This is a genomic window from Pseudomonas sp. YQ_6 (assembly GCF_043103245.1).
Classification (GTDB): Bacteria; Pseudomonadota; Gammaproteobacteria; order Pseudomonadales; family Pseudomonadaceae; genus Aquipseudomonas; species Aquipseudomonas alloputida.
In genome coordinates, this window is sequence record NZ_JBICJR010000042.1 from 1 (window position 1) to 56,837 (window position 56,837).

At 64.3% G+C, this 56,837-nt stretch carries 47 protein-coding genes (1 of these 47 running past the window's edge); 28 read left to right on the plus strand and 19 right to left on the minus strand.

Annotated elements, in window-relative coordinates; all coding sequences use genetic code 11:
• Positions 1-35: 35 nt before the first annotated feature.
• A complete protein-coding gene (locus ACF8FG_RS13755) occupies positions 36-1,058 on the minus strand; it encodes a DUF1853 family protein (RefSeq protein ID WP_041167046.1) in 1,023 nt (340 codons plus the stop codon).
• Between ACF8FG_RS13755 and ACF8FG_RS13760 the strand changes: the two genes are divergently transcribed.
• From ACF8FG_RS13760 to ACF8FG_RS13810, 11 genes are all read left to right on the plus strand, one after another.
• Positions 1,057-1,947 (plus strand): NAD(+) kinase, encoded by an 891-nt coding sequence (locus ACF8FG_RS13760; RefSeq protein ID WP_003247220.1) that lies wholly within the window; start codon positions 1,057-1,059, stop codon positions 1,945-1,947. The genes ACF8FG_RS13755 and ACF8FG_RS13760 overlap by 2 nt on opposite strands.
• Positions 1,947-2,918 carry a metallophosphoesterase gene (locus tag ACF8FG_RS13765; RefSeq protein ID WP_014591876.1) on the plus strand — a complete coding sequence of 324 codons (972 nt, stop codon included), beginning with the start codon at positions 1,947-1,949 and terminating at the stop codon, positions 2,916-2,918. The genes ACF8FG_RS13760 and ACF8FG_RS13765 overlap by 1 nt, the downstream gene beginning before the upstream one ends.
• Positions 2,915-3,802 carry a rhomboid family intramembrane serine protease gene (locus ACF8FG_RS13770; protein WP_014591875.1) on the plus strand — a complete coding sequence of 296 codons (888 nt, stop codon included), beginning with the start codon at positions 2,915-2,917 and terminating at the stop codon, positions 3,800-3,802. The genes ACF8FG_RS13765 and ACF8FG_RS13770 overlap by 4 nt, the downstream gene beginning before the upstream one ends.
• A 13-nt stretch (positions 3,803-3,815) precedes the next feature.
• Positions 3,816-4,076 carry a YeaC family protein gene (locus tag ACF8FG_RS13775; protein WP_003247224.1) on the plus strand — a complete coding sequence of 87 codons (261 nt, stop codon included), beginning with the start codon at positions 3,816-3,818 and terminating at the stop codon, positions 4,074-4,076.
• Positions 4,073-4,903, plus strand: coding sequence for a DUF2797 domain-containing protein (locus ACF8FG_RS13780; protein WP_003247225.1), 831 nt, complete (start codon positions 4,073-4,075; stop codon positions 4,901-4,903). The genes ACF8FG_RS13775 and ACF8FG_RS13780 overlap by 4 nt, the downstream gene beginning before the upstream one ends.
• A gap of 13 nt (positions 4,904-4,916) precedes the next feature.
• Positions 4,917-7,574, plus strand: a complete 2,658-nt coding sequence (gene pepN, locus ACF8FG_RS13785; RefSeq protein ID WP_019437975.1) for an aminopeptidase N — start codon at positions 4,917-4,919, stop codon at positions 7,572-7,574.
• Positions 7,575-7,845: 271 nt separating this feature from the next.
• Positions 7,846-8,886, plus strand: coding sequence for a YCF48-related protein (locus ACF8FG_RS13790; protein WP_019437976.1), 1,041 nt, complete (start codon positions 7,846-7,848; stop codon positions 8,884-8,886).
• 20 nt (positions 8,887-8,906) lie between these two features.
• The gene (locus tag ACF8FG_RS13795; protein ID WP_033724861.1) at positions 8,907-11,282 is read left to right on the plus strand and encodes an RND family transporter; all 2,376 of its coding nucleotides are present in this window, start codon (positions 8,907-8,909) and stop codon (positions 11,280-11,282) included.
• A gap of 65 nt (positions 11,283-11,347) precedes the next feature.
• Positions 11,348-11,638: a DUF5629 family protein gene (locus tag ACF8FG_RS13800; protein WP_014591870.1), complete on the plus strand. Its 291-nt coding sequence runs from the start codon at positions 11,348-11,350 to the stop codon at positions 11,636-11,638.
• Entirely contained in the window at positions 11,604-12,734 is a 1,131-nt protein-coding gene (locus ACF8FG_RS13805) for a lactonase family protein (protein WP_237141830.1), read from the plus strand. Before ACF8FG_RS13800 ends, ACF8FG_RS13805 begins: the two co-directional genes overlap by 35 nt.
• 122 nt (positions 12,735-12,856) lie before the next feature.
• A complete protein-coding gene (locus tag ACF8FG_RS13810) occupies positions 12,857-13,033 on the plus strand; it encodes a hypothetical protein (RefSeq protein WP_003247232.1) in 177 nt (58 codons plus the stop codon).
• Positions 13,034-13,181: 148 nt separating this feature from the next.
• Here the strand turns inward: ACF8FG_RS13810 and ACF8FG_RS13815 are convergent, their stop codons facing one another.
• Genes ACF8FG_RS13815 through ACF8FG_RS13825 form a run of 3 tightly spaced genes read right to left on the minus strand, consistent with a single transcriptional unit; the run spans position 13,182 to position 18,651 of the window.
• Positions 13,182-13,775, minus strand: coding sequence for a glutathione S-transferase (locus tag ACF8FG_RS13815; RefSeq protein ID WP_014591868.1), 594 nt, complete (start codon positions 13,773-13,775; stop codon positions 13,182-13,184).
• Positions 13,772-17,416: an AAA family ATPase gene (locus tag ACF8FG_RS13820; RefSeq protein ID WP_392518882.1), complete on the minus strand. Its 3,645-nt coding sequence runs from the start codon at positions 17,414-17,416 to the stop codon at positions 13,772-13,774. Before ACF8FG_RS13820 ends, ACF8FG_RS13815 begins: the two co-directional genes overlap by 4 nt.
• On the minus strand, positions 17,413-18,651 hold the full coding sequence (locus ACF8FG_RS13825; protein WP_318078490.1) for an exonuclease SbcCD subunit D C-terminal domain-containing protein: 1,239 nt from the start codon (positions 18,649-18,651) through the stop codon (positions 17,413-17,415). Before ACF8FG_RS13825 ends, ACF8FG_RS13820 begins: the two co-directional genes overlap by 4 nt.
• 462 nt (positions 18,652-19,113) lie before the next feature.
• Between ACF8FG_RS13825 and ACF8FG_RS13830 the strand changes: the two genes are divergently transcribed.
• Positions 19,114-19,545 carry a DUF2628 domain-containing protein gene (locus ACF8FG_RS13830; protein WP_019437981.1) on the plus strand — a complete coding sequence of 144 codons (432 nt, stop codon included), beginning with the start codon at positions 19,114-19,116 and terminating at the stop codon, positions 19,543-19,545.
• A 72-nt stretch (positions 19,546-19,617) separates the two neighbouring features.
• Here ACF8FG_RS13830 and ACF8FG_RS13835 read toward each other — a convergent pair whose 3' ends face one another.
• From ACF8FG_RS13835 to ACF8FG_RS13860, 6 genes are read right to left on the minus strand one after another with little or no spacing between them, the layout of a single operon-like run.
• Positions 19,618-21,249 carry a BatD family protein gene (locus tag ACF8FG_RS13835; protein WP_019437982.1) on the minus strand — a complete coding sequence of 544 codons (1,632 nt, stop codon included), beginning with the start codon at positions 21,247-21,249 and terminating at the stop codon, positions 19,618-19,620.
• Entirely contained in the window at positions 21,246-22,964 is a 1,719-nt protein-coding gene (locus ACF8FG_RS13840) for a tetratricopeptide repeat protein (RefSeq protein ID WP_318078487.1), read from the minus strand. Before ACF8FG_RS13840 ends, ACF8FG_RS13835 begins: the two co-directional genes overlap by 4 nt.
• A complete protein-coding gene (locus tag ACF8FG_RS13845; RefSeq protein WP_010953038.1) occupies positions 22,961-24,037 on the minus strand; it encodes a VWA domain-containing protein in 1,077 nt (358 codons plus the stop codon). The genes ACF8FG_RS13840 and ACF8FG_RS13845 overlap by 4 nt, the downstream gene beginning before the upstream one ends.
• Positions 24,030-24,524 (minus strand): DUF4381 domain-containing protein, encoded by a 495-nt coding sequence (locus ACF8FG_RS13850; RefSeq protein WP_019437983.1) that lies wholly within the window; start codon positions 24,522-24,524, stop codon positions 24,030-24,032. The genes ACF8FG_RS13845 and ACF8FG_RS13850 overlap by 8 nt, the downstream gene beginning before the upstream one ends.
• A complete protein-coding gene (locus tag ACF8FG_RS13855; RefSeq protein WP_014591862.1) occupies positions 24,521-25,465 on the minus strand; it encodes a DUF58 domain-containing protein in 945 nt (314 codons plus the stop codon). The genes ACF8FG_RS13850 and ACF8FG_RS13855 overlap by 4 nt, the downstream gene beginning before the upstream one ends.
• Positions 25,466-25,469: 4 nt before the next feature.
• Positions 25,470-26,429 carry a MoxR family ATPase gene (locus ACF8FG_RS13860; RefSeq protein WP_003247242.1) on the minus strand — a complete coding sequence of 320 codons (960 nt, stop codon included), beginning with the start codon at positions 26,427-26,429 and terminating at the stop codon, positions 25,470-25,472.
• A gap of 228 nt (positions 26,430-26,657) precedes the next feature.
• Between ACF8FG_RS13860 and ACF8FG_RS13865 the strand changes: the two genes are divergently transcribed.
• Positions 26,658-27,968, plus strand: a complete 1,311-nt coding sequence (locus tag ACF8FG_RS13865; protein ID WP_014591861.1) for a DUF2235 domain-containing protein — start codon at positions 26,658-26,660, stop codon at positions 27,966-27,968.
• Positions 27,969-28,003: 35 nt separating this feature from the next.
• Here ACF8FG_RS13865 and ACF8FG_RS13870 read toward each other — a convergent pair whose 3' ends face one another.
• The 4 genes from ACF8FG_RS13870 to ACF8FG_RS13885 all read right to left on the minus strand — a co-directional run bounded on the left by ACF8FG_RS13870 (position 28,004) and on the right by ACF8FG_RS13885 (position 32,357).
• Complete coding sequence (locus tag ACF8FG_RS13870; RefSeq protein WP_392518886.1) at positions 28,004-29,221, minus strand: MFS transporter; 1,218 nt, start codon at positions 29,219-29,221, stop codon at positions 28,004-28,006.
• Positions 29,222-29,280: 59 nt separating this feature from the next.
• A complete protein-coding gene (locus ACF8FG_RS13875) occupies positions 29,281-30,495 on the minus strand; it encodes a benzoate/H(+) symporter BenE family transporter (protein WP_014591859.1) in 1,215 nt (404 codons plus the stop codon).
• 147 nt (positions 30,496-30,642) lie between these two features.
• Positions 30,643-31,530, minus strand: coding sequence for a dihydrodipicolinate synthase family protein (locus tag ACF8FG_RS13880; protein WP_019437987.1), 888 nt, complete (start codon positions 31,528-31,530; stop codon positions 30,643-30,645).
• A 44-nt stretch (positions 31,531-31,574) separates the two neighbouring features.
• Entirely contained in the window at positions 31,575-32,357 is a 783-nt protein-coding gene (locus ACF8FG_RS13885; protein ID WP_014591857.1) for an aldolase, read from the minus strand.
• Positions 32,358-32,602: 245 nt separating this feature from the next.
• Here ACF8FG_RS13885 and ACF8FG_RS13890 point away from each other — a divergent pair, with 245 nt between their 5' ends.
• From ACF8FG_RS13890 to ACF8FG_RS13900, 3 genes are all read left to right on the plus strand, one after another.
• Entirely contained in the window at positions 32,603-34,150 is a 1,548-nt protein-coding gene (locus tag ACF8FG_RS13890) for an AMP-binding protein (protein ID WP_014591856.1), read from the plus strand.
• Between the two features lie 14 nt (positions 34,151-34,164).
• Positions 34,165-35,331, plus strand: coding sequence for an acyl-CoA dehydrogenase family protein (locus ACF8FG_RS13895; protein ID WP_019437988.1), 1,167 nt, complete (start codon positions 34,165-34,167; stop codon positions 35,329-35,331).
• A gap of 104 nt (positions 35,332-35,435) precedes the next feature.
• Positions 35,436-36,689 (plus strand): MFS transporter, encoded by a 1,254-nt coding sequence (locus ACF8FG_RS13900; protein ID WP_014591854.1) that lies wholly within the window; start codon positions 35,436-35,438, stop codon positions 36,687-36,689.
• Between the two features lie 12 nt (positions 36,690-36,701).
• Here the strand turns inward: ACF8FG_RS13900 and ACF8FG_RS13905 are convergent, their stop codons facing one another.
• The gene (locus tag ACF8FG_RS13905) at positions 36,702-37,646 is read right to left on the minus strand and encodes a LysR family transcriptional regulator (RefSeq protein WP_014591853.1); all 945 of its coding nucleotides are present in this window, start codon (positions 37,644-37,646) and stop codon (positions 36,702-36,704) included.
• 214 nt (positions 37,647-37,860) lie between these two features.
• Here ACF8FG_RS13905 and ACF8FG_RS13910 point away from each other — a divergent pair, with 214 nt between their 5' ends.
• Genes ACF8FG_RS13910 through ACF8FG_RS13925 form a run of 4 tightly spaced genes read left to right on the plus strand, consistent with a single transcriptional unit; the run spans position 37,861 to position 41,719 of the window.
• Positions 37,861-39,714 carry a DUF1302 domain-containing protein gene (locus ACF8FG_RS13910; protein WP_267273752.1) on the plus strand — a complete coding sequence of 618 codons (1,854 nt, stop codon included), beginning with the start codon at positions 37,861-37,863 and terminating at the stop codon, positions 39,712-39,714.
• 22 nt (positions 39,715-39,736) lie between these two features.
• Positions 39,737-41,047, plus strand: coding sequence for a DUF1329 domain-containing protein (locus tag ACF8FG_RS13915; RefSeq protein WP_014591851.1), 1,311 nt, complete (start codon positions 39,737-39,739; stop codon positions 41,045-41,047).
• Positions 41,047-41,433 carry a YidH family protein gene (locus ACF8FG_RS13920; RefSeq protein ID WP_014591850.1) on the plus strand — a complete coding sequence of 129 codons (387 nt, stop codon included), beginning with the start codon at positions 41,047-41,049 and terminating at the stop codon, positions 41,431-41,433. The genes ACF8FG_RS13915 and ACF8FG_RS13920 overlap by 1 nt, the downstream gene beginning before the upstream one ends.
• A complete protein-coding gene (locus ACF8FG_RS13925) occupies positions 41,426-41,719 on the plus strand; it encodes a DUF202 domain-containing protein (protein WP_014591849.1) in 294 nt (97 codons plus the stop codon). Before ACF8FG_RS13920 ends, ACF8FG_RS13925 begins: the two co-directional genes overlap by 8 nt.
• A 28-nt stretch (positions 41,720-41,747) precedes the next feature.
• Here ACF8FG_RS13925 and ACF8FG_RS13930 read toward each other — a convergent pair whose 3' ends face one another.
• Positions 41,748-43,709, minus strand: coding sequence for an alkyl/aryl-sulfatase (locus tag ACF8FG_RS13930; RefSeq protein ID WP_014591848.1), 1,962 nt, complete (start codon positions 43,707-43,709; stop codon positions 41,748-41,750).
• Positions 43,710-43,810: 101 nt separating this feature from the next.
• On the minus strand, positions 43,811-44,734 hold the full coding sequence (locus tag ACF8FG_RS13935; protein ID WP_392518891.1) for a LysR family transcriptional regulator: 924 nt from the start codon (positions 44,732-44,734) through the stop codon (positions 43,811-43,813).
• Positions 44,735-44,818: 84 nt separating this feature from the next.
• On the opposite strand from ACF8FG_RS13935, the gene ACF8FG_RS13940 reads away from it, so the two are divergent.
• From ACF8FG_RS13940 to ACF8FG_RS13960, 5 genes are read left to right on the plus strand one after another with little or no spacing between them, the layout of a single operon-like run.
• Positions 44,819-46,057 (plus strand): 3-hydroxyacyl-CoA dehydrogenase, encoded by a 1,239-nt coding sequence (locus tag ACF8FG_RS13940; RefSeq protein WP_014591846.1) that lies wholly within the window; start codon positions 44,819-44,821, stop codon positions 46,055-46,057.
• The gene (locus ACF8FG_RS13945) at positions 46,054-47,829 is read left to right on the plus strand and encodes an acyl-CoA dehydrogenase C-terminal domain-containing protein (protein WP_318082220.1); all 1,776 of its coding nucleotides are present in this window, start codon (positions 46,054-46,056) and stop codon (positions 47,827-47,829) included. The genes ACF8FG_RS13940 and ACF8FG_RS13945 overlap by 4 nt, the downstream gene beginning before the upstream one ends.
• A 33-nt stretch (positions 47,830-47,862) precedes the next feature.
• Positions 47,863-49,026, plus strand: a complete 1,164-nt coding sequence (locus tag ACF8FG_RS13950; RefSeq protein WP_392518894.1) for an iron-containing alcohol dehydrogenase — start codon at positions 47,863-47,865, stop codon at positions 49,024-49,026.
• The gene (locus ACF8FG_RS13955; RefSeq protein ID WP_014591843.1) at positions 49,026-49,478 is read left to right on the plus strand and encodes a thioesterase family protein; all 453 of its coding nucleotides are present in this window, start codon (positions 49,026-49,028) and stop codon (positions 49,476-49,478) included. The genes ACF8FG_RS13950 and ACF8FG_RS13955 overlap by 1 nt, the downstream gene beginning before the upstream one ends.
• Positions 49,475-50,659: an acetyl-CoA C-acyltransferase gene (locus ACF8FG_RS13960; RefSeq protein WP_070384167.1), complete on the plus strand. Its 1,185-nt coding sequence runs from the start codon at positions 49,475-49,477 to the stop codon at positions 50,657-50,659. Before ACF8FG_RS13955 ends, ACF8FG_RS13960 begins: the two co-directional genes overlap by 4 nt.
• A 79-nt stretch (positions 50,660-50,738) precedes the next feature.
• On the opposite strand, the gene mtlD is transcribed toward ACF8FG_RS13960, so the two are convergent.
• Positions 50,739-52,862, minus strand: a complete 2,124-nt coding sequence (mtlD, locus tag ACF8FG_RS13965) for a bifunctional mannitol-1-phosphate dehydrogenase/phosphatase (protein WP_392518897.1) — start codon at positions 52,860-52,862, stop codon at positions 50,739-50,741.
• A gap of 396 nt (positions 52,863-53,258) precedes the next feature.
• Here mtlD and ACF8FG_RS13970 point away from each other — a divergent pair, with 396 nt between their 5' ends.
• Positions 53,259-53,555, plus strand: a complete 297-nt coding sequence (locus ACF8FG_RS13970; RefSeq protein ID WP_003247266.1) for a DUF3144 domain-containing protein — start codon at positions 53,259-53,261, stop codon at positions 53,553-53,555.
• A gap of 19 nt (positions 53,556-53,574) precedes the next feature.
• Here ACF8FG_RS13970 and ACF8FG_RS13975 read toward each other — a convergent pair whose 3' ends face one another.
• Entirely contained in the window at positions 53,575-54,468 is an 894-nt protein-coding gene (locus ACF8FG_RS13975) for a LysR family transcriptional regulator (RefSeq protein WP_003247268.1), read from the minus strand.
• A gap of 146 nt (positions 54,469-54,614) precedes the next feature.
• On the opposite strand from ACF8FG_RS13975, the gene ACF8FG_RS13980 reads away from it, so the two are divergent.
• Both ACF8FG_RS13980 and ACF8FG_RS13985 read left to right on the plus strand, forming a co-directional pair.
• Complete coding sequence (locus ACF8FG_RS13980; RefSeq protein ID WP_019437995.1) at positions 54,615-55,694, plus strand: 4-oxalomesaconate tautomerase; 1,080 nt, start codon at positions 54,615-54,617, stop codon at positions 55,692-55,694.
• A 71-nt stretch (positions 55,695-55,765) separates the two neighbouring features.
• Positions 55,766-56,837: the 5' portion of a dicarboxylate/amino acid:cation symporter gene (locus ACF8FG_RS13985; protein WP_026031899.1), read on the plus strand. 236 nt of this gene lie beyond the right edge of the window; 1,072 of the gene's 1,308 nt are visible here — the first part of the coding sequence; the start codon lies at positions 55,766-55,768; the stop codon falls past the right edge of the window.

Genomic DNA, 56,837 nt, shown 5'->3' on the forward strand with positions numbered 1-56,837 from the left:
CGGGCGTGCCCGCGAAGGGGCCGGAACAGGCGACATCAGTTACCGGGCAGATACGGCCAGTCATCAGCCACCAGAAACACCCGCTCTGCCTCCTGCCAGGCACCCTCGGCATCAGGCTCCAGTCGTACCAGCAACTGCGCCGGTGCCTGCTGCTCCAGTACATGCAGCCACGCCGCAAACTGCTCCGCCTGCCAGCACTCACCTGACTCCACCCTAGCCGGCGCCAGCCAGGCATGCCGCTGCAGCGGCTGCCAACGCTCGCCCTCGGCCATCACCCAGTCCCGCCGACGAAGCCAGCGCCCGCGCAAATGTTGCGGGTTGGCGCCCTCCGGCGCCTCGGCATGCCCAGGCCATGGATAGAACAGGTACCCACCCAGCCACATTTGCGCCTGCACCTGCTCCACCCCTAGCGGCGCCAGCGCCTGACGGCTGTGCGCCCCCTTGGACATGGGCAACTGGTGCCCCGCCAGGTGCGCAAGCTTGGTCCCCAGCCGGTCATGACAACCTGGCCCCAGCCAGGCATGGGGATCGTGCCCGGCGCCTTCCGGGCCCAGGTACAGCTTGATCGCCAGTTCCAGGTGGTGCACGCCGTCGCAGTCGCGCAACACCACGTCGAGCTCGCCCAAGGTGCGCCCACCGTCGCGAATCGCCAGGTTGGCGGCCAGCAGCTCGATGCCTGGCGCCTGGCCCAGGGCAAATTGCCACAGGCGTTCGTAGTAATGCCCCAGGCGCCGGCTGCCCAATTGCGCCAGCCACTCGCGCAACGGTCGGTCATCGGCATCCAGGGTCCGCAACCATTGTTCAAGGCGTTGCGGCTGCTGCGCCCACAAGCTGCCCGCCAGCGGGTGTCGCTGGGGGCAGGGCGGGGCGCTGAGCAGGGGCGGCGACAACAGGGCCCATGCCAGGTCACGCACGGTGGGGTGCTGCAGTTTGCGGGGCAGGTCGTGAAGCTGGGCGAATGGCGTCATCCTGCGAGCATAGCCGGTTTGCCGCTGCCCGGTGGTTTCGCCCATAATCGGCGCATCGTCACCCGCCGCAGAGCCTCGCAGGAGCCCCATGGAGCAATTTCGCAATATCGGTATCATCGGTCGCCTTGGCAGCTCGCAGGTGCTCGACACCATTCGCCGACTGAAAAAATTCCTCCTCGATCGCCACCTGCACGTGATCCTTGAGGACACCATTGCCGAAGTGCTGCCCGGCCATGGCTTGCAGACGTCCACCCGCAAGCTGCTGGGCGAGGTCTGCGACCTGGTCATCGTGGTCGGCGGCGACGGCAGCCTGCTGGGCGCTGCCCGTGCGCTGGCCCGGCACAACATTCCGGTGCTGGGTATCAACCGTGGCAACCTGGGTTTTCTCACCGACATCCGTCCCGACGAGCTGGAGCAGAAGGTCGCCGAAGTGCTCGACGGCCACTACCTGGTGGAAAACCGTTTCCTGCTGCAGGCCGAGGTGCGTCGCCACCACGAGGCCATCGGCCAGGGCGATGCGCTGAACGACGTGGTGCTGCACCCGGGCAAGTCCACGCGCATGATCGAGTTCGAGATCTACATCGACGGCCAGTTCGTCTGCAGCCAGAAGGCCGACGGCCTGATCGTCGCCACCCCCACCGGCTCCACCGCCTATGCGCTGTCGGCCGGTGGCCCGATCATGCACCCCAAGCTCGATGCCATCGTCATCGTGCCGATGTACCCGCACACCTTGTCGGGCCGGCCGATCGTGGTGGACGGCAATAGCGAGCTGAAGATCGTGGTGTCCAAGGACCTGCAGATCTACCCGCAGGTGTCCTGTGACGGCCAGAACCACTTCACCTGTGCCCCCGGCGACACCATCACGGTCAGCAAGAAGCCGCAAAAGCTGCGCCTGATCCACCCGCTGGACCACAATTACTACGAGGTCTGCCGCACCAAACTGGGTTGGGGCAGCCGCCTGGGGAGCAGTGACGACTGATGCTCGATCCGGCGCGAAGTTTTGACATCATCGGCGACGTGCACGGCTGTGCGCTGACCCTTGAACGCCTGCTCGACGCCCTCGGATACAAGCGCGTGGCTGGCGTGTGGCGCCACCCGCGACGTCAGGCGCTGTTCCTTGGCGATATCGTCGACCGCGGGCCACGCATTCGCGAGGCGCTGCACATCGTCCACGACATGGTCGAAGCCGGCCAGGCGTACTGCATCATGGGCAACCACGAATACAATGCCCTGGGCTGGGTCACCCCGGCGCTGCCTGGCAGCGGCAAGGCCTATGTCCGCGAACACACACCGCGGCATGCCCGGCTGATCGACGAAACCCTCACCCAGTTTGCCCAGCACCCCGGCGATTGGCACGATTTCGTCAACTGGTTCTACCAGCTGCCGCTGTTCATCGACGCAGGGCGCTTCCGTCTGGTGCACGCCTGCTGGGACCCGCGGCTGATCGAGCCGCTGCGCCAGCAATACCCCGACGGACGCATCGATGAACACTTCATCCAGGCCTCGGCGGTCAGTGGCAGTTTTGCCGACACAGTGTGCAACCGCCTGTTGCGCGGTACCGACATGCGCCTGCCGGACGGGCTGACGCTGACCGGCGGCGACGGCCTGACCCGCGCGTTCTTCCGCACCAAGTTCTGGGAAGAAGACCCGAAAACCTACGGTGACATTGTGTTCCAGCCCGATGCCCTGCCCGAGGAAGTGGCCAGCACTCCGCTCAGCCACAGCCAGAAGAACGCCTTGCTGCGTTATGACGAAGACCAGCCGATGCTGTTCGTCGGGCATTACTGGCGCAGCGGCCGCCCGGCACCGATCCGCGCCAACCTGGCCTGCCTGGACTACAGCGCCGTGCTCTACGGCAAGCTGGTCGCCTACCGGCTGGATGATGAAACCCGTATCGACCCCCACAAGTTCGTTTGGGTCGACGTCGACCGCCCACAGGCCAACCAATGAACATTATCGAAGTGATGCGCCTGCCGCTGTCGGTCGACCTCAGCGGCTTCGTCCACCTGTTGCAACGCCTGCAGGTGCCGCACCGGGTCAGCGAGGAGGGTGATGCCCAGGTCCTCTGGGCCCCCGACACCCTGGCCGAAGATGTGCTGCAGCTCTACCAGCGCTACCCCGACGGCAACGCCGACCTGCCGGCCACCGCCGACCCTGTAGGGGCGGGGTCACCCGCGAATGCCCCCACACAACCTTCCCTGGTAGCCCAGGCCAAGGCCTGCAAGATCACCACCCTGACCCTGCTACTGTGCTTCATCGTCGCCGGCCTCACGGGCCTTGGCGACAACTTCACCACCATCAGCTGGTTCACCTTCCTCGACTTCCGTGTCCAGGGCGACTACCTGTACTTCAGCCCGTTGGCGCAAAGCCTGGATGAAGGCCAGTGGTGGCGCCTGGTATCGCCCATGCTGCTGCATTTCGGCGTGCTGCACCTGGCCATGAACAGCCTGTGGTACTGGGAGCTGGGCAAACGCATCGAACTGCGCCAGGGCCCGTGGGCGTTGCTGGGCCTGACCCTGCTGTTCAGCCTGGTGTCCAACCTGGCCCAGCACTACACCAGCGGGCCGAGCCTGTTTGGCGGTCTGTCCGGCGTGCTGTACGGCCTGCTCGGGCATATCTGGCTGTACCAGTGGCTGGCGCCTGACCGTTACTTCAACCTGCCCAAGGGCGTGCTGGTGATGATGCTGATCTGGCTGGTGGTATGCCTGACCGGCGTGGTCGGCACGCTCGGCCTTGGCCAGATCGCCAATGCCGCCCACGTCGGCGGGCTGCTCATCGGATGCCTGACCGGGCTCTTGGGTGGGGCGCTGGCCCGGCGTAAACTGTCGGCTTGAATCAGGAGACACTATGTCCACTTTCGCGCAAATGATTGAAAACATCACCCCGGAAATCTACCAGAGCCTGAAACTGGCCGTGGAAATCGGCAAATGGTCCGACGGCCGCAAGCTCACCGCCGAGCAGAAAGAGCTGTCGCTGCAGGCGGTCATCGCCTGGGAGATGAAGAACCTGCCCGAAGACCAGCGCACCGGCTACATGGGCCCACAGGAATGTGCGTCGAAGTCCGCGCCCATCGCCAACATTCTGTTCAAGTCGGACTCGGTACATTGATCGAACTCGCACGTGGCTCGTTGAGCAAGATGGCCGTAAGCCTGCAGGCACCGGTGGTGCAGTACAGCTTCCGCCTGGATGACACCCAGGTGCCGGTCAACCCCATGATCGGCCAGCGCCTGCGCCTGGAATACCTCGGCGCCATTCATTGCAGCCATTGCGGCAAGCGCACCAAGACCAGCTTCAGCCAGGGGTACTGCTACCCGTGCATGACCAAGCTGGCCCAGTGCGACGTGTGCATCATGGCCCCGGAAAAATGCCACTACGACGCCGGCACCTGCCGCGAACCGTCGTGGGGCGAACAGTTCTGCATGACCGACCACGTCGTCTACCTGGCCAATTCGTCGGGGATCAAGGTCGGCATCACCCGTGCCACCCAGCTGCCTACCCGCTGGCTCGACCAGGGCGCCAGCCAGGCGTTGCCGATTATGCGCGTGGCCACCCGGCAGCAATCGGGCCTGGTCGAAGACGTGTTGCGCAGCCAGGTGCCAGACCGGACCAACTGGCGCGCGCTGCTCAAGGGCGATGCCGAGGTGCTCGACCTGCCGGCCATCCGGGAGCAGGTCTTCGAAGCCTGCGCCGACGGCCTGCGCGAGCTGCAGGGGCGCTTTGGCCTGCAGGCGATCCAGCCGCTGCCGGACGCCGAAGTGGTGCAGATGAACTACCCGGTCGAGGCGTACCCGAAGAAGATTGTCAGCTTCAACCTCGACAAGGACCCGGTGGCCGAGGGCACGCTGCTGGGCATCAAGGGCCAGTACCTGATCTTCGACACCGGTGTGATCAATATTCGCAAGTACACGGCCTACCAGTTGGCCGTGCTCCAGTAAAAAGGACCTGCACATGCGTACCGAACAACCGCAAGTGATCTACCTCAAGGATTACCAGGCGCCGGAGTACCTGATCGACGAGACGCACCTGACCTTCGAGCTGTTCGAGGACCACACGCTGGTTCACGCGCAACTGGTCATGCGTCGCAACCCGGCACGCGGTGCCGGCCTGCCGCCACTGGAGCTCGATGGCCAGCAGCTGGAACTGCTGCGCGCCTCGCTGGATGACCAGGAACTGCAGCCAGGCGAGTACCAGCTCGACGCCGACAGCCTGACCGTGCAGCCCAAGGCCGAGCGCTTCACCCTCGACACCAGCGTGAAGATCCACCCGGAAAGCAACACCGCCCTGGAAGGCCTGTACAAGTCGGGCAAGATGTTCTGCACCCAGTGCGAGGCGGAGGGCTTCCGCAAGATCACCTACTACCTCGACCGCCCGGACGTGATGAGCACCTTCACCACCACGGTCATCGCCGAGCAGCATCGCTACCCGGTCTTGCTGTCGAACGGCAACCCGATCGGCAGCGGGCCGGCCGAAGATGGCCGCCACTGGGCGACCTGGGAAGACCCGTTCATGAAGCCGGCCTACCTGTTTGCCCTGGTGGCAGGTGACCTGTGGTGCGTTGAAGACAGCTTCACCCGCCAGTCCGGCCGTGAGGTGACCCTGCGTATCTACGTCGAACCCGAGAACATCGACAAGTGCGACCACGCCATGGTCAGCCTGAAAAAGTCCATGCGCTGGGACGAAGAAGTCTATGGCCGCGAGTACGACCTGGACATCTTCATGATTGTTGCGGTCAATGACTTCAACATGGGCGCCATGGAAAACAAGGGCCTGAACATCTTCAACTCCAGCTGCGTGCTGGCCCGCGCCGAAACCGCCACCGATGCTGCGCACCAGCGCGTCGAAGGGGTGGTCGCCCACGAGTACTTCCACAACTGGTCGGGCAACCGTGTCACCTGCCGTGACTGGTTCCAGCTGTCGCTGAAGGAAGGCTTCACGGTGTTCCGCGATGCCGAGTTCAGTGCCGACATGAACTCGCGCACGGTCAAGCGCATCGAAGACGTCGCCTACCTGCGCACCCACCAGTTCGCCGAAGACGCCGGCCCCATGGCCCACCCGGTGCGCCCGGACAGCTTCATCGAAATCTCCAACTTCTACACCCTGACCGTCTACGAGAAGGGCGCCGAAGTGGTGCGCATGGTCCGTACCCTGTTGGGGACCGAAGGCTTCCGTAAAGGCAGCGACCTGTACTTTGAACGTCACGATGGCCAGGCGGTAACCACCGACGACTTCATCAAGGCCATGGAAGACGCCAACGGCGTCGACTTCACCCAGTTCAAGCGCTGGTACAGCCAGGCTGGCACCCCACGTCTGGAGGTCAGCGAGGCGTATGACGCCGCCGCGCAGACCTACAGCCTGACGTTCCGCCAGAGCTGCCCGCAGACCCCGGACAAGGCCGAGAAACTGCCGTTCGTGATCCCGGTTGAGCTGGGCCTGCTGGATGCCGCTGGCAACGATCTGCCGCTGCAGTTGGCTGGCGAAGACGCTGCTCAAGGGAGCAGCCGCGTGCTGTCGGTGACCGAGGCCGAGCAAACCTTCACCTTCCAGGGCATCCAGTCCAAGCCGCTGCCATCGCTGCTGCGTGGCTTCAGCGCCCCGGTGAAGCTGAGCTTCCCGTATGACCGCGACCAGCTGATGTTCCTGATGCAGCACGACAGCGACGGCTTCAACCGCTGGGAAGCGGGCCAGCAGCTGTCGGTGCAGGTACTGCAGGAACTGATCGGCCAGCATCAACGCGGCGAAGCCCTGAAGCTCGACCAGCGCCTGATCACCGCCCTGGGCACTGTGCTGGGCAATGTATCGCTGGACCCGGCCATGGTGGCCGAAATGCTCTCGCTGCCAGGCGAGGCGTATCTTACCGAGATCAGCCAGGTGGCCGACGTCGACGCCATCCACGCCGCCCGCGAGTTCGCACGCCAGCAGATCGCCGAACACCTGTTCGACGCCCTGTGGGCGCGTTACCAGGCCAACCGTGAAGTGTCGCGCAGTACTGCCTATGTGGCCTCGGCCGAGCACTTTGCCCGCCGCAGCCTGCAGAACATCGCCCTGTCGTACCTGATGCAGAGTGGCAAGCAACAGGTGCTGGACGCGACCCTGGAGCAGTTCGAGCACTGCGACAACATGACCGAGCGCCTTACCGCGCTGGCGGTACTGGTCAACTCGCCGTTCGAGGCTGAGCGCGCCAAAGCGCTGGAGGCCTTTGCCGAGCACTTCAAGGACAACCCGCTGGTCATGGACCAATGGTTCAGCGTGCAGGCGGCCAGCACGCTGCCGGGCGGGCTGGCGCGGGTCAAGGCGTTGATGCAGCACCCGGCCTTCACCCTGAAGAACCCGAACAAGGTGCGTGCGCTTATCGGTGCTTTTGCCGGGCAGAATCTGGTCAACTTCCATGCTGCCGATGGCTCCGGGTATCGCTTCCTGGCGGACCTGGTGATCGAGCTGAATGCGCTGAATCCGCAGATTGCCTCGCGGCAACTGGCGCCGCTGACCCGCTGGCGCAAGTATGACGATGCGCGTCAGGCGCTGATGAAGGGTGAGCTGGAGCGCATTCTGGCTTCGGGTGAGTTGTCCAGTGATGTGTATGAGGTTGTGAGCAAGAGTCTGGCGTAATTCTTGTGAATTGGGGCTGCTTTGCAGCCCTTCGCGGGTGAACCCGCTCCTACAGGGGGGCGTAACCTTGTAGGAGCGGGTTTACCCGCGAAGGGCCGCCCAGCGACCCCGGCTTTCCTCAGCCGACAACAAAACATAACACCCCGCCCGTTGTATTCCCGCAAACATCCCCGCTACGATCTCCTCAAGCTATTGCAGGCCTCTAGATCAGGCTTTTGGCAAAGCCTGCAATGCATTGACCCACCAACAAGAACACAACAAGGGGGCAGTCATGAGGGAACAGTTACGTACGCCAGCCAGGCGTGGTGCCTGGCCATGGGCAGCCAGCGCGATGCTGGCACTGGCATTGGGGGTGTGGGCCGACAGCGTCCAGGCCGCAGCAGCCGACCAGTACTCCACCGAATCGGCCAAGGCCAGCCAAAGCCTGTTGATCGACGCCACCCATGCCGGCAAGCGCCTGGTGGTGGTGGGTGATCGCGGCCACATTCTGTTCTCCGACGACCAAGGCAGTACCTGGACCCAGGCCCGGGTACCCACCCGGCAATTGCTCACTGCCGTGTTCTTCCTCGACGACAAGCGTGGCTGGGCCGTCGGCCATGACGCGCAGATCCTCGCCAGTAGCGACGGCGGCGCCACCTGGAGCAAGCAGTTCGAAGACCTCGCCCGTGAAGCGCCCTTGCTCGATGTCACTTTCCTCGACGCCCAGCACGGCTTTGCCGTAGGGGCCTATGGTGCCTTGCTGGAAACCACCGATGGTGGGCAGCACTGGCAGGATGTGGCTGAACGGCTGGACAACCCGGACCAACTGCACCTGAACGGTATCGCCCAAGTGCGCGATGCCGGCCTGTTTATCGTGGGTGAGCAGGGCGGCATGTTCCGCTCCACCGACAACGGCCAGACCTGGACCAAGGTCCAAGGCCCGTACGAGGGCTCGCTGTTCGGCGTGATCGGCACCGCCAGGCCGCAGACCCTGCTGGCCTACGGCCTTCGCGGCAACCTGTTCCGCTCCAGCGACTTCGGTGACAGCTGGCAGCCGATCGAACTCAAGGCCGCGCGCGGTACCCTGGAGTTCGGCCTGGCAGGCGCTACGCTTGTCGATGATGGCAGCCTGGTGCTGGTCGGCAATGGTGGCAGCGTACTGCGCAGCACGGACGACGGCCAGACCTTCAGCGTGTACAACCGCGCCGACCGCCTGGCCCTGGCCGGCGTCAGTGGCCTGGCCAACGGCGGCCTGCTGCTGGTGGGGCAGGGTGGTGTGCACCTGGCCAGCGCCGACGGGGCTGATCAGCCTGCCCCGGAGGTGCGTCCATGACCAGCAGGGAGAGCATTACCATGCACCCGCATCACCAGGATAAAGCCACGCTGCTCGAACGCCTGATCTTCAACAACCGCCCAGTGGTCATCGCCCTGTGCGTGCTGGTCAGCATTTTCCTGTTCTGGCAGGCCACGCAGATTCGCCCGTCCACCAGCTTCGAGAAGATGATCCCGCTGCAGCACCCATTCATCGAGCAGATGATGGAGCACCGCAACGACCTGGCCAACCTCGGCAATACCGTGCGCATCTCGGTGGAGGCGGTGAACGGTGACATCTTCGACAAGGACTACATGGAGACCCTGCGTCAGATCCATGACGAGGTGTTCTACATCCCCGGTGTCGACCGGGCCGGACTGAAGTCACTGTGGAGCCCCAGCGTGCGCTGGAGCGAGGTCACCGAAGAGGGTTTTTCCGGTGGCGAGGTCATCCCTAACACCTACAACGGGTCGCAGGACAGCCTCGATACCCTGCGCGACAACGTGCTCAAGTCAGGCCAGGTGGGGCGCCTGGTAGGCAACAACTTCAAGTCCAGCATCGTCGACGTGCCGCTGCTGGAGAGCTACCCCGACCCGCAGGACCCGGGTAAACAGGTGAAGCTGGACTATCAGCAGTTCTCTCACTTGCTGGAGGAGAAGATCCGCGACAAGTTCCAGGCGCAGAACCCCAATGTAAAAATCCACATCGTCGGCTTTGCCAAGAAGGTTGGTGACCTGATCGATGGGCTGGTGATGGTGGCGATGTTCTTCGGCGTGGCCCTGGTGATCACCTGGGTGTTGTTGTACTGGTTCACCTGGTGCATCCGCAGCACTGTCGCCGTGCTCATTACCACGCTGGTGGCGGTGATCTGGCAACTGGGGTTGATGCATGCGGTAGGCTTTGGCCTGGACCCGTACTCGATGCTGGTGCCGTTTCTGATCTTCGCCATCGGCATTTCCCACGGGGTGCAGAAGATCAACGGCATCGCCCTGCAGTCGAGTGATGCCGACAATGCCCTTACCGCCGCCCGGCGCACATTCCGTCAGTTGTTCCTGCCGGGAATGATTGCCATCCTTGCTGACGCAGTGGGCTTCATTACCCTGCTGATCATCGACATCGGGGTGATCCGCGAATTGGCCATCGGCGCCTCCATCGGCGTGGCGGTGATCGTGTTCACCAACCTGATCCTGTTGCCGGTGGCCATCTCCTACGTGGGCATCAGCAAGAAGGCCATCGAGCGCAGCAAGAAAGACGCGACCCGCGAGCACCCGTTCTGGCGCCTGTTGTCGAACTTCGCCAGTGCCAAGGTGGCGCCGGTGTCGGTGGTGCTGGCGCTGCTCGCCTTCGCCGGTGGCCTGTGGTACAGCCAGAACCTGAAGATCGGCGACCTCGATCAGGGCGCGCCGGAACTGCGCCCCGACTCGCGCTACAACCAGGACAACAACTTCATCATCAGCAACTACTCGACCAGTTCCGATGTGCTGGTGATCATGGTCAAGACGCCGTCGGAGAAGTGCTCGGTCCACTCGACCATGGCGCCGATCGACGAGCTGATGTGGACCATGGAAAACACCCCTGGCGTGCAGTCGGCGATTTCCCTGGTCACCGTTTCCAAACAGGTGATCAAGGGCATGAACGAGGGCAGCCTGAAATGGGAAACCCTGTCGCGTAACCCGGACATCCTCAACAACTCCATCGCCCGGGCTGACGGCCTTTACAACGGCGACTGCTCATTGGCACCCGTGCTGGTGTTCCTCAATGACCACAAGGCTGAAACGCTGGAGCGCGTCACCGCCGTGGCCAAGGCGTTTGCCGACAGCCATAACAAGGAAGGCCTGCAGTTCCTGCTGGCGGCGGGCAACGCCGGTATCGAGGCAGCGACCAACGAAGTGATCAAGTCGGCCGAGCTGACCATCCTGATCCTGGTGTACATCTGCGTGGCAGTGATGTGCCTGATCACCTTCCGCTCGTTCGCCGCCACGCTGTGCATCGTGCTGCCCCTGGTGCTGACCTCGGTGCTGGGCAACGCGCTGATGGCCTACATGGGCATCGGGGTGAAGGTGGCGACCTTGCCGGTGGTGGCGCTGGGGGTGGGGATTGGCGTGGATTACGGCATCTACATCTACAGCCGGCTGGAAAGCTTCCTGCGTGCGGGGCTGCCGTTGCAGGAGGCCTATTACCAGACCCTGCGCTCGACGGGTAAAGCCGTGTTGTTCACTGGCTTGTGCCTGGCCATCGGCGTATGCACCTGGATCTTCTCGGCAATCAAGTTCCAGGCTGATATGGGGCTGATGCTGACCTTCATGCTGCTGTGGAACATGTTTGGCGCGCTGTGGCTGCTGCCGGCGCTGGCACGGTTCCTGATCAAGCCGGAGAAGATGGTGGGCAAGGAGGGGGGCTCGATTTTCGCCCATTGAATCGCAAGGGGGCTGCAAAGCAGCCCCCGGGTTATAATGCCGCCACATCTCCCACAGGTACCCCCATGTCACCCCTCGCCACCGCCCTGCAGTCCTGCGACATGCTCCTGATTGACGGCCTGCACGCCTTCGATTTCACCGCCGACGCATCCGGTCTCACCGTCGAATGCATGGACGGTCGCCAGCTTCGCCGCTGGTCCTTCACCCCCGAACAAGTCGCTGCCGCTATCGCCACCGGCGATGAATGGCAACTCAACGATGCCAACGGCGAGCATCGGCTAGTCTGTATGAGTGCCTTTCGTGCCCCGGATGATGACCAAGATGAACCGGACCTGGACAAGCCTGCTGACCGCTAGCCTGATGAGCCTGACAATCTCCGCCCACGCTGCCACCTTGCTGGTGGGCAGCTACACCGATGGCGCCAGCCAGGGTATCTACCGCTATCAGTTCGACGACAAGGCCGGCCAAATCGGCCCCACACCCCTGCAGGTGGTGAAAAGCGTCAGCCCTTCGTGGCTGGTGCTGTCGGCCGACCAGCGTCAGCTGTTCGCGGTGAATGAGACCCCGCAGGGCCATGCCAGCAGTTTCAGCATCAGCAGCAAAGGCGAAATCAAGCCGCTCAACCAAGTCGTCACCCAGGGCGACGAGCCCACCCACGCCAGCCTCAGCCGTGACCAGCGCTACCTGTTCGTGGCCAACTACGCGGTCAACCCCGACCCCGGTGGCAGCCTGGTGGTGATCCCGGTGGCCAAGGACGGCAAGCTCAAGCCCGTGGTGCAACAGGCCCGGCATAAGGCGAGCGGGGTCAACCCTGAGCGCCAGGCCGGTGCCCACGTGCATTCGCTCGTGCTGTCGCCGGATGGCCAGCACCTGTATGCCAGCGACCTGGGTGCCGACAAGGTGTTCATCTACCGCTACGACGGTGCCAGTGTGGACCACCCGCTGACAGCGGCGATACCTGCGTCCGTGGCCTTGCCGCCGGGCAGCGGTCCGCGTCACTTGCTGTTCGACGCCAAGGGCCAGCACGCTTACCTCACCCTGGAAATGAACGCCGAGGTGGTGATGTTCGATGTGCAGGACGGCAACCTGGTTGAACGCCAGCGCTTACCCCTGACCGAGCGCCAGGAGGCCGCAGCGAAGGCTGCTGGTGGCTTGCACCTGTCGGCGGACGGGCGCTTCCTGTACGTGAGCAACCGTGGCACGGCCAATGAAATTGTGGCGTTCAGCGTGGGCAAGCAGGACGGCCAGTTGACGTTCCTGCAGCGTCGCCCGGCAGAAGGTGATCACCCTCGGGAGTTTGCCCTGGACCCGAGTGACAACTTCCTGCTGGTGGCCAACCAGAAGAGCAACCAGATCGTGGTGATACGTCGCGATCCGCGCAGTGGCAAGCTGTTGGAGACGGTGCAGACGCTGAAGCAGGATGCACCCTCGGACCTCAAGTTCATCGAGTGATATCGATCAGCGTGATAATCGGTACTGCCGCAATGAATTTTTGCGTGCGGCCTCGGCGGCGTAAGTTTGACCCAAGGCCCAGAAGGGCCACCGTCAAACCACCGCCGTCGAGGTCAACCCAGATGAACTTCAATCTCTTCCCGGTTATTGCCGCATCCGCCATTTCCGCATCGGTCGTCCTGCCAGCGCATGCCCATGCCGACAGCAGCAAGGCTTCTGCCACCCACAGCTACACCGAGCAGTACCTGCGCCAGAGCGCCAATTTCCATGCGGCCCTGAGTGGCAAGCACCACCACTGAGCCTTGTGCGGTGTCCTGTAGGAGCGGCCTGTGTCGCGACAGGGCCGCAAGGCGGCCCCCGGCTATCTCGGCTGTGATGTAGATATTTGGGGGACGCTGCGCGCCCCTATCGCGACACAAGGCCGCTCCTACAAGGTATCGCGTGAACTCATTTGGCCATCACTGACCTGAACAGCTCCGAAGCCAGCCACCCCTCCAGCCAGCTCCGCACACGCGGATAAGCCGCCTCGGCGAACCACTGCGGTTCGACCCCGGCAAACTGGCGCATCAGGGGCAGCAACGCGGCATCGGCCATGCTCGGGTGGTCGGCCAGCAGGTAAGCCCGCCCCACCAGCAAGCCTTCGAGCTCCGCCAGCCAGGCCTCGGCCTGCTGGCGGTAATGCTCGCGGGAATGCTCCGGGTAACGTTCGGCATACTTGTACAGGTTCACGTGCGCCTTGAACGTGGTGTCATTGCGCGCAATCAGCGTTTCAGCCTGCTGCGCAGCTGCAGGGTTGGCCTGTAGCCGCCAATCCTGCGGGTCGTTTTGCGTCAGCGCCCAGCGCATGATGTCCAGGCTCTCTTCCAGTACCTCGGCACCGGTGTCCAGCACCGGTACCGTGCCCTTGGGCGACAAGGCCAGCAGCTCTGCCGGCTTGTTCTTCATCGCCACTTCGCAGATCTGCACCTCGCAGCCGGCATAGCGCAGGGCCAGGCGCGCACGCATGGCCCACGGGCAGCGGCGGAACGAGTAGAGGATCACCCGCACACCTCCACGTCACTGAGGCCATTACCCTGGCGCCGCACCTGGATCTGCACCGGGATGCGCTCGTGCATTTCCTGTACGTGGGAAATCACCGCCACTTTGCGACCCTGGGCTTGCAAGCCGTCGAGGGCGTCCATTGCCAGTTGCAGCGACTCGGGGTCGAGGCTGCCGAAGCCTTCGTCGATGAACAGCGACTCGATACGCAAGGTGCTGGACGCCATCGACGCCAGGCCCAGGGCCAGGGCCAGCGACACCAGGAAGGTTTCCCCGCCCGACAACGAGTGCACCGAACGCAGTTCGTCGCCCATCTCGGTGTCCAGCACCAGCAGGCCAAGGGCGCTGCCGCCGCGCTTGAGGCGATAGCGACGGGCCAGCTGACGTAGCTGGGCGTTGGCGTGGTGCAGCAGCAGGTCAAGGTTGTAGCCTTGGGCGATCTTGCGGAACACATCACCGGAGGCCGAACCGATCAGGGCATTGAGGCGGGCCCAGCGTTGCCACTGCTGGTGGGCCTGTTCGATTTCTGCCGCCAGCGCCTGGTGGGCCTGCTGCCGGCGCTGGTCGTCGGCCTGTTGTGCACGCAATTCGGCGCATTGCTGCTCATGGTTGGCCAGGCGCCCGCGCAGCTCGGTCAGGGCGTGTTCCAGGGCTTCGGCCGGGGTGTCCACGGTCATCTGTGCAGCGTGGTGCTGCAGGCGCTGTTCGCGCTCCTGCAGCAGCACACGGCCCTGCTCGATGGCTTTTTCCGCGCCTTGCAAACGCTGGCGCAATTCATTGACTTGCGCGTCATCCATGGCCAGCAGGCGATCGAGGCCGGCATCGTCCAGTTCCGGATGCTCGCTGCGCCACTGGGTGATCTGGGCCTGCAACTGTTGGCATTCGGCATCCAGTGCTTGTTGTTGCTGGGTATTGGCTTTGAGTTCGCTGGCCAGTTGCACGCCTTGGGTGCGTAGATCTTGTAGGCGCTGGGCGGTGTCGGCATTGAGGGCGCGGGCTTGTTCCAGCGTGGCTTCCATATGCTGCTGCCAGGCTTCGGCACTGGCATGTTCGCCAAGCAGCTCGCCGAGCGACGTCTGGGCCTGCTGGCGCTTCTCGTCGAGGGCCGCGAGCGTGTGTTGCAACTGCTGCAGGCCTTGCACGCGCGCCTGTTGCTGATCGCGCAGTTTGTCCAGCTGGGCTTGGCGGGCCTGCTGCTCTTCCAGTTCGTCCTTGCGCTGGTCCAGTTGCTGCAGGCGCTGGGCAATCTGCTGGTCGAGGGCGAGGAAGGCATTGGCCGGATCTTCGTTCAGGGCCTTGAGGGCTTCCTTGGGCAAGACACCGGCCAGGTCGTCAAGGCCTTGCTGCAACTGTTGCTCATCGTTGGCCAGGGCCTGGTGCTGTTGCTCCAGATGGCGCTGGGCCTGTTGCTGGGCGTCGTGGGCCGCCTGCAATTGCTGGTTCAGGCGGGCGGCGTCTTTTTGCAGGGCCAGCAGGGCGCTCTGGCGTTTCTCGTCCTGGCTGATTTCTTCATCCAGGCGACGCAGCTGGCTGTCGAGCCAGGCGCTTCGGGCCTTGTCGTCCTGCGGGGCGAAGGCTGGCCACAGGCTGTGGGCCTGTACCTGAGCCACCAGTGGTTGCAACTGTTCGCCCAGGTGCTGCTGTTGCTGCTGGAAGTCCTTGAGCTGGGCATTGACCACACCCAGCTGGGTACGCAGCTCCACCAGCTTGCTGTTGAGCGTTTCGACCTGCTTCTGCGCGGCGTGCTCTTCGGCCTGGTCATGGCGACCCAGGCTCTGCAGCAGCGCTTCTGGCTGATGGAAGGGGTGTTCGGCGCTGCCACAGACCGGGCAGGGTTCGCCGTCACGCAGTTGTTCACGCAGTTCTTCGACGCTGGTGTTGCGTGCCAGACGTTGCCGTTCCAGCAGTTGACGGGTGAGCGTCAACGCCTGTTCGGCGGCCTCCAGCTCGGCCTTGGCGGCGGTGCCTTCGGTAATCAGTTGCTGGCGTTGCAGCATGGCCTGCTGCTGCCGTTCGCGCAGGGCATCCAGCTGCTGGCGCAGCTCCTGTTCGCGGCCGTACAGGCGTGACATTTCCTCTACGGCGCGCTGCTGTTTGCGGTTGTCCTGCAGCATGCCGCCGAGCAGGTCGATCTGCTCGGCCAGGGCCTGGGGTTCGGCCTTGGCTTCACGGAACAACAGGTCGTAGGCGTCGCGCTCGGCCTGCAAGCGCGCATTGGCCTGGCTGGCCTGGGCCTGCAAGCCGGGTAGCTCTTCTCGGCCCTTGGTCAGCCGGCCACCTATCAGCATCACCTGCTTCAGTTGCGGCAGGTAGGCGTGCCAGGCATTGGCCAGGTCCGCCAGGTGCTGGCTGTCGGCAAGCGCGGTGTCGATCTGCGCCAGTTGCTGCACGCTGCGCTGCTGGTTGTCTTCCAGCTGCTGCAATTGCTGCTGGCCGTCAGTGACCTGCTGTTGCGCCTGCTGGTCGATGCTGCGCTGGGCGGCCAGCTCTTGGTCCAGGCGTGCCAGCGTATCCTGGGTGGCAAAGGCCTGGCGCAGGCGCGGCGCGTTCTCGCCGTGCTCGGCCTGGCGGTCGGCAAGCGCTTGGCGCGTAGTGTCCAGCGCCTGTTCGAGTTCGCGGGTGCGCACCTGCAGTTCGGCTTGCTGCTGTTGCTGTTCGGCCATCTTCGCGGCCACTGGTGCCAGCTGTGCGCTCAGGGCCTGTCGGCGATGGAACTGGTGACGCTGCGGGGCCAGGCGCTCCAGGCGTGCCAGGTCCAGGCGTGGTTCGGCCAGCTGTTGCCAGTTCAGTTCGGCGGCCTGCAGCGTGGTATTGGCTTCGGTGTATTGGGCTTGTAGCTGGCGTTGTTCATTCAGCCAGTTGCGTTGCTGCTCCAGCTGGCGCTCGCCGGCCTGGTCGGCCTTGAACTGCTGTTGCGCCTGCTCCAGGCGCTGGTCGAGCTCGGCACGGGCCTCGGCAGCCATCGGCAGCAGATGGCTGGCGCGTTCTTTCAGGGCGTTGTGTGCCTCGCCGGCTTCGCGCGCCTTGCTGAAGGCACGCTGGCCCAGGCGGGTGTAGATCGCGGTGTTGGTGAGCTTTTCCAGCAACTCGCTGCGGTCTTTGTCGTCGGCTTTGAGAAACGCGCCGAACTCGCTCTGGGCCAGCATCACCGCACGGGTGAACTGCTCGAAGTTCAGGCCCAGGCGGGCTTCGACCAGTTGCTTGTATTCGTTCTTGCCACTGCCGAGCACTTGCTCGCTGTCGAGGTCGTAGAAGCTCTGACGGCTGTGTTGCAGTTTGCCGTTGGCCTTGTCGCGGGCGCGGTTGGCTTCCCAGCGGGCGCGGTAGCGGCGGCCGTCGATGCCGACGAAGTCGACCTCGGCAAAACCGCTGCCGGTGCCACGGCGCAGCAGGTTGCGCGGGTCGGAGGTGGGGATGTCGCCGTCGGCATCCGGCACCTTGGCCTCACGGCCAATGGCATTGAGGCGCGGCACGGTGCCGAACAGCGCCAGGCACAGGGCGTCAAGCAAGGTGCTCTTGCCAGCACCGGTAGGCCCGGTGATGGCGAACAGGCCAGCGCTGGCCAAGGGTTCTGCGGTGAAATCGATGTCGATCGGGCCGGCCAGCGATGCCAGGTTCTTCAGGCGGATGGCGAGAATCTTCATGGCTGTTCCTCTTCCTGCTGCACGTCCTGCAACAGCAGGGCGAAGTCGGCCAGCGCCTGCTCGTCGGCGGGGTTGCCGTAGGCTTGTTCCCAGGCGCGGCTGAACAGGTCTTGCGGGGTCATCTGGGCCAGTTCGACAAAGGCCAGGTCATCGTCTTCGGCGTTGTTGCGGCCGGCGTACTCGGCGCTGATACGGATCAGCCGTACCGCCTTGCCTTCAAGCGCGGTTTCGATCTGCTGGCGCAGGTCGGGTTGCGGCTCGTCGAGCATCACCCGCACCTCCAGCCAGGGCTGGCGGTTGGGGTCTTCAAGCAGGTCGATCACTGGCAGGTCGGCCAGTTGCTGCAACAGCTCGCCCAGCGGTGCCGGGCCCACCCGTTGCAGGGCCACGGCGCGTGGAACGGGGCGTGGCTCGACGCTGACCAGGCCGTTGCCGTCCAACTCCACTTCCAGGACCTGGTGCGGGTAGTTGATTTCGGCGAACGACAGCGGGATTGGCGAGCCGCTGTAGCGGATGCGCTCTTCGCGGTTGACCTTCTGCGGCTTGTGCAGATGGCCCAGGGCGACGTAGCTGATAGCCTTGTCGAACAGCTTGGCCGGCAGCGCCTCGGCGTTGCCGATGATCAGGCTGCGTTCGGAGTCTTCCGACACCGCGCCACCGGCCATGTGCGCGTGGCTGATGGCGATCAGCGCCTGGTCTTTCTTGCGTTTCTTCAGGGCGGCGGCGATCAGTTGCTGATGCACCAGGGTGATGCCTTGCAGGTAGTCGTCACCCAGCTGCGGGCCGGTCACTTCGGCCGGGCGCAGGAACGGCAGGGCCAGGCACCAGGCAGCGACCTTGCCCCGGCCGTTGGTCAGAGGGATCAGCAGGCGCTCGGCATCCAGCTGGCCCTCGTCCAGCCAGTGCACACGGCCCAACGCATGGGTGCGCAGGCGGCGCATGAGTGCGGCGGGCAGCTCGATGCGCGAACCGGAGTCGTGGTTGCCGGCGATCATCACGATGTCCAGCTTGGGCTGTTGCTCATGGGCCTGGACGATGAAGTCGTAGAGGCGTTCCTGGGCTTTGACGGGCGGGTTGACGGTATCGAAGATGTCGCCCGCAATCAGCAGCGCATCCGGCTGGCGCAGGCGCAGCTGGCCGAGCAGCCAGTCGAGGAAGCAGGCGTGTTCGAAGTCGCGTTCCTGGCCGTGCAGGCTTTGGCCCAGGTGCCAGTCGGAGGTATGAAACAGACGCATGGATGACCTGTTGGTGTCGAGTCGAGCAAGCGAGGGCTTGGCTTGGGTGATGGGTGTTGCGCAAGGGCGGTATGGTAACCCAAGCACGGGGCCGCTGTGCGGCCCGAAAGTTCAGCGCTTGCTCTCATAGGCACACGGTGCTGGTTGTCCTACAGGCAAGCCCGCGCATTAAACCCTTGTTCATGGATGGCATTTTCCAGGCGTTGACGCGGGTTGCCACGTTGGTTCCATGAAAAGCTGACATTGATAGCAGGGTGTCGCTCATCTCGGTTTGCCCCACGGAAGTGTCGCGGCAAAGCACCAAGCACACGCTCGGCCACTTCCACCTTGAACGTTCTGTGAGCTGGCTCTCGCTTTGCACCAGGGGTCAAGCTTGCCCTCAAAAGTATGCTGATCTACCCTCCGAAACGGCCATGATCACGGCTATTCGAAACCCACGGACGACAATCACAGGAGTCACCAATGGAAGGCATCCCTCAGACCCAATCTTCCCCGGATAACCTCAAGCCAAAATGGCGGGAGCGATTTGCCTTCTTCGATCAGTACGGCGCCCCCACCTCCGAGTCATACAAAGCCGCATTCCGCGCCTTGCCATTCGGGAAGAAGTTGCTGATCAACAACAATTTCATAGCCTTTTTCTTCGGCCCGATCTATTGGTTCGTGCTGGGGCTGTGGAAGAAGAACCTGGTCATGCTGGCCATCATCATCGGCATCGGGCTGCTGCTGAGCTTCTATGAGGTCGCGACGGGCAGCGAAATCCCGCGTCCTCTGGATAACGGTATCAGCATGGGGTTCGCGTTTCTGTACAGCTTCCTGACCAACCGTGCCTATTACCTGAAGCAGGCCAAAGGGCAGCAGAGCTGGAACCCGTTCGAGGGGCAGCGGTTCATCTGACTCGGCTGGTACATTCGGCAAGTATTGTCAGGGGCGGCCACGAGCTGAAAATTCGCAACCAGCCACTGCGCATCACTTGGGATAGAGCGGCGGCAAGCTGCCGCTCTCGCCCGCTGGCAGCAACACCTGCTCAGCTGGCGGAATGGTACCAATCGCCCGCCACAAATCCTCCCCCTGCCAATACTGCCCGCTCTCGCTGTACAACGCCCCGTTCAAACCATCCAGCGCATCCGACAACGGCACGAAGCGCGCCGCCATCTCGGCCAGGGTTTCCGGTTGCTGCCGGGCCCAGGCATCCAGCGCCTGGCGCGTAGCCTGGGGGTCGTTGGCCTGGCATGCGCGCTTGAGGTCGTCCAGCAAGGTGCGTGGGCTTGGCCCGTTCTGCGCCGTGCGCAGCACCGCTGGCCGCGAACGGGCGCGCCACCACAGGGCAAAGCCCAGCACGGTGGTCAGGGCAAACACCAGTGTGGACAGCTGCCAGGGCCACAGCAGGGTGCTGGCGCTGCTGTTGTCGCCCACCGGGGTGTCGGCGCTCAGTGCCGGGTTGTCCTGCACGTTCAGCGTGCGCGCCGGCAGGCTGCTGTGCTCCAGGTGGTCTTCGCGGGTGTTCCACCAGGCCACTTCCAGCGCCGGCAAGGCCAGCGTGCCGCTGTGGGTTGGCACCAGGGCCTCGCGCTCTTCGCGGTTGGCGGTCATGCCCCGTTCGCTGATTTCGTTGCGCAGCAGCGGCTGGTCAGGGTAGCGGCGCAGGCCGATGATTTCTGTGGCCGGCAGCGGCGGCAGTTGGGTGCTGGACAAGCCTTCGGCACGCAAGGTGATGTTGCGCGTCAGCGAGTCGCCAATCTGTACCTGCTGGCTGCCCGGGTCGGGGCTCCAGTGCTCTTCCAGGGTCAGGCTGCTGGCTGGCAACCACGGCAAGCCAGCCGGCCAGGCTGCCGGAATCGGCCGTACCGTGAGGCGCAAGGGCAGCGAGCTGACCTGCACCTGGTGGCCGGCGCGGGCCGTGCCATTGGCCTGCGCTGCTTCGTCGTTGCTGGCAGCTGCCGTGGCGGAGAACGTCAGCGACGGGATGTCGAGGGTGCCGCTTTGCTGGGCATACACCGCATAGCGGGTTTCGATCACGCCATGACGCACGCCGTTGATTTCCTTTTCATACGTGCGCGACTCGCCCAGCGGCTCGACCTTGGCGTTCTCCAGTTGCAGGGGGCTGAGGCTGCTGTCGTCGTACAGCGCTACCGAGTGGTAGATGCGCAGGGTCAGCACGGCTTGGGCCTGGACATAGACGTCGTGGCTGTCGAGGGTCGCTTCGATGAATACCTGAGCGTTGTCCTGGCGGCTGGCATCGGCCTGCAGTACTTGCAATTCGATGGCTTGGCTGTGCGACTGGCCCAGCCGCAGCTCGGGGATGCGCAGGCTACCGCTGCGCCGTGGCAGCAGGGTGATGATCCAGCGGGTGCTGGCGCGGGTTTCGCCGTCCAGGGTGTGCAGGCTGTTCAACTGGCGCGTGCCGCGCACTTCGAAGTCACCTTCCAGGGCGCGCAGGTCGGGCTTGCCGAACTGGGTGACGTCCTGGCTTTCCAGAGTCAGTTCCAGGCTTTCGCCCGCTTCCAGGCGGGTGCGGTCGACGCTGGCCTGCAGCAGCGGCTCGGCCTGGGCCAGCACGGCCCACAGCAGGGTGAGGAGAAAGACGCCGAAGCGACTCATCGTGATTTTTCCTGATGCAATTGCTGTTCATACCAGAATTTGCGTCGCAGCAGCTCTGCCGGGTTGTCGGGGATTTCCCGCAGCCATTGCTCCAGGGCTTGGCGCTGTTCGCCGTCGAGGCTGGTCGACACCGGGCGCTGTGGCGGCTGGATGACACTGTCGTCGCCCCCGGCCTGGTTGCCGGGGGCGGCCTGGCTGTTGCTGCTGCTTTCGCCGGGTTGTTCGGGGCTGGCCTGTTGGTCGTTGCCGGGTGTGCCTTGGGACGGGCTGCTGGCCGAGCTGCTGTTGCCTTCGGTTTCGCTGCCGGGCGTGCCTTGGGCATCGCTGCCGGGCGGTTGTTCCTCGGCCTTGGCTTCACGTTGCTGCAGCAGTTGCTGCACCAGCGCCTGGTTGTCCAACGCGGCCTGCAGGTCGGGCTGGCGCTCCAGGGCTTGCTCGTAGGCATCCAGGGCGGCTTCCAGCTCGCCACTGTGGGCCAGGGCATTGCCTCGATTGTAGTGGGCTGCTGCAGTGTCGCCTTGGGAAAATGCCTCGGCGGCACCGGCATAGTCGCCGGCCTGGTACAGGGCCATGCCGCGCCATTGCGGGTTTTGGAAGTGACGCGCAGCGCTGGCCGGGCGGTTTTGCTCCAGCAGCTTCTGGCCTTGCTGGTCGGGGCGCAGCCACAGGTCGTTGAGCTCGAAAGCCTGGCCAGGCTGCGGCAAGGCCAGCAGCAGCGGCAGGCAGAACAGCCAGCCGCGCCGGCCGGCGCAGGCGGCCAGCAGCAACAACGGAATCAGCAGCCAGTAACCTTGGTCGGCCCAGCTGTCCAGTTGCAGGGTTTGGCCGTCATTGCGCCCGCTTCGCGGGTTGTCGAACAGGCCCAGGCCACGCAGGTCGAGGTCGTCGATGCGGGCGTGCCGGTAGCGCCCGCCCGTGCCGCTGATAAAACCCTTCAGGCTGGCGCTGTCCAGGCGAGGCAAGAGGATGCCGCCCTGGTCGTCTTTAAGGTATTCGCCATTGGCCTGGCGCACCGGGGCGCCTTCGCGGCTGCCGATGCCCAGCATCAGCAGGCTTGGGCCCTGGCGGCCGAGGGCCTGGGTGATGCCCTGGCGCTCGGCGGCGCTGAGCGCCGAGCCTACCAGCAGCAGGCGGCCTTGGCCGAGGCCGCTCTGGGCCAGGAGCGCCAGGCCTTTTTGCACGGCCAGGTCGGCACGCTGGCCGGGTTTGGGCATGATCGACGGGTCGATGGCCTCGAGCAAATTGCGGGTGGTGGCCAGGTCGTCGGACAGCGGCACCAGGGTGTGCGCGGAGCCGGCATACACCACCAGCGCCGTCTGGCTGTCGCGGCGGTGTTCAAGCAGGTCGAGGATCTTGCGCCGGGCCTGTTCCAGGCGGTTGGGCGTGCTGTCCTCGGCGAGCATTTGCGGGGTCAGTTCGAGCAGGATCACCAGGGGGTCGGCCGGGCGCTGACGGCTTTCTTCCAGCCGCTGCCAGCTGGGCCCAAGCAGCGCCAGGATCACCAGTAACCAGGCGAGGCCCAGCGCCACCCACGGCAGTTTGCTGGTGCTGCCGCTGCCGCCACCCAGCAGTACACCATGGAAGGCGGGTGGCAGAATCATCTGCCAGCGCCCGGCACGCTTGCGCCGGTGCCACAGCTTGTACAGCAGCCAGCCGAGCACGGGAACCGCCAGCAGCCAGAGTGGGCGCAGCCATTGGGGCCACAAGTCGATCATCGCCGCCTCCTTAAACGCAGGCGCTTCAAGCGCTGGCGCCATTCCGGGTGCGGCTGCAGGAAGCGTGGCTTGCGCAGCAGGCGCTGCAACAGGTTGTCGGGCCACTGCACGGCTACCACCAGCAGCACGCTGAGCAGCAGCGCCAGCGCCAGGGGCCAGGCGTACAGGGCCTGGGCTGTGCGCGCCTGGGTCGGTTGCTGGGCCACTGGCTCCAGTTGGTCGAGGGTATCGCCGATAGCGTCCAGTTCGGCGCCGTCATGGGCGCGGAAGTAGGCGCCGTGGGTGATGTCGGCAATTTCCTTGAGCGCGGCTTCGTCCAGGTCCAGGCTCGGGTTGAGGCCGAGCAGGCCTGGGGTGCCACTGGCTTCGGGGTTGGCGCCGATACCGATGGTGTAGATGCGCACGCCTTCCTGGGCCGCCAGGCGGGCGGCTGTCAGCGGGTGAATCTGCCCGCCGTTGTTGGCGCCGTCCGTGATCAGCACCAGCACCCGGCTTTGTGCCGGGCGTTCGCGCAGGCGTTTGACCGCCAGGCCAATGGCGTCGCCGATGGCGGTGTTCTTGCCTGCGATGCCGATTTGCGCCTCGATGAGGAAGGTGCGCACAGTGCGCCGGTCAAAGGTGAGCGGCGCCTGCAGGTAGGCCTGGCTGCCGAACAGAATCAGGCCTACGCGGTCGCCTTCACGGTCTTGCAGGAAGTCGCCCATCAGCGCCTTGACCAGGTCGAGGCGGCTGATGTCCTCGTTCTGCCACTGCATGTCGGGGAAGTCCATCGACCCGGACACGTCCACCGCCACCAGCAGGTCGCGGCCGCTGGCGGCGATCGGCACCGGTTCGCCCAGCCATTGCGGGCGAGCGGCGGCGCACAGCAGCAACAGCCAGATGACGACGAACGGTGCCTGCTGGCGCCAGGTGGGCAGGTTAAGCCGCGCGCGGCGCCCGGCAAGGCCTTCCAGCTCGTTGAGGAATCCCACCTTGAGCACTGGTTCACCACTGTCGGCGGCGGGCAGCAGCAGGCGCGCCAGCCATGGCAGCGGCAACAGGGCGAAGACCCACGGCCAGGCCAGTTCAAACATGCTTGCGGATCCAGGTTTCGACGGCTTGGCTGAGCCCGGCGATGGCCTTGTCGTCGAGCTTGCACTCGGGTTTATAGGCGCCTTCTACCAGTACCATCCAGCGGGTCAGGCCGGCGGCCGGGCAGCGGTTATCCAGAAAGGCCAGCCACTCGCGGCCGTTGAGGGTGTGGCTGTTGGCGCCTGGGTAGTGGTTGCGGCACAGGCGTTTGAGCAGGGCGTTGATCTGTTGCAGCCAGGCGCCGGCCGGGGCGCCGTCATACGGGCGTGGCAGGCGAGCCAGCTCGGCCAAGGCCTCCAGGCGTACCGGGTCCAGGGGTTGTTCGGCGCGCACGATGCGGCGTTTGCCCGGGCGCCAGCGGCGCAGCCGCCACAGGCCCCAGCCCAGGAGTGGCAGGACGGCCAGCAGCAGCCACCAACCCGGTGCGGGTGGCCACAGGCTGACCGGTGCCGGGGCGATCAGTGGGTGCAACTGGTCGAGCGGGTTCATGACGCGCTCCGTGGCCGCTGGGCGTTCAGGTACTCGCGCAGTTGTTCGACCATTTCACTTTGCGTGCTCAGTGGCATCAGCACCACCCTCAGCTTTTGCGCCATCAGTTCCCAGCGCTCGATGCGGGCCTCGGCCTGCTGGCGGTAGGCCTGGCGCAGGTTGGCGTCGAGGGTATCGAGCTCCAGCTGGGCGCTGCGCTGGGCGAAGCGCAGCAGGCCGGCGGCGGGCAACGCGTGGTCGAGCGGGTCGGATACCGGCAGCAACAGCAGGTCGCAATGCCGTGAGAGCATGGCCAGGTGCTGTTCCACCTGGGCGCTGAGCGAGCGTTCATCGCAGATCACGATGGCCAGGCTGCCGGGGCGCAGCACTTCGCGGGCGCGGCGCAGGGCCAGGCCGAGGCTGTCGGCCCCGGGTATGGCTTCGGTGTGCAGTGACTGGTTGACCTTTGCCAAGCGGTTGAGCAGTTGCAGCAGGCTCTGTTTGCTGCGTCGGGGCTTGATCTCGTGGTGTTCGTTGTCGCCGAACACCAGGCCGCCGATGCGGTCGTTGTGGCCCAGCGCTGCCCAGCCGAACAGCGCCGCAGCCTGGGCCGCCAGCACGGACTTGAACATCAGCCCTGAGCCGAAGAAAAGCCGTTGGCTTTGTTCGACGAGGATGAAGATCGGCCGCTCGCGTTCTTCGTGGAACAGCTTGGTGTGCGGCTCCTGGGTACGCGCAGTGACACGCCAGTCGATGTTGCGCACATCATCGCCGGCCTGGTAAACGCGCACCTGGTCGAAGTCCACACCGCGCCCCCGCAGCCTGGAATGGTGCAGGCCCACCAGTGGGCTGCGCTGGCCGGGCTTGGAAAACAGCTGGATTTCGCGCACGCGGTGGCGCATGTCGATCAGCTCGGCAAGGCCAATGCGGATGCCGTGTTCGGCCAGCTGCGCAGTGGGCATGGGGTCAGGCAACGGCGACGACGTCGAGGATGCGCTGGACCACGCGGTCCTGGTCGATCCCTGCTGCCTCGGCCTCGAACGAGAGGATGATGCGGTGGCGCAGAACGTCGAACAGCACGGCCTGGATGTCTTCGGGGCTGACGAAGTCGCGCCCGGCCAGCCAGGCATGGGCACGCGCGCATCGGTCCAGCGAGATGGAGCCACGCGGGCTGGCGCCGTAGGCGATCCAGTCGGCCAGCTCGGTGTCGAACTTGGCCGGGGTGCGGGTGGCCATGACCAGCTGCACCAGGTACTCCTCCACAGCGTCGGCCATGTACAGGCCAAGGATTTCCTTGCGCGCGGCGAAGATGGCCTGCTGGCTTACCCGGCGTTCAGGCTTGGTCTCGCCGCCCAGGGCTTCACCCCGGGCCTGCGCCAGGATGCGCCGCTCTACGGCGGCGTCGGGGAAGCCGATTTTTACATGCATCAGGAAGCGGTCGAGCTGGGCCTCGGGCAGCGGGTAGGTGCCTTCCTGCTCGATCGGGTTCTGCGTGGCCATGACCAGAAACAGCGGCGACAGGTCGTAGGTGCTGCGGCCCACGCTGACCTGGCGCTCGGCCATGGCTTCGAGCAGCGCCGACTGCACCTTGGCCGGTGCGCGGTTGATTTCGTCGGCCAGCACCAGGTTATGGAAGATAGGCCCCTGCTGGAACACGAAGCTGCCGGTTTCCGGGCGGTAAATCTCCGTGCCGGTGATGTCGGCCGGGAGCAGGTCGGGGGTGAACTGGATGCGATGGAACTGCGCTTCGATGCCTTCTGCGAGCTCCTTGATGGCTTTGGTCTTGGCCAGGCCCGGTGCCCCTTCGACCAGCATGTGGCCGTCGGCCAGTAGCACGATCAACAGCCGTTCGACCAGTTTCTCCTGGCCTAGGATCTGGGTAGAAAGAAAAGTGCGCAGCGCGATCAGCGCTTCACGGTGTTCCATCGGCGACGGTTCCTGGTAGGGGGCCTGAGGCGGCGTGAGGCAGCAGCCTTGGCAAGGGGGGATACTTTAATCTATCCGGGGGGGCGACGACCAATGGCGGCGGGTAAATTTATCGTTGCAGACGGGCCTGCGGGCAAAGAAATGTCCCACGCATGGCTGGCCTTTGCCTGATGGTCCGTGACGGCGTGCTGGCGCCTGCTTGTGCTTTTCGGACAAGCAGGAGGCACGATGATGAAAATGAGCAGCGCCAGCACGGCAAACCTTACGCCGGTCACCCTGCGTTTTGGCGTGTTCTTCGATGGCACCGGAAACAACCTGCACAATGCCACGACGGAGGGTGAGCAGGGTGACAAGGGCGGCAGCTATGGCAACGCCTTGAGCAATGTGGCCCTGTTGCATGCGTTGTATCCGGCTGATGCGGCCTATGCCGACGGGCCGCAGGCGTTCTTGAAGCGCTATGTGGAAGGCGTGGGCACACTGGCGGGTGAAGCCGACCATGTCTACGCCTCGGCCACCGGGCATGGGCGCACAGGGGCCGAGGCGCGGGTTGCCGAGGCGGTGCAGGGAATGGCCGAGCAACTGCAGGCATGGCGCCAGGCGCATCCGCAGGCAACGCTGGAAGGGGTCGAGTTCGATCTTTTCGGTTTCAGCCGCGGCGCGGCAGCGGTGCGGCATCTGGCCAACCTGCTGCACGAGGGCGCGGGCGGGCTGTTGTCGGTGGCGTGCAAAACCTCGATCAACTTTATTGGCCTGTTCGACACCGTGGCGGCGATCATCGCGCCCTTGCAGGGTGACTTCGACCCTGCAGACGGCCGCCACGGTGGCCTGCGCCTGGGCCTGGGTGCGGGTATTGCCCGGCACGTGGTGCAGCTGGTGGCCGAGGACGAGCGGCGGCATAACTTCCCGCTGGTGCGCAGTGGCCACGACATCGTGCTGCCGGGCGTGCACTCGAATATTGGGGGGGGTTACCCGGAAACCTTCCTGGAGCAGGTGCTGCTGTGCAAGCCGCAGTCCCAGTGTGTGCCTGCAGGCACGCGTGTCGAGCAGTGCCGCGTACATGCCAAGGTGAGCGCCTTGCTGGCTTCGACGTTTGCCGATATGGGCGAACCCAGGCCGCGCGTGATGACTTGGGAGGAGCCGATTGCCGGTGGGCGGCGGGACGAGGCGCAAAAGCAGGTCTATGCGGCGGTGTACCGGGAGCGGCAAGTGGCGGGGCACTTGTCCCGGGTGTACTTGAGCGTGATGCGGGCGTTGGCGGTGCGGGCTGGCGTGCCGTTTGCGCCGTTGGGGGCGCAGGCTGAGCATCGGCTGCCGGATGAGTTGTCGGGCATCAGCCGCAAATTGCATGCGTTCGCCCTGGGGGAAACTGGCCAGGTGGGGTTGAGCGAGGAAGAACAGCGGCTGTTGCGCGACAGATACGTGCATGCGTCAGCGAACTGGAACGCCCTGAAGGGCTTGCGCAACAGTGTGCTGGATGTGCTGTTCGTCAATCGGCCGGGGGCAGGCGGGCGCATGGTGCATGCCAACCCGGCGCAATGAATGACTGATCCTGGCCTGGCAATGCTGCACCGGGCCTACAGGGCGCGCGTCAGCTGTTCAGTCGCGCGCCTTCTGGCTGAATACGTCTCTTGTGCCAGGGTCAGCAGCACCGTCAGTAGCATGAACACCACCGATGCGATGAAAATCCCGTTGGGCAGGCGCTGATCGAGCATCCAGCCGAACGCCACCGGCCCGATGGCACCGCCGACGTTGAACCCGGTCGACACCAGGCCGAAGGTTTTGCCCTCGGCCCTGGGTGGCGCCGCCGCCTTGACCAGCATGTCCCGTGATGGGGCGATGACCCCGGTGAGCAAGCCAATGGCGCCCAGTGCGACCACCAATGCCCAGCCCTGCAGCAGCCCCAGCGCCACCAGTGCCGTCAGCGCAGCCGCCAGCGCGAAGGCCAGTGCCGCCACCAGGCCATGGCGTCGGGTACGGTCGGCCAAAGCGCCCCCGCACAGCACGCCGGCTGCGCTGCTCAGCAGGAAAGCGGTGAGCGCGGCGTTGGCCCAGGCCAGTGTCAGTCCTTGGCCCTGGACCAGGGCGGCTACGGAGAACTTCTCGATGGCACTGGTGCTCAGGTTGAGCAGGATGAACAGCACCGTCAGCACGCCGATCATGGGGGTGAACAAGCGTACCCGGCCTGTTGCTGCGGCCGGGCCTGCGCCTTGTGGGTTGGCAGGCCTGGCGACCCGGTACACGCCACTGCCTGGTATCGATATCAGCAGCAGCGCGGCTACCCCGAATACCGCGCCCGCCGCCAGGGCTGCCCGCGTGCCGAACGCTGCGGCGATGCCGAGAAATACGGCTGGGGTAACGGCCGAACCGAGGAAACCGGCAAAGGTATGTATAGAGAACGACCGCCCCAGGCGTGCGGGCTCGATGCCGTTGGCCAGCAGCGCATAGTCGGCCGGGTGGTACACACCATTGGCCAGGCCAGCCATGGCCATCGCCACCAGCAATACCGCATACCCGGGGCTGGCCGCCAGCAGCACGAAGCTGAGGCTGCCCAGCAACAGCCCGGCCCTGAGCACTTTACGTGCACCATAGTGGTCGACGGCATAACCCAGCGGGGCCTGTACCAGCGCGGAGACGATGTTGAACACCGCCAGGGCTACGCCCAGCTCTACGAAGCCTACGCCCAGCAGGCCGGGCAGCACGGGCAGTAGCGCCGGGATCAGCATGATGTGCACATGGCTGACGAAGTGCACGGCAGCAATTTGGGTCAGCAGCTTGGGGCCAGCGTGGGGCATGTCGATACCTGTTGAACAGCGTGCGCCCCTGGCGCACGGCAAGGTGGTGGAAAGCTCGTTTAGCGGGAGGCGCCGCGCAAACCGGGCAAGCGACCGTTCAGGACAACATGGGCCAGCAGACCAATGACCAGGCCCCAGAAAGCCCCGCCAATGCCCAACAGGCTGATGTTGGCCGCCGCCGCCAGGAAGGTGATCAGTGCTGATTCGCGTGAACGGGCATCGGCCAGGGCGCTGGCCAGGCTGGCACCGATGGTGCCCAGCAGGGCAAGGCCCGCCAGGGTGGTGATAAAGGTGCCCGGCAGGGCCATGAAGACACTCGCCAGCGTGACCCCGAACACCCCGACGAGGATGTAGCAGACCCCGGCAGCGATACCCGCCACCCAGCGCTTGTCCGGGTTTTCATGGGCTTCCTTGCCGGTGCAGATGGCCGCGGTGATGGCAGCGATGTTGAACGCGTGTGAACCGAAGGGCGCCATCAGCAACGAACCCATGCCGGTGACGGCGACAATCGGGTTGGCGCTGGTCTTGAAACCATCGTTGCGCAGCACCAGCATGCCGGGCATGTACTGGCCGGTGAGGGTGATCAGGAACAAGGGCAGGGCCACGCTGAGGGCCGCGTTGAGGGAGAAGGTGGGCGCGGTGAAAACCGGTGAGGCGAATTCCAGCCGCAACGTCGTCAGGCCCACTTGCCCCTGCAGCAACAGGTACCCCAGGCCCAGCAGCAGTATGGCGACCACGGCGTAACGGGCGGTGAAGCGTTTGAAGGCCACATACGCTGCAATCAGCAACCCGGCGAGGGTGGGGTCGACCGACAGGCTGGCAAAGGCACCGATGCCGAACTGCAGCAGGATGCCGGCCAGCAGGCCGGCGGCAATGCCGCCGGGCACGACGCGCACCAGCCGCTCGAAGCACCCGCTCAACCCCAGCACCACGAAGCCGGCGGCCGACAGCAGGTAGGCACCTATGGCCTCGCTGTAGGGCACGCTGGCCAGGGCGGTGACCAGGAACGCGGCGGCTGGCGTGGACCAGGCTGTGATGACCGGCTCGCGGCTGTACCAGGACAATGCCAGGCCGCTGAGGCCGACGCCGATCGACACCGCCCAGACCCACGATGACGTCAGCTCCGGGCTCAGCCCGGCCACTTTGGCCGCCTGGAACACCAGGATGAACGTGCCGCCGTAGTTGACGATCACCGAAACGAGTCCGGCAATCACCGGGTGAAGGATGTCTGTCAGCCTGAGCGGCGTTGCAGAGCTTTGAGCAGGCGCGTCCATGGTTGCCTCTGGTAATGGTCAGATGAGGAGCAGTTTTGTGCGGCGAAGGGGTAATCCGACTGCAGCGTCATTGGCCCTTTCGCAGCCCAAGGCTGTTCCTGAAAAAAGGCTGCCCGACAGCGACAGGCTGCCGGGCAGGTTTGTGCATCAGTTGGTCAGCGCCACCAGCAGGTTTTTCAGGTGGTTGCTGCCTTGCGCATCCAGCGGCTGCAGGGGCAGGCGTGGGGCGCCGACCTCCTGGCCGAGCATTTTCAGGCCGGCCTTGATGGTGGTCGGCAGGCCACGGCGGGTGATGTACTCCAGCAGCTCGTACTGGCGGTAGAACAACGCACGGGCTTCGGCCAGATCGCCTTGTTGTACGGCGTCCCACAGTGCCAGGTTGAGTGCAGGGATCAGGTTGGGCGCGGCGGTACACCAGCCCGTGGCACCGGCCACCAAGGCTTCCAGGGTCAGCGGGTTGCAACCGTTGTAGAACGCCACCTGTCCATCTGTAGCCGTGAACAGGCGGTGCATGCGCTGAATGTCACCGGTGCTTTCCTTGACCATGGTCACATTGGGTACTTCGCCGAGGATACGCAGGATCAGCTCCACCGACAGGTCGGTACCGCTGGTGCCCGGGTTGTTGTAGAGCATGATCGGAATGTCGATGGCGGCGCCGACCGCCTTGTAGTGGGCGACCACTTCGGCTTCGGTGAGCTTCCAGTAAGAGATGGGCAGCACCATCACCGCCGTGGCGCCGCAGGCCTGTGCCAGGCGGGCACGCTGCACGGTGCGGGCGGTGGTCAAATCGGAGACGCTGACCACGCTGGGTACGCGCCCGGCAATGCGTGCCTGGCTGAAGCGCACCACGGTTTCCCATTCGCTGTCGGACAGGTAAGCCCCTTCGCCGGTGCTGCCCAGCGGCGCGATGGCGTGCACGCCGTCGGCGATCAGGCTATCGATGGACGTGCCCAAGGCATCCAGGTCGAGTGTGCCGTCTGCCGTGAAGGGAGTGATGGTGTAGCCGATAACGCCGCGAATTACAGGTGTAGACATGACCAGGCACCTTTGCCGTTGTTGAGGAAAGAGTACAGCTTCGATCAGCCCAGGCAGTCGCCATGGGCACGCAAGGCACGGCGCGCGTAGTAGCTGAAGGCAGCACCGTGACGTTTGGGGGTGGAAATCCAGTCGTGGGCCTCTTTGCCCAGTGCTTCGGGGATGGGGCGGATGTCACCGGCGCCCATGGCCAGCAGTTGCATCTTTGCTGCGCGCTCGAACAGCAGGGCGAGCACGCAGGCTTCCTCGATCGAACGCCCAGCGATCAGCAGGCCATGATGGGAAAGCAGGATTGCGCGCTTGTCGCCAATCGCCTTCGCGATGATTTCGCCTTCTTCATTGCCCACCGGCACACCGGGCCATTCCTTGAGGAATGCACAGTCGTTGAACAGTGGGCACAGGTCCATATGCGAGATGGCCAGCGGAACTTCCAGCATCGACAAGGCGGCGCTGTGCAGGGGGTGGGTATGGATGATGCAGTTGACGTCGGGACGGGCGCGGTACAGCCAGCTGTGGAAGCGGTTGGCCGGGTTGGCCATGCCATGGCCTTGCAGCACCGTCAGGTCTTCGTCCACCACCAGCAGGTTGGAGGCGGCGATTTCGTCGAAGCCAAGCCCCAGTTGTTGGGTGTAGTAGGTGCCAGGTTCCTGCGCACGCGCAGTGATCTGCCCGGCCAGGCCAGAGTCGTGGCCGCCGTCGAACAGGATACGGCAGGTGAGGGCGAGCTTTTGTCGCACGGTGTAGGTGTTGTCAGTCAGCGCCGTCAGCATCTGTTGCTGGGCGAGTTTGACAAGCTGGTCCTTGGAGGTGTGCATGGTGGTCGTCATGGGCGGTACCTGCAGGGGGTGGAGACTAGGGATGGCTGATCGGCGCGGAGGCGACGCCAGGACACGGAGTTGATAATAATGACACAGAGTGTCATATGCAAGCGATGTGTCATCCTTGACTCAGGGCGTCAACGCATCAGTGCCAGCGCAATCTGTTATGGCGTGCATACGCAACTGGTATTACTTGCCCCGGCTTCACGCTGTTTAGCATCGATCGGGTCTTAACCGTCGACGAGAACAACAACGTGAACCTTGGAACCCTATCCAGTCGAAGTGCCAGATACTGGCCTGAACGTCTGGCGGTAATCGACCGCCACACCCGGCTGACCTTCGCTCAGCTCGAACAGCGGGCCAACCAGTTGGCCTCGGCCTTGCTGGCACAGGGCATCGCCACGGGCGAGCATGTCGCCATCCTGGCGCCAAACCGCGCCGAACTGGTGGAAGCAGAGGTGGCTTTCTACAAGGCCGGCCTGGTCAAGGTACCGGTCAATGCGCGTCTGGCACCGGATGAAGTCATTCAGGTGCTCAACGACGCCTGCAGCGTCGCGCTGATCGCCGATGCGCAACTCGCCCAGGCGTTGCTGGACCGCAGGCAGGAGATACCTGCGTTACGCTTGATCGTGACCTTGGGTGAGCGGGGCGGTGACATCACCTATGCCGCGCTGCTGGCCCAAGGCAGTAGCCAGCCAATCAGCTGCGACCTGCCTGACGATGCCCTTGCCGTTTTGCATTACACCTCTGGCAGCTCTGGTGTGCTCAAGGCTGCGATGCTCAGCGTGGGCAACCGCAAGGCGCTAATCCGCAAGAGCCTCGCCAGCCCGACCCGTCGCGCCGCCCCGGGCGACGTGATGGCTCACGTCGGCCCTATCACCCATGCAAGCGGCATGCAGCTGATGCCACTGCTGGCGGTCGGTGCCTGCAACCTGCTGCTGGAGCGCTACGACGACCAGCTGTTGCTCGAGACCATCCAGCGCGAAGGCGTAACCCGCTTGTTCCTGGTACCTGCCATGATCAATCGCCTGGTCAACTTTCCCGATGTCGAGCGCTACGACCTGAGCAGCTTGCGCCTGGTGATGTACGGTGCCGCGCCGATGGCACCAGCGCTGGTGAAGCGGGCCATCGAGGTATTCGGGCCGATCCTGGCCCAGGGTTACGGTGCTGGCGAGACCTGCTCGCTGGTAACCGTCCTGACCGAACAGGACCATTTGTGCGAGGGCGGCGACTACCGGCGCCTGGCTTCGTGCGGGCGTTGCTACTTCGAAACCGACCTGCGCGTGGTGAACGACCATTTCCAGGACGTCCAGCCGGGAGAGGTGGGCGAAATCGTAGTCAAGGGCCCGGACATCATGCAGGGGTACTGGCGGGCCCCCCACCTCACCGCCGAAGTGATGCGCGACGGCTACTACCTGACTGGCGACCTGGCCACGGTGGATGAGCAGGGGTATGTGTTCATTGTCGACCGCAAGAAAGAAATGATCATTTCCGGTGGTTTCAACATTTACCCCAGCGAGGTCGAGCAGGTGCTCTACAGCATGCCGCAGGTGTTCGAGGCAGCGGTGGTGGGGGTGCCTGACGAGCAGTGGGGCGAAGCGGTGCGGGCGGTGATCGTGCTCAAACCGGGCATGGCGCTGCAAGAGCAGGACGTCATCGAACATTGCGCCCAGGCCCTGGCCGGTTTCAAGAAACCACGTGCCGTGGACTTCGTCAGCGAGCTGCCGAAAAACCCCAACGGCAAGGTGGTGCGCCGGTTGATCCGTGACGCCTACTGGCAAAACAGCGAACGCCGTATCTGACACGAGGAACGACCATGTATCAGCCAAGCGAAAAGGCCCAGCAGATCATCGAGGCCATCAGTGGCTTCGTTCGCAACGAAATCCTGCCCCTGGAACAGCAAGCCGGTCTCAGTTGGGCAGAGCCGCACCCGCGGGCGGTACTGCAGCAGGTATGGCAGCGCTCGTGCGAGCAGGGCTTCTACAACATCATGCTGCCCGAGGCGATAGGTGGCGCCGGGTTGAGCGTGTCAGACCTGTGTGCGGTCAAGGAAGCCACGGTGCTCACCGGCTCGATGCTGGCGCCGCACATTCTCGGTGAGCTTTCCGGGCCGCCCCGTATCGGCCATCTGTTCAAGGTGGCGAGCCCGACCCAGATCGAGGCGTTCCTGCAGCCGGTGTGCCGTGCCGAAAAGGCCGTGTGCTTCGCCCTGACTGAAAGCGAAGCCGGCTCTGATGCAACGGCGATCAAGACCTCCGCACGGCGGGAAGGTGAACACTATGTGCTGAACGGCGCCAAGCGTTACATTTCAGGTGCGCCCTATGCCGACATTGCGGTGCTGCTTGCAGTGACGGATCCTGGGCGCGGTGCCCAAGGGATTTCGGCATTCTTCGTCGACCTGAGCGCGCCGGGGGTAAGGGTTGAAAGTGATTATTCGGTCATGTCCGGCGGTGGTGCGCATGGCGACATCATCCTTGATGACGTACGGGTGCCGGCGGCCAACCGCATTGGTGAGCAGGGGCAGGGTTTCAAGCTGGCGATGGGGCGTATCACCCTCAACCGCCTGCTGCATTGCCCCACCTTGCTGGGGCTGGCCGGCCTGGCACTGAACCTCTCGATCGACTATGCCCGCACGCGCAAGCAGTTCGGCCAGCCTATCGCCATGTTCCAGTCGATCAACCACATGATCGCCGACATGGCCACCGAGCTGCATGCTGCACGCAGCATGGTCTACGCCACGGCAGCGGTGAATGACGCCGGCGGCAATATCCGCACCCAGGCCCCGATGTGCAAGCTGTTCGTTTCGGAGACGGCCTTCCGCATCGCCGATCGCGCCGTGCAGATACACGGCGGTGCCGGGCTGGTGCGTGGCAACCCGGTGGAGTGGATATTCCGTGCGACACGTATGATGCGCATTCTCACGGGAACCAGCGAGATCCAGCGCAACACCATCGCCAAGGGCGTGCTCATGCCTGAGCAATGACGCGGTATGCCCGGCCCCCGGTGGCCGGGTTCTCCAGACAAGAACAATAACGAGAGATCATCATGACTCATACTGACACCCCCGCACGTGCAGGCACGGCCTGGATGATTGCGGTACTGCTGGCGCTGTTGATGCTGGTGAACTTCCTGGACAAGGTCGTCATCGGCCTGGTGGCGGTGCCGATGTCCAAGGAACTGGGCTTGTCCCCTGCCGAGTTCGGCCTGGTAGGGGGCGCACTGCACTGGTTCTTCGCCATCTCGGCGGTGATAGGTGGCTTCATGGCCAATCGCCGGCCAACCCGCACCCTGCTGCTGGGGATGGGCGCGTTCTGGGCGCTTATCCAGTTGCCCATGTTGTTCGTCAGCTCGCTGTGGGCGATCGTCGCCTGCCGGGTGCTGCTGGGTATTGGCGAGGGACCGGCCTCACCGGTGGCTACACATGCCTTGTACAAGTGGTTCCCCAACGACCGTCGCAACCTTCCCGTGGCGCTGTTGCATACCGGCAGTGCGCTGGGGCTGCTGGTAGCGGGTGCCATGATTCCATGGATCAGTGTGCACTACGGCTGGCGCATGAACTTCATCGTGCTGGCGGTGATCGGCGCGGTGTGGTGTGTGCTGTGGTGGTGGCTGGGCAGCGAGGGTAACCTCGACCGCATTCGCCCGGGCCAGCTTGAAGAAGGGCAGGCCCCTGTTCCCTATCGTCGGCTGCTCGGTGACCGCACGGTACTGGGCAACTACTTGTGCCACTTCGCCGCCAACTGGTCCCTGGCGTTGACGTTGACCTGGGTACCGAGCTACCTGGAAACCGGGCTGGGGATCGACCCGATCATGACCGGCCAGGTGTTCGTTCTGTTCGTGGTGGTTACCACGCCGCTGAGCCTGTTCATGGCCTGGCTGTCCCAGCGAATGATGCGTGCCGGGTTGGCCACGCGCTGGTCGCGAGGTGCGTTCGTTTCAGTGTGCCTGATCGCCAGCGGGCTGCTGTCGGCGGCATTGTTTCTGCCGGGGCTGAGCAACGTCGAGCGGATCGTCAGCCTCACCTTCAGCGGCGGGCTGGCGCTGGTGATGTACTCCGTGGGGCCTGCCATGCTGGCGGAGTTCACGCCCAGCGGGCAGCGCGGCGGCATTCTGGCGATCGGCAACGGTATCGCCTCGTTGGCCGGGCTGTCGGCACCGGTGGTCACCGGTTTGCTGGTGCAGGGCGCCGGGGCCGGGCACACGGCAGGGTTTGGCCAGGGTTTTCTGGTGTGCGGCGCGGTGCTGGTGATTGCCGGGCTGATCGGGCTGGCCTGGATGGACCCGCAGAAAACCCGGCAACGTCTGGTGCAGGTGGGCACGGCTGCGCCTGCCCAAGCGTGATGTACACAGCGCTCAGAGGCTCTGCTCCGCCAGCGCCTCGCGCTCGATCAAGGTACCTTTCCAGCGCTCGCTGCGCACCGCATCCACCAGCAGTGCGCGCACCAGGTCGCGCATGCAGGCGGCGGCGAACGACAGCGGCTTGTGCTGCGAGTGGGCCAAGGCGATAGTGCGGGTGATGCGCGGTTCCACTATCAGCCGCGCGCTGGCAGGCGCGGCCAAATCCAGCAGCGGCGGCCAGTTGCTGATGGTGGCCGCCAGGCCAGCACGGACCAGGCTGGTGATACCGGGGGCCGACTGCTGTTCGTAGCTTGAGTCCAGTGTCACACCGGTCTCCATGGCAGCCTGCTCGATGCGTCTTCGCAAGTGCAGGCTACGGGGTGGCATTACCAGGCGGCTCGCTGCGGCCTCAGCCAAGGTGATGGGCGACTCGTCAGGGCCGTGCCCAGGCAGGCCGACCCAGTACAGGTCTTCGGAAAACACGGGCTCGGCGATTACATGGACAAGCTCTTCGGCGTTGGGCACCACGCCGAAATCCACCTTGCCCAGCTCGATCGCCTGACCACCTTCGCGGCTCAGGCCATCCCATACGGTGAGCTTGATCCCCGGGAAGCGTGCCTGGGCCTGGGTAATGATGGCCGGCAACAACAGTGCCGAGGCAGTGGCGGGAATCGAGATGGCCACGTGCCCCTTGGGGTTGCCGCGGCTGGACTTCAGCTCATCCTTCACCGAATCGAGCTGCTGCACGACCGATCGTGCCACTTCGTACAACTGCCGCCCGGCATCGGTCAGTTCGATACCGTCATGCTGGCGCGCCAGCAGTTGCATTTCCAGTTCGCTCTCCAGCAGGCCTATCTGTCGGCTCAAGGCCGGTTGGGCGATGAACGCCTGGCGTGCGGCATTGGAAAAACTGCCGGCTTCGACAATGGCGATCAAATAACGCAGCTGTTTCAAAGTCATTGTGGTTCTCAGGCTATGCCGAAGTGATATGGCAACCATCGGGAGACGCTATTTGTTCAGCCCCGGTGGCCTACTTAGTATCGGTAAGCAGCAAAACGAGGATAACAGAAACGTTCGAATAATTACCCAAGCCCTTGCCTGCAGGCCTTTGCGCCGTACTTAAGCATTAACTCGCAATTCACTCTCTAATAAACACAATAAGAGGTTAAGAGTGATGGCATCTCGTATTTTCGGTCGCTCGGGACCGTTGTCGGTACTTGCCTCATCAGTACTTTTTTCTGCGTCTGCCTGTGCCGCTCAGTTTCACTGGGGTGAACTTGAGGGGCAATTCGACTCGGCGCTTTCCTTTGGTACCAGTATTGCGACTGCCAACCCTGACCCGGCCCTGCACAACAGCGCCAACAGCGATGACGGCCGCCTGAACTTTGCCTCCGGCGATGTGTTTTCAGCGGTGTTCAAAGGCACCCATGACCTGGAGCTCAAGCACGATAACCTGGGGGTGTTCCTTCGCGGAACCTACTGGTACGACACGGCCCTGCGTGATCACGATCAGCGCTTCAAGCAGGTCGAGGACAACAACCGCAAGCGCTCGGCCAAGACCGCAGGTAGCCAGCTGCTCGATGCCTTCGGTTACTACCTGTATGACATCGACGGCCAGCCGGGCTCGCTCAGGTTGGGCAAGCAAGTGGTCAACTGGGGTGAGAGCACCTTCATCCAGGGCGGACTGAACGTCATCAACCCCTTCAACCTGGCGGCCTTGCGCCGCCCCGGCTCGGAAGTGAAGGACGCGCTGGTGCCGGTGAACCTGTTCTACTTCACCCAGAACCTTACCGAAGCGCTGTCGGTCGACGGTTTCTATCAGCTGGACTGGGAACAGACCCAGCTCGACAACTGTGGCACGTTCTTTTCGAACAACGACTTTTTGCCCGATGGGTGTGATGGCCTCGACGTGGGCGCCAGGTTGCTCGGCAACCCCACAGCCGTGGCCGGGCTTGCGCCGTTCGGTGTGAACCTCACCAGCGAAGGCGTGCGCATACCTCGCGGCAGCGACCAGGATGCCCGCAACAGCGGGCAGTGGGGCGTTTCGCTGCGCTGGTACGTGGCGGCGCTGGACACCGAGTTTGGCGCTTACGCGGCGAACTACCACAGCCGCACGCCTTACCTGGGTACGGTCAGCAGCCCGTATTTCGACAACCGCCGTTTCGCCCCGCAGCTGTGCGCCAACCTCGCTATCGGGCTTGCAGACTGTGCCGCTTTCCTGGGCTCCAGCGCAGGCCAGTCGCTGGTCGGCGCGCTACGCCTTGGCACCTCGCAGTACCGGGTGCAATACCCCGAGGACATTCGCCTCTACGGCCTTTCGTTCTCCACCACCCTGCGCACCGGCACGGCGCTGCAGGGGGAGCTGAGCTACCGGCCGAACATGCCCATGCAGCTCAACGGTACCGACATCATCCAGTCGTTGTTGAACGTCGATGGCCGCTCGCCATTGCTGGGTGACGGCCTGCGGCCAGACAGCGCCAGTACGTTGTTCGACGGCTACCGCCGTAAAGAGATGACCCAGTTGCAGATAACCGCTGTTCACGCTTTCAGCCAGGTGATGGGGGCCAACCAGTTGCTGTTGATAGGCGAGGCGGGCGCCACCTACGTGGGCGGTCTGGAGGGCGCCTATGGCCCCCGTTACGGGCGCTCGGGCACGTTCAACAGCGGCGAACTGGCGGACAACAGCGTGTGCGTGGCCATTTCCAAAACCCCTGAGCACTGCAACGACGAAGGCTTCATGACCCCGTTTTCCTGGGGCTACCGGCTGCGCGCCACCTGGGCCTACCCCAACGTGATTGCCGGTTTCGACCTGCGGCCGAACCTGTCCTGGGCACATGACGTGCACGGCACCGGCCCGGTGGAGGGCTCGGCGTTCAGCGAAGGCTCCAGGGCCATCAGTGTCGGGTTGGATGCGACGCTCGCCAGCACCTACAGCTTGAGTGTGTCGTACACCGACTTTATCGACGGCGACTATGGCACCCGCGGCGACCGGGACTTCATCTCGCTGAGCCTGGGCGTCACTTTCTGAGGGCATGACAATGAAAATGCGCATGGTGATGATCGGCCTGTTCTGGGCGAGTGGCACGCTGGCAGCAGCCGGCCTGCCCGACAACCTGACCCCGGTGGGAGCCGAGCGTGCTGCCAGCCCCGACGGGCGCATCCCGGCCTGGCAAGGTGGGTTGAGTACAGCCCAGCAACGCCTGGGCGACAACGGCACGCCGCTGGACCCGTTTGCCGATGAACAGCCTCTGTACCGGATCACGGCCGCCAACTACCGGCAGTACCGAGGTCAGCTTACCGACGGCCAGGTGGCCTTGCTCAAACGCTTCCCAGCCAGCCTGAGCTTGCCGGTGTATTCCACCCACCGCAGTGTTGCGGTACCCGACGCGGTCGCGGCATCGGCCGCCCGCAACGCCGAGCAGGCGCAGCTGGATGACCAGGGCAACGGTGTGCGAGGTTTTACTGGCGTCATCGCCTTTCCGCGGCCAACCAACGGCCTGGAGGTGATCTGGAACCACCTGACCCGGCATCGCAACGAGAGCTACAGCCTGAGCTCCGACAGCGTCACGCCGCTGAAGAATGGCCGCTTCGTGCTGATGAGCGCGCGTCAGGAAGTGGCCCGGCCTGAAGGCTTGGCCAGCCTGGGGGCGGGCAATGTACTTTATTACTTCACCTACCGCATGACGGCGCCCTCGCGGCTTGCCGGCGATGCGATGGTGGTGCATGAGACACTGGACCAGGTCGCCGAGCCGCGCTTGTCCTGGGTGTACAGTGCCAGCCAGCGGCGGGTGCGGCGGGCGCCGAACATCGCCTATGACACCACCGGCCCAGGCACCGCCGGCCTGCGGACCGCCGACAGCCGCGACATGTTCAATGGCGCGCCAGACCGGTACGACTGGAAGCTGCTGGGCAAGCAGACGCTGCACGTGCCCTACAACAGCTACCGCTTGGCATCGCCCGAGCTGCGCTATGCGGACCTGATCAAGCCAGGCCACATCGACCCGGCACCGACCCGCTACGAACTGCACCGGGTATGGGTCGTGGAGGCGACATTGAAGCCCGGGGCGCAGCATATCTACGCCAAGCGCCGTTTCTACCTGGATGAAGACACCTGGGCCATTCTCGAAACAGACAGCTACGACGCGCGTGGCGAGCTGTGGCGCACCTCACAGGCCCATGGTTTCTTTCACCCCGGCGGCCAGGTGGCGGTCAACGCCATGGAGGTTACCTACGACCTCAAGAGCGGCCGCTACCATGCATCGGGCTTGATCAATGAGCAGCGTCGGCCCTTTGCTTTCAATGTGCGCACCAGCCTTTCGTACTTCTCGCCCGGCGCACTGCGTAGCTTTGGTGTGCGTTGATGGGCGTGCCTGAACCATGGAATGACTGGTCGCGGCGGCTATTGGGTCAGGGTGAAGCGCCTGATCCGCGCTTCACGCTGGCCAACGAACGTACCTTCCTGGCCTGGGTCCGGACCGCGCTGGCGTTGCTGGGTGGCGCAATCGCCATTGAAACCTTCGCCGGCCACGTCCTCGAGAACCCGCTGCGGCTGTGGCTGGTCGCTGGCCTGATGCTGCTGAGCGCATTGCTGAGCGCTGGCGCCTGCCTGCGCTGGCTGCGGGTCGAGCGGGCATTGCGTCAGCGACGCCCGTTGCCGTTGCCGGCACTGGTGCCCTTGTTGGCGCTGGGCTGCCTGGTCGCCGTACTGCTGGCAGGTCTCGTCCTGTGGCCACGCTGGCATGGCTGATCCGGGCCTGCAGGCAGAACGCACCGAGTTGGCCTGGCGGCGCACTGTGCTGGCGCTGGTGGCGGTGGCGGGGTTGGCCTGTCGTCAGGGCGATGTGTACGTGCTGGCATTGGCGGGCATGGCCGCGCTGGCGCTGCTGGCCCGCCAGGGGCGGCGTTACGAACGGGGCTTGGCGATGTTGCAGGCCGAATGCGGCCAGCCTGCGCCGTGGGGAGTGCTGGCACTGGGTAGCGTGGTGTGGCTGATGGCACTGGCAGGCTTGTGCCGGTTGGCGAAGGGCGGCTAAGCAGAGTGCCGGCGCCGCCCGCCGCCGCTCAGGGCGTGACGATATTGAAGCGCGAATCAGCCTCTTCCAGCCCTCCCATGAATTGCAGGAACTTCACCCGCTCGCCTTTGATGTCGATTGCCCCTGCTGTGGCTTCCTTGAGAAAGCCTGTCTGCTTCAAGGCAATGCTGTCCAGCGTCTGTTTGCGCATGATGACCTCTACATCGGCCTTGGCGTGGCGCGCCAGGTCGCGGTGGGTGAGGACGCCGTTGCGCAGGGTGAGGGCGTAATCTTCGCCCAGGTCGGAAAAACGCCAGTTTACGGTCAGGTCGCTGTCGGCAGCCTTGTAGGCATTCACCCGCACGCCCAGGTAGTCGAAAAACAGGCTGGGCGTCAGGGCCCGTACCATGTCATCGGCGTTGCCACCGTTACCCGCACCGGCGGCAACGCCTGAGCGCAACTCCTGCGCGCCACTGAGGTAGGCATTGCGCCAGGTGGCGTTCTCGCTCTGGTAACCCAGTTGCTCCAGCGCGTCGGCCTGCAGTGCGCGGGCCTCTGTGTTGTCTGGCTCGGCGAATACCAGGTGGTTGACCAACTGCGCCACCCAGCGATAGTCGCCCTCGGCGAAGGCCTGGCGGGCCTGGGTCAGCACCTGATCGGCCCCCCCCATGGCCGCCACGTAACGCTTGCCGGCCGCTTGCGGTGGCAATGGGTCGAGGTTGGCCGGGTTGCCGTCGTAGAACCCCATGTAGCGTTGATAGACGGCCCTGACGTTATGGCTGAGCGAACCGTAGTAGTCGCGGCTGTACCATTTGCTTGCCAGGCGCGGCGGCAGGCTGGCCAGGGTCTGGGCAATTTCCATGGGTGTCTGGCCCTGATTGATCAGGCGCAGGGTCTGGCTGTCGATGAAGGCATACATATCGCGCTGGTCAGCCAGGTAGTCGCGGATGGCCGCACCGCCCCAAGTGGGCCAGTGATGCTGGGCGAACACCACCTCGGCCTGGTTGCCGTAGCGCACCAGCGACTGGTCCAGGTAATGAGCCCAGACTTTCGGATCGCGCACCAGTGCCCCGCGCAGCGTCAGTACGTTGTGTTGCACGTGGGTGGCGTTCTCGGCCATGCACAGTGCCCGGAGCGCCGGGAAATAGATGTTCATTTCTGCCGGCGCCTCGGTGCCCGGAGTCAGCTGGAATTCCACCTCCACGCCGCTCAGGGTCATGCGTTGCAGCGGTTGGCTGATTTCGAGCGTGGGCGCGATGAGGCTGACGGTGGCATTGGCCGGCACGCCCTTGCCCAGTCCGGCATCCACCTGGCCTCGCGGCCCACGGGGCAGGGGGGCGCCGTACATGTACTGGGCGCGGCGTTTCATGGCCGGTCCGGCCAGCACGTTTTCACCGATGGCATGTTCGAAGAACCCCTCGGGTGCAATGACCTGGACTTTGCCAGCCTTGACGTCCGCCTCGTTGATCACCCCGCGCACGCCGCCGAAATGGTCGACGTGCGGGTGGGTGTAGATCACCGTGGTCACCGGCTTGCGCGGACGGTGCTTGAAGTAAAGTTCGAGGCCCGCCTTGGCGGTCTCCACGGCAAGCAGCGGGTCGATCACAATCAGCCCGTCCTGCCCCTCGACGATGGTCATGTTGGCCAGGTCCAGGCCGCGAAGCTGGTAGATGCCCTCGGTGACCTTGAACAGCCCGGCGATGTTGTTCAACTGAGCGATACGCCACAAGCTCGGGTTTACCGTGGCAGGGGACTGCGCCGGTTCCAGAAAAGCATACTGGGCCAGGTTCCACACGGTCTTGCCATCGGCTGTCGCGACTGGCCCGTCGAACCGCTCGACCAGCCCACGCCGGGCTGTTTCGTAATCGACGCGATCCTCGAACGGTAACCGTTGTAGCCACTGCTGGTTGCTGGCCTGGGTGGCCGGGGTGGCATCCTTGGCCGCTGTTGCGGCCAGGCTCGGAAGTGGGGCCAGCAGGGCAAGCGCCAGCATCGACAGTGAAAAGCGCATGGGATGTCCTTGTTGTTATTGGGGCAGAACACTCTAGGGGAGGGGCTTGCGCACCAGCCAATACCAGAGCGGCATGGCCGCTATCGCGTTTCCTGATGGCTTCAGGCGGGGGGCAGCGTGAGGATCTGTTCGACCAGCCAGGCCAGGGCGGGGTCGTGCTGACGGTGGCTCAGGTGCACCAGTTCCAGCTCGAAAGGCTCCAGGGCAAAAGGCAGTTCGTGCACCGCCAAAGGCAGCAGGTGCGCAAACTGCTGGGCCAGTTGCCGCGGCAGCACCACACACATGTCGGTGGCTGCGGCCAGATGGGCGGCCTGCAGGTAGTTGGGCGTGGTATAGGCGATTTGCCGGGTCAGGCCTTGCTCGGCCAGCCACTGGTCGACCATGCCCCGGGTCTGGCCGCCGTGCACCCAGATGTGCCGCAAGCCCAGGAACGTGTCGAGGTCCAGTGCCTGGCCTGGCGCCAGGTGCTGGTGCTGCTGGCGCAGCGCGATCTGCAGGGTTTCACGGCGCCAGGGGTGGCGGGTGAAGCGCGCCGGCACCTCGTCGAAACGGCCCAGTACCAGGTCGAGGTCGCCCCGGTCCAGCGCCTCGGCCGGCAGGTTGGGGGCCAGGTGCACCACGTCGATGCGCACGTTGGGTGCCAGTAGCTCCAGCCGCGCCAGGAGTGGCGGCATGCACAGCTGTTCGACGAAATCGGTGAGGGCGATGCGCAACTGGCGGTGGCTGCGCTGAGGCTCGAAGCCATCGCCGGTGCCCAGCGTCTGCTCGATCTGCTGTAACGCCGCACGTATCGGCCCCTCCAGTGCCAAGGCCCGTGGCGTCGGGCGCATGCGCCGGCCCACGCGGACCAGCAGCGGGTCGCCCAGCTGGTCACGCAGGCGCGCCAGGGCATTGCTCACGGTCGGCTGGGTGAGGGCCAGACGCTCGGCTGCCCGCGATACGTTCTGTTCACGCAGCAACATGTCGAAGACGCGCAGCAGGTTCAGGTCGAAGTTCGAAATATTCATGCTGAAAATATATGGCATACGAAATGGAAATTTCAAAAATACCTTCGGCCTGCTTAGGGTGATCACAGTCCTCATACCTACAAGAAAGCAGGAGCGTTGCGCGTGAATACTCCCTTCCCGATCAATCAGGTGGCTGTGATAGGTGCAGGCACCATGGGCCGCGGCATCGTCATCAGCCTGGCCAACGCCGGGCTGTCGGTGCTGTGGCTGGACTGCAACGCGGCAGCGCTCGAAGCCGGGCTGGGCATGGTCAGCCAAGCCTGGGCCCAGCAGGTGGACAAGCAGCGCATCACCCCGGCCCAGGCCGAAGCCTGCCTGGCGCGTGTGCAGGCAGTGGACGGCTATCCGGCGTTGGCGGAGGCCGACCTGGTGATTGAAGCGGTGTATGAAAACCTGGCGCTCAAGCAGGAAATCTTCCGTGCACTGGATGCACACCTCAAGCCCCGTGCGATCCTGGCCAGCAACACCTCGGCGCTGGACATCGACGCGATTGCCGCCGTCACCCAGCGGCCGTCCCAGGTCCTGGGGCTGCATTTTTTCAGCCCTGCGCATGTCATGAAGCTGCTCGAAATCGTGCGGGGGACGCACACCGGTCCGAAGGTGCTCGACGTCGCCAAAGCGCTGGGCGAGCGCATGGGCAAGGTGGCGATAGTGGCAGGCAACTGCCCAGGGTTCATTGGCAATCGCATGTTGCGCAGCTATGTGGGCGAAGCGCGCAAGTTACTGCTTGAAGGTGCTTTGCCTCATCAGGTGGATGCGGTGCTGCAGCAGTTCGGCTTCGCCATGGGGCCGTTCCGCATGTACGACGTGGTGGGCATCGACCTGGAGTGGCGCGCCCGGCAGTTGGCCGGGCAAGGCATGCACGACCCGCTGGTGCAGGTCGATAACGCGCTGTGCGAGCTCGGTCGTCTCGGGCAGAAGACCGGGCAAGGCTACTACCGCTATGCGCCCGGCAGCCGACAGGCCGAGCATGACCCGCAGGTCGACGCCCTGGTGCTGCAGGTGTCCCAGAACCTTGGCTACCGACGCCGGGGCATCAGTGCCGAGGAAATCCTTGAGCGCTGCCTGCTGGCACTGGTCAACGAAGGGGCGAAGGTTCTCCAGGAAGGTATCGCCGCCAGCAGCGGCGACATCGACCAAGTCTGGCTCCACGGCTATGGCTTTCCGGCTGCCACTGGCGGGCCCATGCGCTGGGCTGACGAGCAGGGGGCGCCGTTTATCCTGGCCCGGCTGGAATACCTGCAGGGCGTGCTTGGCGAGCATTGGCGCCCGGCAGGGCTGCTCTACTCACTCGTGGCCGGTGGCAAGCGTTTCGAACCGCGTGGGGAGGTTCAGGCATGAACTACCAGGCGCCCCTTCGCGACATGCGTTTCGTGCTGCATGAACTGTTCGACCTGAGCGGACATTGCCAGCAACTAGGTATCGAACTGGACCGCGACACCCTCGACGGCATCCTTGAAGAGGCCGCACGTTTCACTGGCCAAATCATCGCACCACTCAATCGCAACAGTGACGAACAGGGCTGCCAGTGGGTGGGCGGCGAGGTCACCACCCCGGACGGCATGCGGGACGCCTATCGGCAATACGTCGAACATGGCTGGGCCAGTATGACCGGGCCGCAGGCCTATGGTGGCCAGGGTCTGCCGCAGATGGCATCGGCCAGCTTCCATGAAATGCTGATGGCGGCGTCGTTGTCGTTCCGCATCTACTCCGGCCTGACCGAGGGCGCGGTCCTGGCGTTGCATCGCCATGGCAGCGAGGCACTCAAGCAGGCTTACCTGAGCCGGATGGTCAGTGGCGAGTGGGCCGGCACCATGTGCCTGACCGAGCCGCAGGCCGGCACCGACCTGGCGTTGCTGCGTACCCGCGCCCAGCCGGAAGCGGACGGCAGCTACCGCGTTACCGGCAGCAAGATATTCATCAGTGGTGGCGAGCAGGACCTGACCGACAACATCGTTCATCTGGTACTCGCGCGCCTGCCTGATGCGCCGGCCGGTGTGAGAGGCATCAGCCTGTTCCTGGTGCCCAAGCTGCTGCCCGGTGGCGAGCGCAATGCGCTGGGCTGTGGGGCGCTGGAGCACAAGATGGGCATCAAGGGGGCCTCGACCTGCGTGATGAACTTCGACGGTGCCCAGGGCTGGCTGGTGGGGGAGGCCAACCAGGGGCTGGCCTGCATGTTCACCATGATGAACGATGCCCGCTTCCAGGTCGGCCTGCAGGGGCTCGGTATTGCCGAGGCCGCTTTTCAGGGAGGGCTGGCCTATGCCCGGGAGCGTCTGCAGTCGCGCTCGCTTGCCGGGCCGGTGGCAGCGGAAAAGCCTGCCGATCCGATTATCGTCCATCCAGACGTGCGGCGCATGCTGCTGACCCAGAAGACCCTTACCGAGGGCTGTCGCATGCTGGGCATCTACACCGCTCGGCAACTGGACCTGGAGCATGCTGCGAAAAGTGCACCGGCGCGCCAGGCGGCAGCTCGGCGGGCGGCGTTGCTGATCCCTATCGTCAAGGCGTTCTTCACCGACGTCGGTCAGGAAGTCGCCAGTCTTGGGGTGCAGGTGTACGGCGGTCACGGCTACATCCGCGAGTGGGGGATGGAGCAGTTGATGCGCGATAGCCGCATCACCCAGCTTTATGAAGGCACCAACGGCATACAGGCCCTCGACCTGATACGCCGCAAGGTACTGGGGGACGGCGGGGCCGAGCTCAATATGCTGATCGACGAAATGGCGCTGCACGTCGGGGCTGCTAGTGCGCTCGACGGCCTGCAGGCCATGGCGACGGCCGTGGGGCAACGTTTGGAGGAATGGCGCGTCTTGGCCGCCCATGTGGTCGAGGCCTGTCAACGCGACCCCCAGGAGTCAGGGGCAGTGTCGGTTGATTTTCTTGCCTACTCGGCCTACGTGCTGTTGGCGGCGATGTGGTTGCAAGCGGCTGTGCGCGCTCAAGCAACGCTTGCCGCCGGCAGCGCGGAAACAGCCTTCTACAGGGCCAAGCTTGACGCCGCAACGTTCTACTGGCGGCGGCTCCTGCCCCGCGCCACTGCTCACCGCGAGGCCCTGCTGGGTGGCGCGGATTGCCTGATGGCGTTACCGGCGAGCGATTTCGCGTTCTAGCGCACGGCAAACCATACGAACAAGGAGAGTGCGATGCAGCCTTTCAGCTTTGCCACCACTGCGCAGATCCTCTGCGAACCCGGCGCGGTGCAGCGCCTTGCAGGTCTGTGCCGTGAGCGCGGTGCCAAGCGTGTTTTGATTGTCAGTGACCTGGGTATCGCCCGCCTTGGCATGCTTGATGACCTGCTGCCGGGGTTCACGGCAGCCAAGGTCGGTGTGGCGATCTTCAGTGAGGTTACGGCCGACCCTAGCGAGGCATGCGTGCTGGCTGCCGCCCAGCGCGCCCGGCATATCGGCGCCGACCTGGTGGTGGGGTTCGGCGGCGGCAGCTCGATGGATGTGGCCAAGCTGGTTGCGCTGCTGGCCCACCGCGATTGTTCGCAGCCCATCGCCGAGCTTTACGGCATCGACAGGGCCAAGGGCCGCCGGCTGCCGTTGATCCAGGTGCCCACCACGGCAGGTACCGGTTCGGAGGTGACGCCGATCGCCATCGTCACCACCGGCGCCACCACCAAAATGGGCATTGTTTCGCCGCTGCTGTTGCCAGACCTGGCAGTGCTCGACGCCGTCTGTACCCTCGGCCTGCCATCGGCGGTGACTGCTGCTACCGGTATCGACGCCATGGTGCATGCCATCGAAGCCTATACCAGCCGCCTCAAACGTAACCCGCTGTCCAGCCTGCTGGCCCGTGAGGCGCTGCGGCTGCTGGCGGATAACCTTGACCAGGCTGTGCACAACGGCGGCAACCTGCAGGCCCGCCAGGCCATGCTGCTGGGGGCTTGCCTGGCCGGCCAGGCCTTTGCCAATGCACCGGTGGCGGCGGTGCATGCCTTGGCCTATCCGCTGGGTGGACATTTTCATATTCCCCATGGCCTGGCCAACGCGCTGGTGTTGCCGCACGTGCTGCGCTTCAACCTCCCGGTGGCGGCAGTGGACTACGCTGAACTTGCCGTGCCGCTGCTGGGGGCCCGTTTGCAGCCCGGCGATCAACGCCAGCAGGCAGAACAATTCGTGGCCGAGCTGGCCGCGCTGAGCAGCCGCTGCGGGTTACCTGACCGCCTGCGCGACGCCGATGTACCGCGTCATCGGCTTGGCCAGCTGGCCGAAGACGCGATGCAACAGCAGCGCCTTTTGGTCAATAACCCGCGTGAAGTCACCCAGGCCGATGCGCTGGCCATCTACGAGGCGGCCTACTGATGAGCCCTTACCGGCAACGTGAACACTATCGGCACTACACGCCCATCACCACGCGGTGGCACGACAACGATGTCTATGGCCACGTGAACAACGTGGTCTATTACAGCTTTTTCGACAGCGCCGTGAACCGCCTGCTGGTGCGGGAGGGCGGGTTGGATATCGACCAGGGGAGGGTGATCGCGCTGGTGGTCAGCTCCGCCTGCGACTACCAGGCGCCGGTGGCCTTTCCGCATGACATCGAAGTGGGCCTTGTGGTGAGCCGGTTGGGTAACACCTCGGTGCACTATCAGTTGGCCGTGTTCCTTGCCGGTCAGCCATTGGCCTGCGCCACCGGCCGCTTCGTCCATGTATTCGTCGACCGCGAAGGGCGGCGCCCGGTGCCGGTACCTGACTGCCTGCGGCGCGTGTTGAGCGAACTGCAGCCCCTATCCCCTGAGGAACAGCCATCATGAAAGACGCCGTGATCGTCGCCACTGCTCGCACACCTATCGGCAAAGCCATGCGTGGCGCCTTCAACGACCTGAAAACCCCCAGCATGACGGCTGTCGCTATACGCGCCGCTGTAGAGCGGGCCGGTATCGAACCGGCGCAGGTCGATGACCTGGTGCTGGGGACTGCCATGCAGAGCGGCACTGCCGCGATCAACCCGGGTCGGCTGTCGGCGCTGGCCGCCGGCCTGCCCCAATCGGTCAGCGGTCAAACCGTCGACCGCCAGTGTGCTTCAGGCCTGATGGCCATTGCCACGGCGGCGAAGCAGATCATGGTTGATGGCATGCAGGTGACCATTGGCGCAGGTCAGGAGCAGATCAGCCTGGTGCAGCAGGTGCACAACCAGCTGGCCAGTGAGGCTTACGACCCCGCGGTGTTACGCATGAGCGAGCACGCCTACATGCCGATGCTGCAAACGGCCGAACGGGTGGCCCGGCGTTATGGCATAAGCCGCGAAGCACAGGATGTCTACGCCCTGCAGTCTCAGCAGCGCACGGCGGCGGCGCAGGCAGCAGGGCTGTTCGCCGCTGAAATCGTGCCGGTCATCGCACGCAAGAAGGTGGTGGACAAGCTGACAGGTGTTGTCAGCCATGAAGAGGTGCGCCTGACCCAGGACGAAGGGAACCGGCCGGCAACGACCCTGGCCGATCTGCAGGGGCTCAAGCCCGTGGTCGAAGGCGGTTGTGTCACGGCCGGCAATGCCAGTCAGTTGTCCGATGGCGCCAGTGCCTGCGTGCTGATGGAGGGCGCGCTGGCGGCGCGCTCGGGCATCGCAGCCCTGGGGCTTTACCGCGGTATCGCCGTGGCTGGCCTTGCACCCGAGGAAATGGGCATCGGCCCGGTATTGGCTGTGCCCAAGCTACTGCGCCAGCAGGGCCTGACGGTAGACGATATCGGGCTATGGGAGCTGAACGAGGCGTTTGCCTGCCAGGTGCTGTATTGCGCCCAGCAGTTGCAGATCGACCCGGCGAAACTGAACGTCAATGGCGGCGCCATTGCTATCGGCCACCCCTATGGCATGAGCGGCGCGCGGATGGTCGGGCATGCGCTGCTGGAGGGCAAGCGGCGTCAGGTGAAGTACGTGGTCGTGACGATGTGCGTGGGCGGCGGCATGGGCGCGGCAGGCTTGTTCGAAGTGCTTTAGGCCGATACCCGGGGCCAGCCCATGGCGCTGACCGGGACGCAGGCGCAACCCGCGCCCACTGTGTCCCGGCCAGGGCTGGTTATGAGCCTACAGCAACCGCGTGGCGCGAAGCCGGCTGCGGCAATTGGCGGAAGCCTTCACGGATGGCAGCGATCAGTTCCGCGTCCTTGACGGGGCACAACCCGGGGAAAGGTTTGTCGGCATGGGTGAGCACGGCTTCGACGCTTGCCTGGTTATCGCGGTAAACCTGCCTGATTGCCTGGCTTTCCATGTCCTTGCTGTCGCTGCAGTTCAGGGCGTGGTGAATGGCGAGGCCCGCCCCAAACGCCAGGGCTGGGGTTGCAATACCGTGCTTGCGGGCAAGGTCGATGCTACTGAGGATGCGTTCGTTGCGTTGCAGCTTGCGCAAGGGGTCGCGGCCTACCCGGGCGCAAGGGTCTTTGAACGAGGTTTTGCAGCGCTCGAGGAATGCCTCGGCAAAGCGGCTGACCACCTCGGCCATCTGTGGGTATTCGGCCACCAGTGCGGGCGCGACCTCCTGGCGAATCAGGCGCTCGGCCAGTTCACTCACCCGCGCATCGCCCATGCCCTGGCCGACCCAGGCATGGCCCAGCAGGCTGGCGTACCAGGCCACGATGGCGTGCGGGCCGTTCCACAGGCGGTTCTTGATGATCTGGATCTGGGCGATGTCTGGCACTGTCTTAACCTGGCGCAGGCGTTCGAGCAGATCGCTGCCGCGTTCGGCGTAAAGCGGCATGTCAGCTTCGCTGTTGAACAGCACCAGATGCAGCTGGCTCATGGCGCTGCTGGGCTGTGCAAAGGGCCTGAAGTGGCCGATCAGCCGTTCGTACTCTGGTAGCGGCGCTGAAGGTTTGCGGGTGCTTGCAGGCTCGTCTTCCAGGCTGTTCTGGAACATCTGCGACTTGATGCGCAGCTGCCGTACCAGCGCATCATTGCCCAGTTTGGACACGATGCGGCTGACCACCGTTTCGGCGAAATGGGTCTTCTGCAAAACCTGCTCGCTGATCGCAGGCGGGCACAGCAACGCCAACTCGGCTTGCACATGACGCCGTACGAACGCCGCACCGCCAACCTTGTTCAACACGATCAGCAGGGTCAGCTCGCGGCCTCGGCGCTCGAAGCGTTGCAGCAGGCCTTGGGCGATCACCCTGGCCTGGCTTCTGATGGCCTGCTCGGGCAAGCTCAGGCCGATGATTTCGGCAGTGGTGTACATGCCGATGACCGCGTCGTCATCGTCCATGTCGATCATGCGCACGTTGTCGATGGTCTGGTCGAACGACGTGGCGCCGTAGCGCACGCTGTAGCGGCCGAAAGCGCTGACGCTTTCGCGCAGCATGCGCGAGCGGGTTGCGGCAATGATTTCACGCGGTCGGGTGTAGCCGTCCCAATGGGAAAATACCTGTGTCAGGTAACCGCCGCCGATGGCGCCGAAACCATGAATGCCCACGCTGAACTGGTTCATCGAGGCCGGGAACGGCTCACTCAATGCAGGCATGCCCAGGTCGGGTACGCACTCGCTCAGGTCGGCGAGAAACTCATGCATGCTGCGGTAGGCTTTGAGCGCACCCGCCTTGATTTCCGGCGCAGGCGGCTTGATGTCCTCGATCAGGATCGCCTGCCCTTCGGCGCGCATCGCCGACAGCATGCCGTTTTCCGAGTCCTCGACCATGAAGCACTGGCCTGGCTCGCAATTGAGCGCGCGGGCGGCTTTCAGGAAAATCTCGGGGTGGGGTTTGCCTTGGCTGACTTCATCGCCACAAACGGTGATGTCGAAGTACTTCAGCACGTTGGCGTTGATCAGGTATTCCTCGGCGATGGCACGGCGGCTGGAGGTGGCCACTGCCATGGTCAGGCCTGATTTGCGCAAGCGCTCCAGCACCTCCAGCAGGCCGGCCTTGATCGGTACGCCGTGATTGCGCACGTACGCCAGTTCAAGTTCATCCGCGCGTTGGCGGATTTCGGCGTACGGGAAGTCTTCGCCGTTATGCGCCTTGGCGAGGGCTTCGGCCTTTTTTGCGCTCAGGCCCAGCGAGCCAATCAGGGTCTGCTCGCTCAGCGCTTTGCCGAAGATTTCCAGAGACGCTTGCTTGAGTGTCTTGAAGCGCAGGCGCTCGGTGTCGAAGAGGGTGCCATCCATATCGAAGATGGCGCTGAAAATGTGTTTACCGTGAAAGAAAAGCATTGGCTGTTGCCCCTTGTCGTTGCGTCAGGCACCCCGCCTGCAACAGGCGAGAACGGTGTGAGAGCTGCAGTAGAGGCAGTCAGGTCGGGGGCACACGTTCGACAGGGGGACGGTCAGGGGTGACACAGAGGTAAGGCGGGGCGGAGCGGGGCGTGCAGAGGAGGTTGGCAACCGTTGAGGCGAGGCGGGTGGCGCGTTTGGCCTTGAGGTCACGCCCACTGGCTGCAGTCGGTTTCGCAGGCAGTGGGCGCAAATAGCGATGGATACGTGTGATTCCAAGCATGAGGTACTTTGCTTCCTTTTCGTCATGGGTGATCCTTTTTCAGCCTTGCACGTATGCGCCGCGACATGCAAGGCTTGGCCTCCCGCTCGCATTGCGCAACAAGGTGAACCCCAATGACCCAAGCTACCGACCAGGCCTTTTACGATCGTGCCGATGCGCACATCGAACTGGCGAACCAGCAGATCGAAAAGTTCGAAGACCTGGGCAAGGTAAGCGCCTCGCTGACCTTCGGTGCCGCGCGCTTCAGCGCCTGGATGAGCGCCCGCAGCTTCAAGAGCGGCGCGGAGCTGGGTGCGGCACGGGAAGAGATTCTGAAGTACTTCTGTGATCAGTACCGGATGATGCTCGAGGACAACCTCGATGAGCATATCGAGCATTTTGACCAGTACATGCTGGGCAAGAACGACTAAGCCAGGCGCGCCGTTTCCCTCAGCGATTTGGCCATTTCTGCAGCAGGATCGAAACGAATTTCTCCGCAGCCGGCGACAACGATGCGCCGCGCCGGTACACCAGCCCTAGCGTGCGGGTGACTTGCGGCTCGATCAACGGCACGCTCACCAGCGTGGGGTGGTCGGCATTGGGCATGGCCAGGCTGGGCATGGCCGACACACCCAGCCCGGCCTCGACCATGCCCAGTGACGTGGACAGGTGTTGCACTTCGTAGAACCATTTGGGCCGCAGGTTGAGCCCGGACAACGCATGGTCCAGCAGCATGCGGTTGCCACTCAGGCGGCCGACGCCGATCAGGCGGTAATCAGCCAGCTCTGTCCAGGTAACGGAGGCGCGGTTCGCCAGTGGGTGGTCACGCCGGCAGGCCAGTACAAAGTGCTCCTGCACCAGCGAGACAAACTCGATGTCCGGGTGCTGGCCGCTCATCATGTTGATGCCGAAGTCGGCCTCGCCACGCAGCACGGCCTCGAGCCCGTCGTTGGCGCTAAGGTCCAGCAGGCGAATGCGGATTTTCGGGTATTGCTCGTTGTAATCGCGGATCACCGACGGCAGGAAGTAGAACGCCGCGGTAGGAATGCAGGCGAGGGTAACCTGACCGGTCTGGCGCTCGGCCAGTTCGCGGATGCTGAGGATCGAGTCTTCAAAATCATCCAGCAAGCGCCTGGCCTTGGGCAGGAAGTCGCGGCCCACGCTGGTCAGGCTGACCCGGCGAGTGGTGCGTTCCAGTAGCGAGGTGCCCAGGCCTTCCTCCAGTTTCTTGATCCGCCGGCTCAGGGCCGGCTGGGACAGGTGAAGCGCTTCGGCGGCCTCATGAAAACTGCCAAGTTCGGCGATTTTCACGAAAGATCTGATGTCTTGCAGCTCATATTCCATAAGAAACCTTCGACTGGCCTGGCGCTATATTGATGTTTGAATCGCAATAATAGCTACGATATTTGCATTGGATTGATTTATCCATCCCTGTCACTCTTTTGCTCACAGCATCAATGATGTCCATTGATCAACAAGAGTGCGAAATCATGCAACGAATTCCTTGCGTACTCATGCGCGGCGGTACCTCCAAAGGGCCGTTTTTCCACGCCTGGGACCTGCCTGCCAATGTGGTCGAGCGCGACGAATTGCTGATCAACCTGATGGGGTCTGGCCATGAGCTGGAAATCGACGGCATCGGTGGCGGCAGCCCGCAGACCAGCAAGGTGGCGATCATTAGCCCGTCATTGCATGCCGACGCTGACGTCGACTACCTGTTCGTGCAGGTGATGGTCGCACAGCGCCGGGTCGATACGGCCCCAAACTGCGGCAACATGCTGTGTGCGGTGGGGCCGTTCGCCATCGAACAGGGGTTGGTAAAGGGCCAGGAAGGCAAGACCTTGGTGCGCATTCGCAACCTCAACACCGGCACCTTCGTCAATTCGCTGGTCGAAACGCCCGGCGGTATCGTGCGCTACGAAGGCCGCACGGCGATTGATGGGGTACCGGGCACTGCCGCCCCGGTGCACCTGACCTTCCTCGACGCGGTCGGCAGCAAGACCGGCAAGCTGTTCCCCACGGGCAAGGCCCAGGACGTGATTGATGGCGTGCCGGTGACCTGCATCGACATGGCCATGCCGATGATGGTGGTGGAGGCCAGCCAGTTGGGGGTCAGCGGCTCGGAAACCCCGGCTCAGCTGGACGCCGACAGCGCGCTGCTCGAACGCCTGGAAGCGTTGCGGCTGAAGGCCGGAAAGGCCATGGGCCTGGGCGATGTCAGTGGCATGGTCATCCCCAAGCCAGTGCTGGTGTCCAAGCCGCGCTACGACGGCACGCTGCAGGTTCGCTATTTCATGCCGCACAACTGCCATCGTGCCTTGGCGATCACTGGAGCCGTGGGGCTGGCGACTGCCTGCGTCAGCCCTGGCACCGTGATTGCCGACCTGTTGGGCGAAGGCGCGCAGCAACTGGCCGAGGTCCGTTTGGAGCACCCAAGTGGCGGCATCGATGTTGCGCTGACGCGTAGCGCTGCCGACGGCCAGACGATCCAGGCTTCGGTGGTGCGAACCGCCCGGCGGCTCTTCTCAGGGTTCGTCTACGCCCCTACATTCCGCAGGTTGGCCGGGTAGTTCCAGGCACCGATCCAGACCTGCACATTCGTAACAAGCGCATCCGCACAATTTCAACAATGGGTGATGCCATGAGACTCGCCAAATCGCTGTATTTCCAGATTCTCTGCGCCGTTCTGCTGGGCGTGGTGGTCGGACACTTCTGGGCGCAACAGGCCGTGGCCCTCAAGCCGCTGGGTGATGCGTTCATCAAGCTGATCAAGATGATGATCGCGCCGGTGGTGTTCTGCACCATCGTCACAGGCATCGCCGGCATGACCGACAAGCGTTCCCTGGGCCGCTTGATGAGCAAGACCTTGCTGCTGTTCCTGGGGCTGACGGTGGTGAGCCTGGTGATCGGACTGGCGGCGGTCTATCTGTTCAAGCCAGGTGCCGGCATGAACATCGATCCTGCCACCCTGAGCACGGCGGGCCTGAGCCAGTACACCGCGTCGGCTGCTAAGCTGAGCGTGGTGGACTTCTTCATGCACATCATCCCGGACACCTTCATCGGTGCCTTCAACAAGGGTGAGGTCTTGCCGGTCCTGTTCATCGCCGTACTCAGCGGTTTCGCCCTCTCGTCGATGGGCGAAAAGGGCAAGCCGGTACTGGACGTGCTGGAGTCAGCCTCGACCATGGTGTTCCGCATCTTCGGCTACCTGATGCGCTTTGCCCCGGTCGGCGCTTTCGGCGCACTGGCATTCACCGTGGGCCAGTACGGCATTACGTCCCTTGGCGCGCTGGCCAAGCTGGTGGGGACGTTGTACATCGCCTGCGCCTTCTTCGTGCTGGTGGTGCTCGGTGGCATCTGCCGCGCCCATGGCTTCAGCCTGTGGAAGTTGCTGCGCTATTTCCGCGAAGAGTTCCTGGTGGTGCTCGGCACGTCCTCCACCGAGCCGGTGCTGCCGCGCATGCTCGAGAAACTCGAGAAGCTTGGGTGCAAGAAAGGCGTGGTTGGCCTGGTGCTGCCCACTGGCTACTCGTTCAACCTGGACGGTACTGCCATCTATCTGTCGTTGGCAGCAGTGTTCATCGCGCAGGCCTGCAACATCGACCTGAGCCTGGGCCAGGTGGTCACCATGCTGGCAATCATGCTGCTGTCCTCCAAGGGCGCGGCAGGTGTTACCGGCAGCGGTTTCGTGGCCTTGGCCTCGACCCTTACCG

What these genes read in the sequence shown, in the direction of transcription:
- ACF8FG_RS13760 (WP_003247220.1), top strand. Translation starts at nt 1,057, where the DNA reads ATGGAGCAATTTCGCAATATCGGTATCATCGGTCGCCTTGGCAGCTCG.
- ACF8FG_RS13755 (WP_041167046.1), bottom strand. Translation starts at nt 1,058, where the DNA reads ATGGGGCTCCTGCGAGGCTCTGCGGCGGGTGACGATGCGCCGATTATG.
- ACF8FG_RS13765 (WP_014591876.1), top strand. Translation starts at nt 1,947, where the DNA reads ATGCTCGATCCGGCGCGAAGTTTTGACATCATCGGCGACGTGCACGGC.
- ACF8FG_RS13770 (WP_014591875.1), top strand. Translation starts at nt 2,915, where the DNA reads ATGAACATTATCGAAGTGATGCGCCTGCCGCTGTCGGTCGACCTCAGC.
- ACF8FG_RS13775 (WP_003247224.1), top strand. Translation starts at nt 3,816, where the DNA reads ATGTCCACTTTCGCGCAAATGATTGAAAACATCACCCCGGAAATCTAC.
- pepN (WP_019437975.1), top strand. Translation starts at nt 4,917, where the DNA reads ATGCGTACCGAACAACCGCAAGTGATCTACCTCAAGGATTACCAGGCG.
- ACF8FG_RS13790 (WP_019437976.1), top strand. Translation starts at nt 7,846, where the DNA reads ATGAGGGAACAGTTACGTACGCCAGCCAGGCGTGGTGCCTGGCCATGG.
- ACF8FG_RS13795 (WP_033724861.1), top strand. Translation starts at nt 8,907, where the DNA reads ATGCACCCGCATCACCAGGATAAAGCCACGCTGCTCGAACGCCTGATC.
- ACF8FG_RS13800 (WP_014591870.1), top strand. Translation starts at nt 11,348, where the DNA reads ATGTCACCCCTCGCCACCGCCCTGCAGTCCTGCGACATGCTCCTGATT.
- ACF8FG_RS13805 (WP_237141830.1), top strand. Translation starts at nt 11,604, where the DNA reads ATGAACCGGACCTGGACAAGCCTGCTGACCGCTAGCCTGATGAGCCTG.
- ACF8FG_RS13810 (WP_003247232.1), top strand. Translation starts at nt 12,857, where the DNA reads ATGAACTTCAATCTCTTCCCGGTTATTGCCGCATCCGCCATTTCCGCA.
- ACF8FG_RS13820 (WP_392518882.1), bottom strand. Translation starts at nt 17,416, where the DNA reads ATGAAGATTCTCGCCATCCGCCTGAAGAACCTGGCATCGCTGGCCGGC.
- ACF8FG_RS13825 (WP_318078490.1), bottom strand. Translation starts at nt 18,651, where the DNA reads ATGCGTCTGTTTCATACCTCCGACTGGCACCTGGGCCAAAGCCTGCAC.
- ACF8FG_RS13830 (WP_019437981.1), top strand. Translation starts at nt 19,114, where the DNA reads ATGGAAGGCATCCCTCAGACCCAATCTTCCCCGGATAACCTCAAGCCA.
- ACF8FG_RS13835 (WP_019437982.1), bottom strand. Translation starts at nt 21,249, where the DNA reads ATGAGTCGCTTCGGCGTCTTTCTCCTCACCCTGCTGTGGGCCGTGCTG.
- ACF8FG_RS13840 (WP_318078487.1), bottom strand. Translation starts at nt 22,964, where the DNA reads ATGATCGACTTGTGGCCCCAATGGCTGCGCCCACTCTGGCTGCTGGCG.
- ACF8FG_RS13845 (WP_010953038.1), bottom strand. Translation starts at nt 24,037, where the DNA reads ATGTTTGAACTGGCCTGGCCGTGGGTCTTCGCCCTGTTGCCGCTGCCA.
- ACF8FG_RS13850 (WP_019437983.1), bottom strand. Translation starts at nt 24,524, where the DNA reads ATGAACCCGCTCGACCAGTTGCACCCACTGATCGCCCCGGCACCGGTC.
- ACF8FG_RS13855 (WP_014591862.1), bottom strand. Translation starts at nt 25,465, where the DNA reads ATGCCCACTGCGCAGCTGGCCGAACACGGCATCCGCATTGGCCTTGCC.
- ACF8FG_RS13860 (WP_003247242.1), bottom strand. Translation starts at nt 26,429, where the DNA reads ATGGAACACCGTGAAGCGCTGATCGCGCTGCGCACTTTTCTTTCTACC.
- ACF8FG_RS13865 (WP_014591861.1), top strand. Translation starts at nt 26,658, where the DNA reads ATGATGAAAATGAGCAGCGCCAGCACGGCAAACCTTACGCCGGTCACC.
- ACF8FG_RS13870 (WP_392518886.1), bottom strand. Translation starts at nt 29,221, where the DNA reads ATGCCCCACGCTGGCCCCAAGCTGCTGACCCAAATTGCTGCCGTGCAC.
- ACF8FG_RS13875 (WP_014591859.1), bottom strand. Translation starts at nt 30,495, where the DNA reads ATGGACGCGCCTGCTCAAAGCTCTGCAACGCCGCTCAGGCTGACAGAC.
- ACF8FG_RS13880 (WP_019437987.1), bottom strand. Translation starts at nt 31,530, where the DNA reads ATGTCTACACCTGTAATTCGCGGCGTTATCGGCTACACCATCACTCCC.
- ACF8FG_RS13885 (WP_014591857.1), bottom strand. Translation starts at nt 32,357, where the DNA reads ATGACGACCACCATGCACACCTCCAAGGACCAGCTTGTCAAACTCGCC.
- ACF8FG_RS13895 (WP_019437988.1), top strand. Translation starts at nt 34,165, where the DNA reads ATGTATCAGCCAAGCGAAAAGGCCCAGCAGATCATCGAGGCCATCAGT.
- ACF8FG_RS13900 (WP_014591854.1), top strand. Translation starts at nt 35,436, where the DNA reads ATGATTGCGGTACTGCTGGCGCTGTTGATGCTGGTGAACTTCCTGGAC.
- ACF8FG_RS13905 (WP_014591853.1), bottom strand. Translation starts at nt 37,646, where the DNA reads ATGACTTTGAAACAGCTGCGTTATTTGATCGCCATTGTCGAAGCCGGC.
- ACF8FG_RS13910 (WP_267273752.1), top strand. Translation starts at nt 37,861, where the DNA reads ATGGCATCTCGTATTTTCGGTCGCTCGGGACCGTTGTCGGTACTTGCC.
- ACF8FG_RS13915 (WP_014591851.1), top strand. Translation starts at nt 39,737, where the DNA reads ATGGTGATGATCGGCCTGTTCTGGGCGAGTGGCACGCTGGCAGCAGCC.
- ACF8FG_RS13920 (WP_014591850.1), top strand. Translation starts at nt 41,047, where the DNA reads ATGGGCGTGCCTGAACCATGGAATGACTGGTCGCGGCGGCTATTGGGT.
- ACF8FG_RS13925 (WP_014591849.1), top strand. Translation starts at nt 41,426, where the DNA reads ATGGCTGATCCGGGCCTGCAGGCAGAACGCACCGAGTTGGCCTGGCGG.
- ACF8FG_RS13930 (WP_014591848.1), bottom strand. Translation starts at nt 43,709, where the DNA reads ATGCGCTTTTCACTGTCGATGCTGGCGCTTGCCCTGCTGGCCCCACTT.
- ACF8FG_RS13935 (WP_392518891.1), bottom strand. Translation starts at nt 44,734, where the DNA reads ATGCCATATATTTTCAGCATGAATATTTCGAACTTCGACCTGAACCTG.
- ACF8FG_RS13945 (WP_318082220.1), top strand. Translation starts at nt 46,054, where the DNA reads ATGAACTACCAGGCGCCCCTTCGCGACATGCGTTTCGTGCTGCATGAA.
- ACF8FG_RS13950 (WP_392518894.1), top strand. Translation starts at nt 47,863, where the DNA reads ATGCAGCCTTTCAGCTTTGCCACCACTGCGCAGATCCTCTGCGAACCC.
- ACF8FG_RS13955 (WP_014591843.1), top strand. Translation starts at nt 49,026, where the DNA reads ATGAGCCCTTACCGGCAACGTGAACACTATCGGCACTACACGCCCATC.
- ACF8FG_RS13960 (WP_070384167.1), top strand. Translation starts at nt 49,475, where the DNA reads ATGAAAGACGCCGTGATCGTCGCCACTGCTCGCACACCTATCGGCAAA.
- mtlD (WP_392518897.1), bottom strand. Translation starts at nt 52,862, where the DNA reads ATGCTTTTCTTTCACGGTAAACACATTTTCAGCGCCATCTTCGATATG.
- ACF8FG_RS13970 (WP_003247266.1), top strand. Translation starts at nt 53,259, where the DNA reads ATGACCCAAGCTACCGACCAGGCCTTTTACGATCGTGCCGATGCGCAC.
- ACF8FG_RS13975 (WP_003247268.1), bottom strand. Translation starts at nt 54,468, where the DNA reads ATGGAATATGAGCTGCAAGACATCAGATCTTTCGTGAAAATCGCCGAA.
- ACF8FG_RS13980 (WP_019437995.1), top strand. Translation starts at nt 54,615, where the DNA reads ATGCAACGAATTCCTTGCGTACTCATGCGCGGCGGTACCTCCAAAGGG.